Origin of the sequence: Streptomyces sp. KL109B, assembly GCF_030766935.1 — a bacterium.
In the GTDB taxonomy this organism is placed as follows: Bacteria; Actinomycetota; Actinomycetes; order Streptomycetales; family Streptomycetaceae; genus Streptomyces.
Map to the genome: position 1 here is coordinate 802074 of NZ_JASERL010000002.1, position 57044 is coordinate 859117.

The following is a 57044-nucleotide window of genomic DNA, read 5'->3' on the forward strand; positions in this document are numbered from 1 at the left end:
CGGTGAGCTGGCGACGGGCGGTGAACGCGTCCCCCTCCGCATCGGCTTCCGGACCGTGGAACTGTCGGCGGACGGCCTGATCACGGTCAACGGCACGCCGATCCTCTTCAAGGGCGTCAACCGGCACGAGTGGCACCCGGAGCGCGGCCGCGCGCTCGACCTCGAAACGATGCGCCGCGACGTCGAGTTGATGAAGTCCCACAACATCAACGCCGTCCGCACCTCCCACTACCCTCCGCACCCCGCCTTCCTCGCCCTCTGCGACGAGTACGGCCTGTGGGTCATCGACGAGTGCGACCTCGAAACCCACGGCTTCGTCGAGCAGGGCTGGCGGGACAACCCGGTCGACGACGACCGCTGGACCCCGGCGCTGCTCGACCGCGCCGCCCGCATGGTGGAACGCGACAAGAACCACCCCTCCATCGTCCTGTGGTCGCTCGGCAACGAGGCGGGCACGGGCCGCGGCCTGACGGCGATGGCGGAGTGGATCCGCGCCCGCGACCCCGAGCGCCTCATCCACTACGAGGGCGACATCAACTGCCGTGACACGGACGTGTATTCACGGATGTACGCGTCGCACGCCGAGGTCGACCGGATCGGCCGCCGCCTCGACGGCGGCACGGAACGCCGCCGCGCCCTCCCCTTCATCCAGTGCGAGTACGCCCACGCCATGGGCAACGGCCCCGGCGGACTCGCCGACTACCAACGCCTCTTCGAGAAGTACGACCGCCTCCAGGGCGCGTTCGTCTGGGAGTGGATCGACCACGGCGTCGCGGACGAGCGCTACGGGTACGCGTACGGCGGCGACTTCGGCGAGGAGCTGCACGACGGCAACTTCGTCTGCGACGGCCTCCTCTTCCCGGACCGCACCCCGTCCCCCGGCCTCCTCGAATTCAAGAAGGTCGTCGAGCCCGTGCGGATCACGGTCGACGCGGACTCGGGCTCGGCCCACGTCACCAACCGCCACGACTTCCGCGACCTCTCCCACCTGTCCTTCGACTGGACGTACGAGGTGGAGGGCGACGCCGTGGCGAACGGCTCCCTCACCGTGCCCCCGCTCTCCCCCGGCGAGTCGGCGGACGTGAAGCTCCCGGCACCTCCGGAGGGCGACGGATACTGGACGGTCCGCGCCGTGGACACCGACGGCGGCAACGAGGTGGCGTGGGGCCAGAGCGCCCCGCCCACCTCAACTCCCGTTCCCTCGCCCGCACTTGGCGCCCGCCCCGCCGCCTCCGAAGCGACCGTCACCCTCGGCCCTGCCACCTTCGACGCCCGCACCGGCACCCTCCTCACCATCGGCGACACACGCCTCACCGCCGCTCCCCGCCTCGACGTGTGGCGGGCCCCCACCGACAACGACGACGGCGCGAGCTGGCAGGACGACGAGCGACTCGGCCTGCGCTGGCGCGAGTTCGGCCTGCACCGCATGCAACACCGCGTGGACGCGGTCGACGTCGGCGCCGACGCCCTCACGGTCCACACCCGGGTCGCCCCCGCCAGCCGCGACATCGGCCTGCGCACCAGCTACCGCTGGACGGCCGACGAGGGCCGCCTGCACCTGACCGTCTCCGTCACCCCCGAGGGCGACTGGCACCTCCCCCTCCCCCGCCTCGGCGTCCGACTCGGCGTCCCCGTGGGCGACTTGGGCGTCCACTGGTTCGGCGCCGGACCCGGCGAGGCGTACCCGGACACCCGCGAGGCGGCGCGCCTCGGCCGCTGGGAGACGGACGTGGCCGCGCTCCACACCCCGTACGTCCGCCCGCAGGAGAACGGCGCGCGCGTAGACGTCCGCTGGGCCGAACTCGGCGGCCTGCGCATCGAGGGCACCCCCACGTACGCCCTCACGGCCCGCCGCTGGACGACCGAACACCTCGACTCGGCCACCCACCGCACGGACCTCACCCCCGGCGACACCCTGTGGATCCACCTGGACCACGCCCACCAGGGCATCGGCACCCAGTCCTGCGGCCCGGGTGTACTGCCGCAGTACCGGCTGACGCCTGGTCCGGCGGAGTTCTCGTTCACCTTCGAGCAGCTGTCAGGCAGGTGAGCCGTCGGCCAGGCAGGTGAGCCGTCGGCCAGGCGGGCGAGCCGCCTGTCACGCGGGCGAGCCGCCTGTCACGCGAGTGAGTCGCCTGTCACGCGGGTGAGCCGCCTGTCACGCAGGTGAGCTGTCGTCGCCGGGAGCCGCGAGTGCGCGGTTCCCGGCGACCTCGGCCCAGACCGTCTTGCCGGGCGCGGCCGACTCAACGCCCCAGCGCGCCGCGAGCGCGCCGACCAGGAGCAGGCCGTACCCACCGCCCCTGGGCAACCGGTCGCCGCGCTGGTCCGACACGGCCACCCGCAGGACGCCCCGCTCGTCCTCGGTGAGCCGCACCCGGAAGTCCCGCCCCGGCACCCGGCCGTGCCGCACGGCATTGGAGGCGAGTTCGGCGGCGACGAGTGCGACGGTGTCGTTCACCTCGCCCGCGTACGCGTACCCCCACATGTCGAGTTCCTGGGCGACTAGGCGGCGGGCGAGGCGGGCTCCGCGCGGGGTGGAGCTGAGGCGCTGCGTGAACATACGTACGGTGACCGGGAGCCCCGGCATGGCGTTCGCTGGCATGACTCCACGGTGGCGCCAACTCCCCTGCGTATCCACGTCGTCGACTCGTACGCGCACCCAGCGTACGAGTCCGCGCTCTGGACAGTAACGGTCACCCACCGTGACCATGGGTGGTTCGGCAGGGCCGCACTCACACCCACCGGGGGTACCGACATGGCGGGCAGCGCCCACACCAACGAACCCGACCCGAACGACAGCCTCCAGACCTACGGCGCGGTCCTTCAGGGATTCCGCGAACGTGCGGGCCTCACGCAAGAGGCGCTGGCACCGCTCGTACGCTATTCGCCGTCGTTCGTCGCCTCCGTGGAACAGGGCAGACGCCTGCCACCGGAGGACTTCGTGTGCCGCGCCGACAAGGCGCTCGACGCGCACGGCATCCTGGTCAAGGCCGCCCGGCGGCTGTGCCGCCAGCCCGGCCTCGCGGCCTGGTTCCGCAAGTGGGCGGGCCTGGAGGAGAACGCCGTCAGCCTCTACACGTACGAATGCCGGGTCGTGCCGGGCCTGTTGCAGACGGCCGCGTACGCCCGCACCCTCTTCGAGCACCGCATCCCCCTCCTCACCGACGAGCAGATCGAGGCCCAACTCCTCGCGCGGCAGGACCGGCAGCGGAAGATGCGGGAGCGCGTGACCACGGCGTTCAGCTTCATCGTCGACGAGCATGTGTTCCTGCGCGGGACGGGCGGGCCGGAGGCGACGGCCGAACTCCTGGACCATGTGGTGGAGTTGGCGGAAGGGGCGCGTAATGTAGAGGTACAGGTCATGCCATTGGGTCGGGGGGTGCATGCGGGAATGAACGGACCGATTCAGCTGCTTGAGACGCCGACGAACCAGTGGTTCGCCTACAGCGAGGGGCAGGAGAGCGGGCAGCTCATCTCCGATCCCAAAACGATCAGTGTGCTCCAGATGCGGTATGCGAAACTGCGGACGCAGGCCCTCACCCCCGGTGACTCCGTGGGTCTGCTGAAGCGACTGCGAGGAGCGCTATGAGCACCGACGCACTGGCCTGGTTCAAGAGCAGTTACAGCGGCGACTCCGGCGACGATTGCGTCGAAGTCGCCCTGGCCTGGCGCAAATCCAGCTACAGCAGCGGAGACTCCGGCGACTGCGTGGAGATCGCCGCCTGCCCCGCCACCATCCACGTACGGGACTCGAAGCGCGCCGAACACGCCCGACTCGCACTGTCGCCCGCCGCCTGGCGGGAGTTCGTGGAGTTCGCCGCGCGCTGAGGACGAGAGGGAGGCCATGTCGGAAGCGGGGGAACGGTACGAGGCGTCGGGTCCCGGCGCGATGGCCGCCAAGAGCATCGGTGTGGCGGTCACCGGGGACGGCAACAAGATCACCTACGTCGCCACCGGGCCCCCGCCCGGACACCTCCTGACCTCGGCCCCCACCGCGTCGGCGCCGCTGTCACCGGAGCGGGCGAGAAGCAGACCGAGCCAGCTCCTCTCGGCACACAGACAAGTGGTCCAATTCACTGGCCGTACGCAGGAGTTGGCGGAACTTGAAGCGTGGCGGGAGGGCGCGGACGGCGCCTCGGCGCGGCTCGTCAGCGGTCCCGGCGGGCAGGGCAAGACCCGGCTCGCCGAACACTTCGCCCGGCTGTCGGCGGACGCCGGCTGGCAGGTGCGGTTCGCCCGCCGCACCGGCCCCACGACCGTGGAGGACGGGCCCGGGCCGCAGCCCCGGGACGACGCGGACCGGCTGCTCGTCGTCGTGGACTACGCCGAGCGGTGGGCCGTCGACGAACTCCTCGCGCTGGTGGGCGGCGTGACGCGCGACGGCTGGCAGCGGGCGCGGCTGCTGTTCCTGGCCAGGCCCGTCGGCCTGTGGTGGCAGGGGCTCGCGCACCGCCTGGAGGACGACTTCGACGTCGACGCGCGGTCGATGCCGCTGCCCCCGCTCGCCGTGTCGACGGACGACCGCCGGGACGCCTTCGTACAGGCCCGCGACTCCTTCGCCGCCGCCCTGGACATACCGGAACCGGCCGCGGCCGAGCTGCCCCCTCCCGAACCCCTGGCGGATCACGACGCCTACGGCGGCGCGCTCACCATCCACATGTCGGCGCTCGCCGGACTCCTGGCACAGCTCGACGGGGAGACCGCACCACAGGACCCGGGCCTGCTCTCGCAGTACCTGCTGCGGCGCGAACAGGCCCACTGGCAGCAACTGTCCTCTCTTGGCGGCCAGTTGACGGTCGTCGACGCCCCGACGATGGCCCGTACGGTGTTCACCGCGGCGCTCACCGGACCGCTGAGCCACGACCGGGCCACGGACGCGCTCGGCCGAGTGCGTCTCGCGCAAGAGCCCGCGTCCGCCTCCCGGATCCTCGACGCCCACGCGCACTGCTACCCGCCGGAGGACCGGGCCACGGTGCTCGAACCGCTCTACCCGGACCGTCTGGCCGAGGACTTCGTCGCCCTGCAACTGCCGGGGCACGGGCAGGAACACCCCGCCGACGCCTGGGCGGACGCGGTGCCACTGCGCCTGCTGACCCCCGAACCGGACGGCGCCCCGCACGACCCGTACGGTCCGCACGCGGTCACGGTCCTGATCGAGACCGCGGCCCGCTGGGAGCACGTCGCCACGCGCCAGCTGTACCCGCTCCTGCGCGAGCACCCGCACCTCGCCCTGCGGGCCGGCAGCGCCGCCCTGCTCCATCTCGCCGGATTCCCCGGCCTCGACCCACGGGTGATCGAGGCCGTGGCGGAGCAGTTCGTCCCGGCCGACGTAGGTCTCGCGACCGCGTCCGCGGTCTGGTCGAAGCTGCTGACCGACCACAGAGTGGCCACCAGCGGCGCCGAGGAACGGGCCGACCTGCACACGGACCTCGGCACCCGCCAAGGCCACGCGGGCCTGCACACGCAGAGCGTGGAAACGCTCCAACACGCCGTGGACAGCTACCAGGAGCTACCCGCTCCGCACCGTCGTGAGACGCGCAACAGCCACGCCTGGGCCCTCCTCAACCTGGGCATCGCGCACCTGCACCAGGGCTCGTACGCACTGGCCGCGCCCACACTCCTGAAGGCGATCAGGATGTGGCAGGAGCTGATCTCACCGGACACCGCACTCCTCCCCGGCCTCCCCACCGGCCTGGCCACCGCCCTCGACCGGATGTCGATCGCCCTCGCCCACCTGGGCCGCCCACGGGAAGCGCTGGACGGCTCACGGAAGTCGGTCGAGGCGTGGCGCCGCATGGGCGACAGTCACGAGGCGCGCGCCGGGCTCGGCCGTGCGCTGCTGAACCTCGGCAATCGGTACGCGGCCGACAGGCCTGGCAGCGCCAAGGCCATGAAGGCCACTCAGGAGAGCGTCTCGATCTTCCACGAACTCACGGAGAAGTGGCCGCATCTGTACCTCCCCGATCTGGCCCGAGCCCTGGGCAACAACGCGGACGACCTCCGGAATGCCGGAAGATCCGAGCAGGCATCAAGAATCCTTGACGAGTCCGTGGAGATGTACCGCCGGCTGAACGAGACCAACCCGGCGGCCTACTCGCTCTACTACGTGCAGTCATTGCTGAACCTGGGTGCATTCCACATGGAGGCCGAGCGCTTCGCGCAGGGGCACGACGCGGCCCTTGAGGCCGTCTCCGCGCTGGCCGGAGAGTCGGTGGAGTACTCCCCCGCACACCGCACGATGCACACCGGCGCCCTCGCCCGCCTCGTGATCTGCCTGTGCCGTCTCGGCCGGGCCGACGCGGCGGCGGACCGGGCCGGTGAGACCGCCGCGGTGGTCCGCTCCGGCGCCCTCACCACCTCGCTTCCGCTGCTCACCACCGTCGCGGGAGCCCTGGGACTGGCCACCGTCGAGCTCGCCTCGGCGCAGCGTCACGAGGCGCGGCTCCTCGCGAACGCCGGCTGGTCGATCCTCAGGCCCTTCGCGGGGGAAGCCTCGCTGGCCCCACTCGTGCGTTCGATGGAGAGCCTGGTCACCTTCACCCGGGACCCCGGGTTCTACCCCGCGCTGGCCGCCATGGACGTCATGGACGCCATGGACATCGAATCCCTCCACCCGGGGGCACCGACGGCACCAGCCGCCCTGCCCAAGGAGAACCGCCGCCCCAAGCAGCGCCGCCGCGGCAGACGCCGCTGACTCCGCACGGACATCCGGCGCCGCACGCGCCACCGGCGCCGACGCCGACGCCGGATGCGCTCAACCCGCCTGCCCCTCAACCGTGTTGCCGTCTCCCGTCACAGCCGTACCGATCGACTGCGCGGCGATCGACCGGGGGCCCGAAGCCGTGACCGCGACCGGCGCCGCCGACAGCATCGCGGCGACTTCGCGGGCGAGGTCGGCGTCCTCGCGCAGGGCGCGCTTCAGCTGCTGGCGCAGCGCCGCGAGCGCGTCCTCGTCCCCGTCGCCCTCGGCGACGTCCCGTACGGCCGCCTCCAGAGCCGCCCGGCCTTCGGCGTCCCGTCGATGCCAGATCCGCTGGAGCACCCGGCGGCCAAGCCCCGCGGTGGCGTTGGCGGTGGCATCCACGGCGATGCCCTCGACGCGGGTGAGGAACGCGGTGCCGTAGGCCGTCGCCGCGGTCGCCACATACGGCCCGGCCTGCTGCACCAACTCGCCGATCTCTACGCCCATTTCGGCCCACCCATCCCAATCGACGGCCTTCGACGAACATCGACGAACGTCGACGCCCCCTCCAGCCTCACACAGGTGCCGCTCGCGGTCCGGGTATCGACCCAAGCAGTCGGCCCATTCCCCTACTCAGGGCGGCCGGGGCAACGGTCCCATCGCCGCCCCGGCCGACTCGACGACCGCTTTGGGGCGAGGGGCGAAACGGTCGTCGTGTGCGGGAGTCGCCGCCGGAAACCGAAAGGTTGCCGCCCGCCCGGAAAAAGCTCAGGGCCCCCGCGCGCACCACCCCGCCCCGCTTGACATCATGGAGTACGTGAACTTCCGGTCGATCTACAGTCACGGTTTCGCGCGGATCGCCGCGTGCACCGGCCACGCCGCCATCGCCGACCCGCGCGCCAACGCGGAGGCCGTCCTGCGACAGGGACGGAGCTGCGCCGAGGACGGAGTCGCCGTCGCGCTCTTCCCCGAGATGGGGCTGTGCGGCTACTCCATCGAGGACCTCGTCCTCCAGGACCCGGTGCTCGACGAGGTGGAGGAGGCGCTCGCCGACATCGTCACCGGGTCGAACGACCTGCTCACGGTCCTCGTCGTCGGCGCCCCGCTGCGGCACCGCAACCGCATCTACAACTGCGCCGTGACCGTGCACCGCGGCCGGATCCTCGGCGTGGCCCCGAAGTCGTACCTCCCCACCTACCGGGAGTTCTACGAGAAGCGGCAGATCGCGGCGGGCGACGACGAGCGCGGGGGAACCATCCGGATCGCCGGCGCCGACATCCCCTTCGGCACGGACCTCCTCTTCGCCGCCGAGGACGTGCCCGGGCTCGTCCTGCACACCGAGGTGTGCGAGGACATGTGGGTGCCGGTGCCGCCGAGCGCGGAGGCGGCCCTCGCGGGCGCGACCGTCCTCCTCAACCTCTCCGGCAGCCCCATCACCGTCGGTCGCGCCGAGGACCGCAAGCTGCTGTGCCGTTCGGCGTCCGCCCGCTGCCTGGCCGCCTATGTGTACGCGGCGGCCGGAGCGGGAGAGTCGACGACCGACCTCTCCTGGGACGGTCAGACCATGATCTACGAGAACGGGGCGCTGCTCGCCGAGACCGAGCGCTTCCCGTTGGGCGACCAGTACGCCGTCGCCGACGTCGACCTCGACCTGCTGCGCCAGGAGCGCCAGCGCATGGGCACGTTCGACGACAACCGGCGTACGCATGCCGCGCGGACCGGCGAGTTCCGGCGGGTCGGGTTCACCCTCAACCCGCCCACCGCCTCCGACCTGGGACTTCGGCGTCGTGTCGAGCGTTTTCCGTTCGTTCCGGCGGACGCCGAGCGGCTCGCCCAGGACTGCTACGAGGCGTACAACATCCAGGTGTCGGGGCTCGTACAGCGGCTCGGAGCGATCGGCGGCCCGAAGATCGTCATCGGTGTCTCCGGCGGCCTGGACTCGACGCACGCCTTGATCGTCGCCGCGCGGGCGATGGACCGGGCGGGGCGGCCGCGCAGCGACATCCTCGCGTTCACCATGCCGGGCTTCGCGACCGGTGAGCACACCAAGGGCAACGCCCACGCGCTGATGAAGGCGCTCGGTGTCACCGCCGCCGAGCTGGACATCACCGACACCGCGCGCCTGATGCTGAAGGAGATGGGGCACCCCTTCGGGGAGGGCGAGCCGGTCTACGACGTCACCTTCGAGAACGTCCAGGCGGGCCTGCGCACCGACTACCTGTTCCGCCTCGCCAACCAGCGCGGCGGCATCGTCCTCGGCACCGGTGACCTGTCCGAGCTGGCGCTCGGCTGGTGCACGTACGGCGTCGGCGACCAGATGAGCCACTACAACGTCAACGGCGGCGTGCCGAAGACGCTCATCCAGCACCTGATCCGGTGGGTGGTGAGCAGTGATCAGTTCGGGGACGAGGCCGGGAAGATCCTCACCGCGATCCTCGACACGGAGATCAGCCCGGAGCTGGTCCCGGGCGAGGAGTTGCAGTCGACGGAGTCGAAGATCGGCCCGTACGCGCTGCACGACTTCACGCTCTTCCACGTGCTGCGGCACGGCTTCCGCCCCTCGAAGATCGCGTTCCTGGCGTGGCACGCGTGGCGCGACGTGGAGTCGGGGGCCTGGCCGCCCGGCTTCCCGGAGGCGGAGCGGAAGGCCTACGACCTGGCGGAGATCAGGCACTGGCTGGAGTACTTCTGCCGGCGGTTCTTCCAGTTCGCCCAGTTCAAGCGGTCCGCGATGCCGAACGGGCCGAAGGTGTCGGCCGGCGGTTCGCTGTCGCCGCGCGGCGACTGGCGCGCCCCGTCGGACAGCAACGCGCGGGTGTGGCTGCGGGACCTGGAGCGGTGGGAGTGGCCCGAGGGGGTGTAGGCGCCGAGCGGTGGCGGACCGGCGGACGGGGCGCCATTGCCCCTGCTGGGGCCCCTGAAGCAGGCTGATGCCATGAGTGACGACACCAGCACCACCACCAGCACCAGCACCGCGACCGCTGCCACCACCATGAAAGCCATCCGGCAGGACACCCTCGGGGGGCCGGAAGTGCTCCAGGAGGTCGAGGTGGCGCGGCCGAAGCCGGGCATCGGGCAGATCGTGGTCGCCGTGCACGCGGCGGGCCTGAACCCGACCGACTACAAGCACCGCGCCTTCGGGCTCTTCCTCGGTCGGCCGCCGTTCGTGCTGGGCTGGGACGTGTCCGGGGTCGTCGAGGCGGTGGGGCTCGGCGTCTCGCTCTTCGAGCCGGGCGACGAGGTGTTCGGCATGCTGCCGTATCCGCACGGGGCCGGTTCGCACGCGGAGTACGTGGCCGGACCCGCCCGCGCCTTCGTGCCGAGGCCGGAGGGCCTCGGGCACGTCGAGGCGGGCGCGCTGCCGCTAGTCGGGCTCACCGCCTGGCAGGCGCTGATCGACACCGCCCGACTGGAGCCGGGGCAGCGGGTGTTGGTGCAGGCTGCGGCGGGTGGCGTGGGACATGTGGCGGTGCAGATCGCCAAGGCGCGCGGCGCGTACGTCATCGGGACGGCGTCGGCCGCCAAGCACGAGTTCGTCCGGGGTCTGGGCGCCGACGAGGTCGTCGACTACCGCGCCGTCGATGTCGCGGCGGAGGTACGTGATGTCGACGTCGTGCTCGACACGCTCGGCGGGCAGGAGCGGCTGCGCTCGCTTGAGGTGCTGAAGCCGGGTGGTGTGCTCGTCTCGCTGCTGCCCGTGGAGTTCGACGAAGTCACGGCGCGTGCGCGGGAGTTGGGGGTGCAGGCCGTCGCGATGCTCGTCGAGCACGATCAGGCGGGGATGCGGGCGGTCGCCGATCTCGTCCGGTCCGGGAAGCTCGCGGTGCATGTGTCGGGTACGTATCCGCTGGCCGAGGCCGCGAAGGCGCACGCGGAGGGCGACACGGGGCGGGTGACGGGGAAGCTGGTGCTCACGGTGCGGCCGTAGCCGGGGCATTCTCCGGGGGCGCGCCCAGCACCGTCAGCGTCGCGCGGATGGTCGCGAGGAGGGTGCGGCGGTCCTGGACGCGGCTCAGGACCCGCAGGCCGTAGTACGCGCTCTGCGCCTGGCGGGCCAGGGCGCGCGTGTCGATGTCCGTGCGGAACTCGCCCGCGTCCTGGCCCGCCGCCACGACCTCGCGGATCGCGCCCTCGACCCGTTCGAAGGTGCGGCGCACCACCTGCCTGACGTCGGGGTCGTGGGCCGCCGCCTCGATCGCGGCGTTGATGGCGAAGCAGCCGTGCCGGTCCGCCTCCGTGGCCGCGAGGTCGGTGTCGACGGCGTGCACCATCAGGGCGCGCAGCCGCTTGGCGGCAGGGCCCGGTCCGGCGAGGATCTCCATCTGTTCGGCGGTGGCGGTCGCGTGGTAGCGCTCCAGGGCGCGCAGGTACAACTGCCGTTTGCCGCCGAAGGAGTTGTAGAGGCTGGACGGGCCGAGGCCGGTGCTGTCGCACAGGTCGCGCGTGGACGTGCCCTCGTACCCGTGCCGCCAGAACGTGTCCATCGCCGCGCCGATGACCCGCTCCTCGTCGAACTGCCGTGGCCTCGCCATGGTCGTCACACTACGAGTTTTGGAGTGCTGGTACAAAACTCTCGGCGCGACGCTCGCGCCGCTCCATGCGGGCCGCCCACACCACGCCCACCAGGCCCGCCACCGCGAGCGCCGCGCCCACCCACGCCACGGACGCGTACCCGAGGCCCGCGTCGATCGCGAGCCCGCCGAGCAGCGGGGCGAGGGTGTTGCCGACGTTGAACGCCGAGGTGTTGGTGGCGCCGACGAGGGTGGGCGCGGCGGGCGCGAGCGTGAACACGCGGGACTGGAGGGCCGGGTTGGTGACGTATCCGGCGACGCCGAGCGCGAAGACGAGGACGACGACCACGGCCGCCGTGTGCGCGGCCACCGCGAGCAGCGCCGAGACCGCGGCGAGCCCGGCGAGCCCCCAGCCGAGCGTGGCCAGCGGGGCGGCGTGCGCGGTGCGGCCGCCGATGACGAGGCCGAGCAGTCCGCCCGCGCCGAAGAGGGCGAGCAGCGCGGGCACCCAGGCGTCGCGGATTCCGGTGACGTCGGTGAGCAGGGAAGCCAGGTAGCTGAAGGTCACGATGACCGCGCCGAAGGTGAGGGCGGTGATGGCGTAGGAGAGCCAGAGGGCGGGGCGGGCCATGGCGCGCAGCTCGGCCCGGACGGAGCGGTCGCCGTCTGTGTCCTGTGCGCCGCCGTCGACCGGGACCGTGAGCAGCGTGCAGATCAGGCTGACGACGGTCGCGGCGGCCACCGCCCAGAACGCGGCGCGCCAGTCGGCGTGCTGGCTGAGGACGGTTCCGGCGGGGACGCCCACGATCGTGGCGAGGGTGAGGCCGCCCGCGACGACGGCGACCGCGCGGCTCTTGGCGCTCGCGGGGACGAGGGCGACGGCGGTGGCCACGGCGACGGCCCAGAACCCGGCGTACGCGAGGGCGCCGATCACCCGGGTCGCGAAGAGCAGGCCGTAGCCGGGGGCGAGCGCGCCCACGATGTGCGCGGCGACGAAGACGGCTTGCAGGCCGACGAGCGTGGTGCGGCGCGGCAGTCGCAGCGTCGCCACGGCGAGCAGCGGCGCCCCGACGACCATGCCGAGCGCGAACGCCGAGATGAGCAGTCCCGCGTCGGGGATGGAGACGCCCAGGTCGGCGGCCATGCCCGGGAGCAGCCCGGAGAGCATGAACTCGGATGTGCCCTGCGTGAAGATGCCGAGGCCCAGGACGTAGACGGCGAGTGGCACGGGTTCCCTCCCTCAAGTTGTGGGCGCGCGCTCCCACGTTTTGGAGCGGACGCTCCATAACGAACGCCGGGCGAGACGCTAGCACGTTCTGGAGCGACCGCTCCAGAACGGCAGGGCGCACGCCCGCCGGGCGTCGTCGGCTACCGTCGGCCCCATGTTCAGCAGCGCAGCCGCCCCCGCCGACCGCACCCTCGTCCTCGACGGCGGCCTGTCCAATCAACTGGAGGCCGCCGGGCACGACCTGAGCGACGAGTTGTGGTCGGCGCGGCTGCTCGCCGAGGAGCCGGAGGCGATCGTCGCGGCGCACCGCGCGTACTACGAGGCCGGGGCCGACGTGGCGATCACGGCGAGCTATCAGGCCACCTTCGAGGGGTTCTGGCGGCGCGGCATCGGGCGCGCGCGGGCGGCCGAACTCATGGGCCTGAGCGTGGAGTTGGCACGGCGGGCGGGCCGGGAGGCGGCGGCCGGGCGGCCGCTGTGGGTGGCCGCGTCCGCGGGTCCTTACGGGGCGATGCTCGCCGACGGCTCGGAGTACCGGGGTCGGTACGGGCTGAGCGAGGAGGAGTTGTACGCCTTCCACCGGCCACGCCTTGAGGTGCTGGCGGCGGCCGGGCCCGACGCGTTCGCCCTGGAGACCGTGCCGGACGTGGACGAGGCGCGGGCGCTGGTGCGGGCGGCGCGGGGGCTCGGGGTGCCGGGCTGGCTCTCGTACAGCGTCGACGGGGACAGGACCCGTGCCGGGCAGCCGTTGGAGGAGGCGTTCGCGGTGGCCGCCGACGCCGAGGAGGTCGTCGCGGTGGGCGTCAACTGCTGCGCCCCGCGCGACGTCGAGCCCGCCGTGCGGCTCGCCGCCCGCGTGACCGGGAAGCCGGTCGTCGTCTACCCCAACAGCGGCGAGGCGTGGGACGCCGAGGCGCGCGCCTGGACCGGGCGGGCCACGTTCGCGCCGGAACAGGTGACCGCGTGGCGGGACGCCGGGGCGCGGCTGATCGGCGGCTGCTGCCGGGTCGGCCCTGGGGCGGTCGCGGGGATCGCGGGGGCGCTCGGCCGCTAAGCCGCTAGGAGGTGGGCTCCCGCTCCCCCTGGTCGAGGCGGAACGGCGGGTACGTGTCCGTCATCAGGCCCGCGTACGCCGACACCCGCGCCGCCCAGCGGTGCAGGCCGATGTTGAGGTCGTACATGCCGCGCGGGTACGTACCGGTGAACAGGACGGCGACGGCGGCGTAGAACGTGAGCAGGCCCGCGACGCCGCCCGCCGTGCTGGAGCCGCCCACGAGCAGCGACACGATCAGCCACTGCGGCAGCACCAGCAGCCACCACTTCACCAGGACCAGGCCGCGCGAGAGCCGCTCGGGGTAGGCGACGTCGAGGCGGGCCGGATAGTCGGGGGCCGGGCCGAGCGTGAACGGCGGGTAGCGGTCGGTGCCGAGGCTTCCGTACGAGTAGTAGCCGACGCGCCAGACCCAGCGCATCACCCCCACGTTGAAGTCGAAGAGGAGGCGCGGATAGCGCGCCGTGAACAGGATCGCGAACAGGGCGACGAGGGTGGTGAGGCCCGAGCCGACGAGGAGGAGGACGAGGACGAGGTAGTGCGGCAGCGCCAGCAGCCACTTGACCAGCCACAGCCATCGGGAGACGGCGGCGTCGTAATCCGCTTCCAGGGTGACCGGGCTCGCCGGTCGCGCGGTCGCTACGAGAGTCTCGTTAACGGTCATATGCCTCGTGTACGGCGGTTTCGGGCCGCCCGCAAGGAGACGGACGGTGTCCGTTTCGTGGACGCCATCGGCGTCGCCACCGCCGGCCTGCGGGCCGCGCCGGTCTTCTACCGTCTGCTCGGCCTCGAATTCCCGGAAGGGGCTTGATCGGTCATGAGCGGTAGTCCTGAGGGCTCAGGCCGTATTCGCGTTTGAAGGCCGTCGACAGGGCGAAGGCGCTGCCGTAGCCGACGCGGCGGGCGATGGACGCGACCGTGGAATCGGCCTCGCGGAGGAGGTCCGCGGCGAGGGCGAGGCGCCAGCGGGTCAGGTAGGTCATGGGGGGCTCGCCCACGAGGTCCGTGAAGCGGCGGGCGAGGGCGGCGCGTGAGACGCCGGAGCGGTCGGCGAGTTCAGTGACCGTCCAGGGGTGGGCCGGGGTGTCCTGGATCAGTCGCAGTGCCTGGCCGACGACCGGGTCGCCCATGGCCCGGTACCAGGCGGGCGCGTCGGCCTCGGGGCGGGAGAACCAGGCGCGTAGGGAGGAGATCAGGAGGAGGTCGAGGAGGCGGTCGAGGACGACGTCCTGGGCGGGGCCCTCGCGGCTGATCTCGTCGTCGAGCAGGGGGGTGAGCGGGCAGCGCCATACCTCGGTGGGCAGTACGAGCAGCGTCGGCAGCGCGTCCAGCAGACGTGCCGTCAGTTCGCCGCGCAGCTGGTACGTGCCGATGAGCATCTTGACCGGGGCGTCCGGTGACTCGCCCCACTCCCGTACGCCGAACTCCTGGTAGCGGCCGACGTGTTCGGGGCCCAGCGGGCGGCACACCTGGCCGGGGCCGATCTCGGCGCGCGGTGGGGTGGCCGGGTCGTCGGCGCAGACGTAGGAGGTGGTGCCGCGGGCGATGGAGATGTCGCCGGGGCGCAGGTGGCGGGGCTTGTCGGCGCCGGTGTCACCGCCCCCGCCGCTGTCGCCGGTGTCGCCGGTGTCGCCGGTGTCGCCGGTCTCGCCGGTCTCGCCGGTCTCGCCGGTCTCGGGCAGGATCCACGCCTCCCCCGACACCATGATCATTACGGAGAGCGGCGCCTCGTCGGCGATCCGCACGGACCACGGCGGCTCGAAACAGGCCCGGATCATGAAGGCCCCACGCGCCCTCGGCCCCTCCAGGAGCCCTGCGAGTACGTCCATGGGGGCAGCGTAGACGGACGCGTATGGCGGTGAGCGGCTCGGCGATGTCGCGGTGCCGCGGGCGGCGGTTGAGTGGAGGCATGACACAGACGGAGCGGAACACGCGGACGGTGCTGGTGACCGGGGCGACCGGTCGTACGGGGCGCAGGGTCGTGGACGCGGCGCGCGCCGCCGGGTTCGAGGTGCGGGCGGCGTCCCGGTCGGGAGCGGTGCGGTTCGACTGGGAGCGGTCGGGGACCTGGGACGAGGCGCTGCGCGGCGCCGACGGCGCGTACCTCGCCTTCCCCACGGACATCGGGGCGCCGGACGCCGCGGATCTGGTGGGCGCGGTGGCGCGGCGGGCGGTGGAGCTGGGGGTGCGGCGGCTCGTACTGCTGTCGGCGCGCGGTCAGGACCAGGCGTTGCCCGCGGAGGAGGCGCTGCGGGCGTCGGGGGCCGAGTGGACGATCCTGCGGTGCGCCTGGTTCCAGCAGAACTTCAGCGAGGGCCCGCTCGCGGATCAGGTGCGGGAGGGCGAGCTGGCGTTCGCGGCGCCGCAGGAGCTGCGCGAACCGTTCATCGACGCGGCGGACATCGCGGACGTGGCGGTGGCGGTGCTGGGCGGGGCCCCGGGGCGGTACGCGGGTGAGGTGCTGGATCTGACCGGGCCCGAGCTGCTGACGTGGGGCGAGGCGGTGGCGGCGGTCGCGGCGGCCACCGGCACCGTGAAGCGGTATGTGCCGGTGCCGGTGCGGGAGTACGGGGCCGTGCTGGGCGAGTTCGGGATGCCGGAGGAGGAAGCGGCGTTCCTGGTGGACCTGTTCGAGACGCTGCTCGACGGGCGCAACGCCTCGGTCAGCGGCGGCGTGGAGCGGGTGCTCGGGCGCGGGCCGCGCACGTTCGCGGAGTTCGCGGAGCGGGAGGCGGCGGCCGGCGCCTGGAAGTGACCGGGGGCGAGCGACGGGGGACGAGCGACGGGGGACGGGGGACGGGGGACGGGGGACGGGGGACGGGAGCGGGCGACCGGGGCCGAGGTGACATGCCCCGGTCGCCCGCACACCGCGGTCCTCCTCGTCAGGCCTCTTCGTCGCCCGAACCGTCGCCGTTCTTGCGCGCGTGCGTGCGCAGCCGGGACGTGACGTCCTCCGGGGGCAGGAACTTCGACCAGCGTTCGGGAAACTCGGAGGGCATGCCCGGGTCGTCGCCGTCGTCCAGTTCGTCCTCGTCGTCGGGGAAGTCGAGCGCGGCCGCCCGTGCCACCTGCTCGGCCGCGGCCGCCGTACGGATCCGCTCGTTCGCGGCGCGCGCCGCGGCCGTGGCGACCGAGGGCCACACCCGGTCGATCGCGGCGTTCACGGCGGCGCCGACGAGCACCGCGAATGCGGAGACGCCGATCCACAGCAGCACGGCGACCGGCGCGGCGAGCGAGCCGTAGATGGTCGGGCCCTCGATGGTGTTGGTGATGTAGAGCCGCAACAGGAAGCTGCCGGGGATCCACATCGCGAGCGCCACGAGGGCACCGGGCACGTCCTCGATCCACGGCGAGCGCACCGGAACGGACACGTGGTAAAGCGTCGTCAGGAACGCGATGGACAGGACGAGGACGATCGGCCAGTAGAGGATCTGGACGAGGGACTGGGACCACGGGACGAGGCCGATCACCGCGTCCGGGCCCGCGATCATCAGCGGCAGCGCTATCGCGCCGACGACCAGGGCCACCAGGAAGAGCAGAAACGCGAGCAGCCGCGTCTTCACGATGCCGCGTACGCCGTCGAGGCCGTACATCACGGTCACCGTGTCCACGAACGTCGACACCGCGCGCGAGCCCGACCACAGCGACAGCAGGAAGCCGATGGAGATGACATCGGGCCTGCCGCCCTTGATGACATCGTCCAGGATCGGTTCTGCGATCTCCTTCACGCCCTGATCGGTCAGAACCGTGCGGGATGCCTCAAGGATGTTGTCGCGGACGCCCGCGATCGTGTCGGCCCCGGTCCACGTATCGACGTACGCGAGCAGTCCCACCAGGGACAACAGCAGCGGCGGCACCGAGAGGAGGGTGAAGAAGGCGGCCTCGGCGGCGAGGCCCAGGATGCGGTACTCCATGCAGGAGTTGACGGTGTCCTTGAGGAGCAGCCAGGCCGTCTTCCGTTTCGAGACGTTGTGATACAGGACACGCGCCCGGTGGAGTCGTCCGGACGGCGGTTCGGGGGATTCACTTGCTGGCTGCACGCCTCAACGGTATCCGTCGAGGGTGGCCGCGTCCGACGTCAGGCCCGGCCTGTGGTGGGGTTTCCGATGGCGCGGGTAGGTTCGGCAGACATGGCAGGCAGCACGCATACCGTCACCAATCAGCCCCCTCCCCTCGTCGGTTACGACGTCTTCTCCGCCGACCACGCCCTGACGCGGGGTCTGGAACGGCACCTGGATCCCGCGCTCCTGAAGGAAACCCTCGCGGAACTCACACTTCTCGGTCGCACCGCGGGCTCGGTCCAGGCCCAGGAGTGGGGCCGGCTCGCCAACGAGAGTCCGCCGCGCCTGCGCACCCACGACCGCTACGGCCACCGGATCGACGAGGTCGAGTTCCACCCGGCGTGGCACCGGCTGCTCGGCAAGGGTGTGGCGGCGGGGCTGACGTCCGCGTGGACCCGCCCCGGAGGTCATCTGCGGCGCGCCGCCGCGTTCCTGGTGTGGTCGCAGGTGGAGGCGGGGCACCTCTGCCCGCTGTCGATGACGCACGCGGCGGTGCCCGCGCTGCGCGCCGAGCCGGAGCTCGCCGCCGAGTGGGAGCCCCGACTCACGTCCACGGTCTACGACTTCGGGCTGCGCCCCGCCGCCCGGAAGGCCGGGGTCCTGTTCGGCATGGGGATGACGGAGAAGCAGGGCGGCAGCGACGTACGGGCGAATACGACGCGCGCCGTACCGCTCGCGGAGGACGGAACGTACGCACTCACCGGGCACAAGTGGTTCTGCAGCGCCCCGATGTCCGACGGTTTCCTCGTGCTCGCGCAGGCGGGTGAGGCGGGACCCACGTGCTTCCTCGTGCCGCGTGTCCTCGACGACGGGACCCGCAACCCCTTCGCCCTCCAGCGCCTCAAGGACAAGCTCGGCAACCGGTCGAACGCCTCCGCCGAGGTCGAGTTCGACGGGACGTGGGGGCGCCGGGTCGGCGAGGAGGGGCGCGGGGTGCGCACCATCATCGAGATGGTGGCGGCGACCCGGCTCGACTGCGTGCTCGGCTCCGCCGCCCTGATGCGGCAGGCGGTGGCGCAGGCGACCCACCACTGCGCCCACCGCGAGGCGTTCGGCGCCAAGCTGATCGACAAGCCGCTGATGAGCAACGTACTGGCGGATCTGGCGCTGGAGTCGGAGGCCGCGACGACGCTCGCGCTGCGGCTCGCCGCCGCGTACGACGACGGGGGCGAGCAGGAGCGGGCGTTCCTGCGGATCGCGGTGCCCGCGGCCAAGTACTGGGTGACGAAGCGTTGTACGCCGCTGGTCGCGGAGGCCCTGGAGTGCCTCGGCGGCAATGGGTACGTGGAGGAGTCGGGGCTGCCGCGGCTGTTGCGCGAGTCGCCGCTGAACTCGGTCTGGGAGGGCGCGGGGAACGTACAGGCCCTGGATGTCCTGCGGGCGTTGCAGCGGGAGCCGGGGGCGCTGAACGCGTTCCTCGTCGAGATCGGGAAGGCGCGCGGGGCCGATCACCGGCTCGACGCCGCCGTGAAGGGGCTGCTGACCGAACTCGGCGATCTGGAGGGCATCGAGGCGCGGGCGCGGCGGCTCGTGGAGCGGATCGCGCTGGTGCTCCAGGGTTCGCTGCTGGTGCGGTTCGCGCCGGACGACGTCGCGGACGCGTTCTGCGCGGGGCGGTTCGGGGGCGAGCGGGGTTCGGGCTTCGGAACGCTGCCGCACACGCTGGATCTGGCGGCGCTGGCGGAGCGGGCACGGCCGATGCTCTGAGGCCGATGCTCTGAGGCCGAATCCCGGATTCTGAAGCGGATTTCAGATACTGCACAAATCCGTCCCGCCCCACACGCTGACGCGGGGATGGTGCTGCGCCGACACGGCACCATCCCCGCTCAACAGGCCCCTAGAGGAGCTTCAACACCGCAGCTGCGGTGTTGCTCCCAGTTTCAAACCCCGCACGGTTGTTCACCAGGGTTGCAGGGGGTTGCAACGTTCCCCGGGAACGCACACCCCGGCCAGGGATCTCAGGGCAGGATGGGCGCATCTCCCCACAAACCGAGGTTCCCCCATGAACAAGGACTCGACGATCGACCTCGCACGCCTTTCCGCCATGGACGTGGCGCACTCGTCCCAACTCCTCAAGGGGGTGCGCGAGGCGACGCTCTCGGGCCAGCGGCCACGCGTCCGGCCGCGGCCGGTGATCGGCGACTCCTGGCGGCGGATGCTGGAGGGCGGCGTCGACCCCGACCACGACGTCCGCGCCGGACTGCTCACGGCGGACGCGCTGGAGGAGCGGCGACAGGCCTCGCCGCTGTTCCCGCTGATCCCGATGTTGCGCGAGGCGCTGGTGACGGTCGCCGACGCGGCGCAGCACATCATGGTGATCAGCGACGCGGACGGCCGGATCCTGTGGCGCGAGGGACACCCCGGGGTGCTGCGGATGGCCGACCGGATCGGCTTCGAACTCGGCGCGCACTGGGCGGAGGACGTCGTCGGCACGAACGGGATCGGCACCCCGCTGGTGGCCCGCCGCCCCGTGCAGGTCTTCTCCGCCGAGCACTTCGTGCAGTCGCAGCACCCGTGGATCTGCACGGGCGCCCCGGTGACCGACCCGCGCGACGGGCGGCTGCTCGGCGTCGTGGACATCAGCGGCCCGCTGGACACGATGCATCCGGCGACGCTGTCGTGGGTGCACTCGGTGGCACAGCTCGCCGAGGCGCGGCTGCGCGAGCAGTTGCAGGCCGGTCTTGAGCGGCTGCGCACGGTCGCGGCGCCGGTGCTCGCCCGGCTGACCGGGCGGGCGCTCGCCGTCGACCCGCTCGGCTGGACGGCGGCGGTCACCGGGATGCCGCCGGTCGACCGGGTCGCGCTGCCCAAGTCCGTCACGGAGGGCTCCTGTTGGGTCCCCTCGCTCGGCGCCTGCCGGGTGACGGCGATGCCCGGCGGCTGGCTGCTGATGGTCGACGAGGAGCCGCGCCCGCTCGACGCGACCCGCATCGCCCTCGACGTGAGCCGCCCGCGCCGGTGGTCCTTGGAGGTGTCGGGGGCGGCCGCCTCCTGGACCCACGAACTGAGCCCGCGGCACGCCGAGTTGCTGTACGTGCTGGCGCTGCGCCCGGCCGGCCGCAGCGCCTCCGAGCTGGCCGATGACCTGTTCGGCGACCGGGCCCGTACGGTGACGGTGCGCGCGGAGATGTCCCGCGTCCGCCGCTATCTGGGCAGCCTCCTCGCGCACCGCCCGTACCGCTTCGCGGACGACGCGGAGGTGGCGGTGGTGCTCCCGGACGACCCGCGGGATCTGCTGCCGCACTCGACGGCGCCGGCGGTGGCGGTGGCCCGGCAGGCCGGGACCGAGACCGAGACCGAGCCCTGAGCCACGTCAGGCACGACAGCCACGTCGGACACCGTCACCGCACCCGTGCGATCACGCGTTTACGCGTTTACGCGCTCACAGCGCGAGGAGCTTCAGATAGGTGTCCACGTCCCAGGCGGCGCGCCCCACGAACAGGCCCCGCACACCGGGTAGTTCGAGCAGCCACGGCGCGTTCGCGAGGTCGACCGAGCCGCCGTACAGCACGGCCCGCACCGGGAGTTCGGCGAGCGCCGCGAGGGCGGGGGCGATCTCCTCGGGGCGGGGCGGCCTGCCGTGTTCGCCGATCGCCCAGACCGGTTCGTAGGCGAGCAGCACCGCCCCCGGGTCCGACTGCCCTTCGAGCGCCGCCTCGGCCTGCGCCCGTACGACGGCGGCGCCGCGCCCCGCGTCCCTGGCCTCCGCCGACTCGCCGACGCACACCAGCGGGGTGAGGCCGTGCCGCAGGGCGGCGGCCGTCTTGAGGCGGACGGTGTCGTCGGTCTCGCCGAAGTGGGCGCGGCGCTCCGAGTGGCCGATCTCGACGAGCCGGGCGCCCGCGTCGGCGGCCTGCGGCACGGAGAGCTCCCCTGTCCAGGCGCCCGCGTCCTCCCAGTGGGCGTTCTGTACGCCGGTCAGGACGGGCGAGCGGGGGCCGAGGGTGTCGGAGACGACGGAGACGGCGGTCGCCGACGGGATCAGGAAGGGCTGCACACCGTCGATGCCGTCGCCGACGGCGGCCCGCACGCGCGCCGCGTAACTCCCCGCCTCTGAGCGGGTCTTGGTCATCTTGAAGCTGGTCCCGATCCAGCGTGTCACGCGCTGTCCTCCTGCTCGTCCGTGGTGCCGACGGCGCCCTTCCGGGCGGCGCCGGTCGGCGGTGCCATCCGGGTCACTTCCCGAGGCGGGCGCGCAGCACACGTCGCAGGTAGTCGCGGTTGGCGGCCGAGACGCCCAGGCCGTCGCCGCCGTAGTGCTCGACGCAGATCGGTCCGTCGAATCCGCACTCCAGGGCCGTGGCGAGGGCGCCGCGGTAGTCGATCACGCCGCCCTCGCAGGGCGCGGGGTGGGTGAAGTAGGTGCCGGTGGCCGGGTCGTGATCGCGGTAGTAGTTCTTGATGTGCCAGTAGTTGGTGTGCGGGAGGGTCTTGCGCAGCATCGACCGCCAGTCCTCGACCGGGCGGTGCAGCCGGACGAGGTTGCCGATGTCGGGGTTGAGGCCGACGTTCGGGAGACCGATGTCGGTGCACAGGGACACCGCGCTGTCGGCGGTGCCGAGGTAGGTGTCCTCGTACATCTCCAGGGACAGGCGTATGCCGTGGTGGGCCGCGCGTTCGCCGAGTGCGCGCAGCCGGGTCACCGCGAGTTCCCAGGTGCGGAAGTCGCCGATCGGGTCGGTGGCGCCGGGCTCGTGCCAGAACCACAGGGCTTCCTGCTGCTGGGCCGTCAACTCCCGGTGCAGGCCCACCGATACGACGCCGATGCCGAGCTCGGCCGCAGCGTCGACGGTGCGCAGGAGGTACGCGAGGTGGGCGCGGGCCGCGTCCTCGTCGGGGTCGATGACGCTGCGGCGGATCGCGGAGATCGCGGTGACGCCGAGGCCCGACTCCTTGAGTACGCGGGTGAGTTCGGCCCTGCGGTCGGTGTCGAGGTCGCCGGGGCGCAGCCAGCTGTCGGTGAGGTCGACGTGGTCGAAGCCCTCGCCCGCGACTTCGGCGAGCACCGAACTCCATTCCCGTACGGGCGCGTTGTGGGCGTCGGGGAACTGGAGGAGGGCGGCCCCGATGGGCCAGTCACGGGCCGTGGGTGCGGAGGTGGTGCGGGTCATGGGCGACTCCCTCGTCGGCCGGACGATTCACGCTGCGGAGCGTGGGAACTCACGCTGACAATCCCTTGGAATCGTAGACCCTATAGGATCTATTCGGTCTGCGACAGACTGTCCGCACCTCCCCCTCGGACACCTCGGATAACCTGGACGGCGAGATGAGCCCGAAGAGCACGCACCCGCAGAGCCCCAACTCCCCGCTCGTGGCACGCCGCGCGCTGCGCGACGGGGTGTACGACGCGATCCTGGAGAAGCTGCTCGACGGCTCGACGCCGCCCGGCTCCTCGCTCGGCATCGACTCGCTCGCCCGCGAGCTCGGCGTCTCGCCGACTCCCGTGCGCGAGGCCCTCGTTCAGATGGAGCACACGGGCCTGGTCAACCGGGTCGCGCTCAAGGGGTACAAGGTGGCGCCGCCGCTCTCCCCCGAGCAGGTCACCGAACTCTTCGACGCCCGCATCATGCTGGAGCTCGGCGCCGTGGAGCGGGCCGTCGCGCACCGCGAGGACCTGGTGCCGGAGCTGCGGGCCGCGCACGCCCGACATGTGCTCGCGGCGCACCGCGTGCGCAAGCTGCGCGGCGGTGACGCGACCGCCACCGACAACTCCGACCTGCGCGAATACTTCGCCGCCGACTGGGAGTTCCACCTGCTGATCATCCAGGCGGCGCGGAACCGGTTCATGGCGGCGATGGCCGAGTCGCTGAGCGCGCATGTGCACCGGATGCGGCAGACCGTCGACCACGGCACCTTCGACATCGACCAGGCCATCGCCGAACACACCGCGATCCTCGCCGCGTTCGAGTCGGGCGACCCCGAGGCGCCGGCCCGCGCGATGCGCACGCATCTGGAGGGTGTCGAGCGGCGCTCGCTCGACGACGCGTAGCGGCGCGAGGCCCCAGGGGAATCAACCTCCCGCCGCGTGGCGGCAATTCACGCACACCTCTTGTCATGGCTCCTTCGGCGCACCTACGGTCACGGCCATATCCCATAGGATCTCGGATCCGCAGGAAGGTCGACGATGACGTCACCACTGCGTGCGGTACGCCGTCTCGCCGGAGCCACGGCACTGGCCGCATTGGCCACCGCACTCACCTCGTGCACCTTGCTCAACGCCACTCCCGAAGTGCCGAAGGACTGGCATCCGCGCGGTTCGGTCTCGGCGCTCGTCGCGTTCGCGCCGGGCGGCGGCAGCGACCGCTCGGCGCGCGTGATGGCCCAGGGGCTCAACGAGCTCGACGGCGGCTACCACGTCAACGTCGAGAACAAGGAAGGTGGTTCGGGCGCCGTCGGCTGGGCGGGCTTCCTCGCGGAGAAGGGCAACGGCAACGCGCTGCTCGTCGCGGAGGGCGCCCTCAACACGCTCCCGCTCGTCTACGACGTGCCGTTCACGTACAAGTCGTTCACGCCGCTGGTGATGTTCGCCTCGGACTCCCGCATCGTCGTGGCCCGCAAGGACTCCCCGTACAAGACGTGCCCGGACGTGGTGCGGGCCGCGCGCGAGAAGCGGGTCGTCACCGGGTCCAGCGGCAAGACGGGCGCGGACGCGCTGGTGATCGGCAAGTTCAAGAAGGAGGGCGGGAAGTTCGGGGTCGTGCCCTACGGCTCGACGGGCGAGGTGCTGACCGGGCTGCTCGGCAAGCAGATCGACATCGCGCCCTCCAGCGCCTCGTCGGCGAAGCCGTATCTGCAGAGCGGTGACATGAAGGCGCTGTGCACCATGACCGCGAAGCGCTACGACGACCCGGTCCTCGGCAAGGTGCCGACCGCCAAGGAGCAGGGCCTCGACGCCGAAGTCACCTTGTGGCGCGGGGTGTTCGCGCCCGCCGGGATCGACGACGTACAGCGCGGGTACTGGATCAGGTCGCTGGAGCGGGCCATGAAGTCGAAGGCGTACCAGGAGTACCTGAAGGCCGACATGCTCACGCCCGCACACCGCAGCGGCGCGGAGTTCGCCGCGTATCTCAAGCAGTACGACGCCCGGGTGAAGGAGGACCTCACGTGACCACCAACGCTCCTTCGCGGGCACGCCGCCCGGTCCTCGTCGCGTACGGCGCCCTGACCGCGCTCGGCGCCCTGTTCTTCGCGGGCTCCTTCGCCTACCCGTGGACCCAGCCGGAGGACGGCACCATCGGCGCCGGCGTGATGCCGCGCACGGCGGGCCTGCTGCTCACCGTCCTCGGCCTGCTGTTGGTGCGTCAGGAACTGCGTACGGGCTCTGTGTTGGAGGGCGACGGACACGTCGAGGAGGCGGCGGCCGATGGCGGCGCCGAGGAGGCGCGGCGGGTTCGCACGAAGCTGATCGTGGTCGTGGTGACGATGGTGGTCACCGCGCTGCTCGTGCCGTTCCTCGGGCTGCTGCCCGCGCTGACGCTGATGACGCTGTTCCTCACGGCGGTCGTGGAGCGTCAGCCGCTCGCGCGCAGCGTGCTCGTCGCGGCGCTCGTGTTCGCGCTCTCCTACCTGCTGTTCATCACGGTCCTCAGCATTCCGCTGCCGTTCGGTCTCTTCGACCCCGCCGTCTGGAGCCAGCTGTGATCGACCATCTCGTCACCGGATTCGGCGCCGCGCTCAGCCCCGAGAACGTGCTGTGGTGCTTCGTCGGCGTGCTCCTCGGCACCGTCATCGGCATTCTGCCGGGCCTCGGCTCGGCGACCGGCGTCGCCATCCTGATCCCGGTCACACTCACCTTCTCGCCGCTCACCGCGCTGATCATGCTGGCCGGGATCTACCACGGCGCCCAGTTCGGGGCGACGATCACCGCGATCCTCATCGCGACGCCCGGCGAGGCGTCGTCCGTGGTCTCCACCCTCGACGGCTATCGCATGGCACGGGCCGGGAGAGCCGGTCCCGCGCTCGCGATCTCGGCGCTCGGCGCGTTCGTCTCGGCGATGGTGTCGCTGGTCGCGCTGATGGCGGTGGCCCCGTTCTTCGCGAACCTCGCGCTGGACTTCGGGCCGCCCGAGATGCTCGCCGTGATGATCCTCGGCCTGTGCACGATCGTCGTCTTCTCAGGCCGCAATCTGCTGCTCGGCATGGCGCTCGGCCTGACCGGCGTGCTCATCGGCTGCGTCGGCGTGGACGGCGGCAGCGGCACGCCCCGCTACACGTTCGGGCAGATCGACCTCTTCGGCGGCATCCCGTTCGTCGAGGTCATGATCGGCCTGTTCGCGATCGGTGAGCTGCTCAACCAGCTGCACATCGGCATGGCCGAGCCGATCCGCGCCCGCTTCCGCGATCTGCTCCTCACCAAGGAGGACCTCAAGCGGGCCGCCGCGCCCACCGCGCGCGGCACCGTCCTCGGCTTCCTGCTCGGCTGTCTGCCGGGCGCGGGCACGACGCTCGCCTCGTTCATGGCGTACGGGTCGGAGAAGCGGTTCTCCCGCAACCGGCGGGAGCTCGGCAAGGGCGCCATCGAGGGCGTCGTCGCCCCGGACGCGGCCACGAACTCCGCCTCCAACGCGAACTTCGTGCCGACCCTCGTCCTCGGTGTCCCCGGCGGCGCGACGACGGCGGTGCTGCTCGGCGCATTCCTCGTGTACGGGATCCAGCCGGGCCCGCTGCTCTTCGAGAACCAGCCGGAGCTGGTGTGGGGCCTGCTGGTCTCCTTCTTCATCGGCAACCTTCTGCTGCTGATCCTCAACCTGCCGCTCGCGCCGGTCTTCGCCCAACTCCTGCGCGTGCGCTACGCGTTCCTGTACCCGCTGATCATCGTGACCTCGCTGATCGGCGCGTACTCGGTGAAGAACAGCATGTTCAGCATCTGGATCGTGCTGTTCTTCGGGCTCGTCGGCTACGCGATGAAGCGGCTCAACTTCCCCGTGGCGCCGCTCGTCCTCGGCCTGGTCATCGGCCCGCTGTTCGAGAAGTCGCTGGTGCAGACGTCGGCGCTGTCCACGGGCGACGACTCGCTGCTCCTCCTGCACAGCCCGGCCGCGGTCACGATCCTGCTGCTCGCGGTGGCGCTGGTGGCGGGACCGCCGGTGGCCCGCAGGCTGCGCCGCTCCCCCGCCACCCCCGAGGCCGAGCCGGCCCCCGAACCCAAGACCCCGGAGAAGACCCCATGAGTACGCGGCACACCGCTGAACTGCCCCGCATCGCCGTCACGTTCGGCGACCCTGCCGGGATCGGACCCGAGCTGGTCGCCCGCCTCCTCGCCGACCCGAAGACCCGCGAAGCCGCCGACCTCGTCCTCCTCGCCGACGAGGAGGAGCTGCGCTCGGCGGGCGAGGACGCGGGCGTGGACCTGGGCTGGGCACGGGAGTTGCTGCACCCCGGGCCCGCGCCCGAGCGCCCGGACGGCGGCTTCCAGCGCAAGGTTGCGACGGCCGAGGGCGGGCGCTGGGCGCTCGGCCGACTCAGGACCGGGCTCGATCTGGCGCGCGCGGGCGAGGTCGGCGCGATGCTGTTCGCCCCGCTCAACAAGTCCTCCCTGCACCTGGCGGGGATGGCGCAGGCCGATGAACTGCGCTGGTTCGAGGAGGAGTTGGGCGTCGACTCCTTCACGTCTGAGCTGAACGTGGTGCCCGGCCTGTGGACCGCGCGGGTCACCTCGCACGTCTCCCTCGCGGACGTCGCCGCCGGGATCACGTACGAGCGGGTGACGGCGGCGGGCCGGCTCCTGGACCGGGTGCTGCGGGGCGCGGGCGTCGAGGCGCCGCGCATCGGGGTGTGCGCGCTGAACCCGCACGCGGGCGAGAACGGTCACTTCGGCCGCCACGAACTCGACATCATCACGCCCGCGATCACCGGGCTGCGCGCGGCGGGCCTCGACGCGAGCGGCCCCTTCCCCTCCGACACGATCTTCCTGAAGGCGCGTGCCGGGGAGTTCGACGGGGTGCTGACGATGTACCACGACCAGGGGCAGATCGCGATGAAGCTGATGGGCTTCGACGGCGGTGTGACCATCGCGGGCGGGCTGCCGATTCCGATCTGCACGCCGGCGCACGGTACCGCGTTCGACCTGGTCGGTCGGGGGGCTGCGAGCACGGGGTCGGTGCGCAACGCGTTTGACCTGGCGGTGCGGTTGGCGCGGCGCTAGCTGTGGCGGTCGACGGTGCCCACGCCGCGGGGCTCCGCCCCGGACCCCGCTGCTCAATCGCCGCAGGGGCTTGAATTGCCCGAACCGGCGCAGGGGTCGAATTGCTCGGACCGGGGCAGGGGCTTGATTTGTTCGGGCACGGTTTCGGTACTGTCCACGCCCATGTTCTTCACACTCATCAAGCCGAGGACACGACGCGCATACCGGACGCCTCTCACCCCGCACCAGCTCTGGATGGTGTCCCTGAGCGCACCCGTGCGCCCGGAGAAGGGTGCTTCGCGCACCGCGCTCTACCCGTTCACCCGCATCGACGAGGAGAAGGCGCGGCGGCGGCTGGTGGGGCAGTGGGAGGTGGGGACGCGGGACGAGTTGATCGGGCGGCTCGGTGTGCTGGCGCGGTCCGGGTTCCGGGAGCAGGCCCGCGCCCGGGTCGGCGTGGAGCCGCTGGCGTGGGACATCGCCCTGTACGCGGACGCCGTACGGTGCGGGTTCGGCTGCGGTCTGCTCTCCGAGGCGGACGCGTGGACCCTGTTGAAGAACGTGGTGCCGAAGGTGGCGGGCACGTACGACACATGGCGGGAGTACGGCGACCACTACCTGCTCGGCCTCTCGGTCTGGCGCGAGGGTGTGCGGGGCACGCCGTTCGAGGAGTTGCTCGCTCCGCAGGACGTCGCGGACGCGCATGTGAAGGGGATGCTCGATCCGGGCAACCGCAAGAGCCCCTGGAACCGGGCGCCTTGGGACACCATCCGGCGGCCGGACCGACTCCGGGCCGCGGCCCCTGGTGCCTAAGCTGTCCCTGGAAAGCACAGGGGGCGGCATGCGGCATCACAACACCCACAACTCCGTGACCGGCACACAGGTCGACGGGGCGCTCGTACAGGTCGGCGGATCGGTCGGGCAGCTGACGGTGCACACGGGCACCGGCGCACCGGAGTCCGCGGAACCGGCCGACGCGTGGGCGGCCGCGGTCCGCGACGCGGGCGTGTGGCGGCACGTGCCGCACCACCGCGACCTCGACCCCTGGCGGGACGGCGCCGTGGCCGTCGCCGAGCGGCTCGCCACGCTGCGGGACGCGGGCGAGGCACGCCTTGCCGACGACCCGTGGCAGGACCCGGGATTCGCGGGCCGGTTCGCCGAGCGGATGGAGTGGCTGCTCGGTGAGCCGGGGCCCGCGGGCGGCGCCGGTCTCGACCTGTACCCGGCGGAGGCGGCCCTGGCCGCGCTGCTGCCGTTCCTCTACCGCGTGCACACGCTCGAGGCGCTGGTCGCGGCGCGCGACGTCGAGCCGTGGGAGCTGGAGAGCCGTCCCGCCGCCGAGCCCCGGCGCGCCTCGTTCGAGGCGTACGCGGCCCGCTACCGGCTGCTCGTGCAGCGCGCCCGGCTGCGTCCGCGGGCGGCGCCGCCGCTCGGCTGGTGGCTCGCCCACCGCTGGCTCGTGCACCACGGCGAGGACGTGTCCCCCACCCACGTACGGAACACCCTGGCCGCGATCGGCGCACCGGCCGATGCGCTCGGCGACGCGCTCGACCCGGCCCGCGTCGCCCGGCTGCTGCACGGCATCCGGCGCGGCCCCGACGTGTGCAACCCGGACTTCCTCGCCGCGCTGCCGACCGACGAGGGGCTGCGCGGGCCCGGCCAACAGCGCGTGCGTGAGCAGCGGTTGGCGCTCATCGCGGCCGTGGGCTTCGCGCTCGCCGCCGAGCCGACCGCGCTGCCGGACGTCGTCGCCGAGCACCTGGGCATCCCGCACCCGGTCCGCCTCGACCAGCTGCGGGACACGCTGGCGCGCAGCGCGCTCGGCGGCTCGCGCGATCTGCCCGTGCTGCGCGCCGAATGCCATCACGAGGCCGTGATCGAGGCGCTGCACGCGTACGCGGGCCGGGTCGACGAACTGCTGCGCGCGGTGCGGCGGACCGCCGAGGAGCGGGTCGCCCTGCCGTTCCCCGCGCTGCCCAGCCACCTGTCGTCGGACGGCGTGGTGCCCGCCGAGGACGCGTTCACGAGCTGGGCGAGCTTCCGGCTCGACGAACGGCGGGTGCGCGATCTGCTGATGGGCGAGCAGCTCTACAAGGACCGTGATCTCGCGCTGCGGGAGCTGTACCAGAACGCCCTGGACGCCTGCCGCTACCGCCGGGCGCGCACCGAGTACCTGGACCGGGTCACGCCGGGCGCGACGTACGACTACGCGGGCCGCATCACGTTCGAGCAGGGCGTGGACGACGACGGGCGGGCCTTCGTCGAGTGCCGGGACAACGGCGTCGGCATGGGCGAGGCGGAGTTGCGCGGGGTGTTCTCGAACGCGGGCGCGCGGTTCGCCGAGCAGCCGGACTTCCTGGACGAGCAGGCCGCCTGGGAGTCGGTCGAACCGCCGGTGCGGCTCTACCCCAACAGCCGTTTCGGCATCGGGGTGTTGAGCTACTTCATGCTGGCCGACGAGATCCGGGTGACGACGTGCCGGATGGGACCCACGGGCGCGGTGGGCCCGCTCCTTGAGGCGTCGATCTTCGGTCCTGGCCATCTGTTCCGGATCGCGCGGCCGGCCGACTGCGGGGCGGAGCCGGGCACGACGGTCCGGCTCTATCTGCACGCGCCGTCCGAGGGCGCCCCGGCGCCGTCCTGCCCTCGGGTGCTGCGCAGGCTGCTCGGTGTGGCCGAGTTCGCGACGAGTGCGCGGGACGGCGAGTACGAGGAGGAGTGGGCGCCGGGCGAGTTCAAGGCGGCGGCCGAGCCCATGGACGGCCCGCAGGGCGGCGGGCTCGGCACCACCGGTCGTGGCGATCTGCTGCCGTGGCCCGGCGCCCCGGAGGGGGTCCAGCTGTTCTGGTGCGAACGAGGCGGGGACCTGCTGGTCGACGGGCTGGTCGTACAGCCGTCGGTGCGCGGCGGCGCCGTCTCCCAGCGGCCGAACGGCCTCACCGGATTGATCGTGAACCTGACGGGTCCCAGCGCCCCGCGCCGGCTGTCCGCAGACCGCCTTCAGGTCCTCGACGACCTGCGCCCGTTCCTGGCGGACCTGGTGCGGGAGGCGGCCGTGCACCTGGTGTCGGCCGGCCCCGAGTTCCTCGGCTTCGCGTGGCTGTGCAGGGCCGCCGACGGAAGCGTCGTGACCGCCGACCTGATCGCCGAGGAGTGCGTACGGCAGCACCGGACGATCGGGGTCCGCGACCGGCGGGTCGACACCGCACGGGCCGGCTGCCTCCCCATGGACGCCGCCCTGGTCCGTCCGGCGCTGACCTATTACGAGGCGTCGGGCCCCAATTCGATGGCCGACGACCACCCTTCCGTTCCCGATCACATCTTCCTGTGGCGGCTGCTGGCGCACGACACGCACCCGTCCCTGCCGGAGCTGAAGCGACTCTGCCCGGAACTGGCCGCCCCCGTGGACCTGTTGCCCGCCCTCCCCTCGGACCAGCTTCTCGTGGACAAGCCCTCGTACAGCTACCGTCTCGGCACGGCCTCGACCTGCGACACGCTCCTGGACCTCGCCGTGGCGCTGGCGGCGTCGCCGCGCCAAATAGCCGAGCGGGCGGCCCTGTTGGGACTCCACGGCCTTCCCCCGGATGCCTTTCCCCACGAAGTCCCGCGGAGTTCGGCGGAGGGGACGACCGCCTCGAAGCGGGCGGCCGCCGTGATCGAGCGGCGCCGCCCGCTCACCGCGACCGGACTCGTCCGGGAGGCGGACGTTTCCGGGACCACCGTCGCGGAAGTGGCCCGGCTGCGTGCGGCCGAGGGCGCCGTCATCCCGCCCGAGGCCCTGGAGTGCGCCCGTGCGGCGGAGGCGGACGAGGAGTTGTTCGCCCACCTGGCGGAGCACGGCGGGGACTGGCTCCGGACCGACCGGCGCGTGCATCCGGGAGTCCTGGCGGAGCTCTCCTTCGACCTGGACACGACCGTGTCCGACGTGTGTGCGCGGCTCGTCCGGTGCGACCTGGAGGCGGACGGCACGGGGCTGCCCGAGGAGCCGTGGGAGGAGCTGCCCGCCCTGCTCAAGCAGTGGCCACTGGCCATGAACACGTGGCTCCCGCTGGACGAACCCGTGCCCGCCCTGGACATCCTGACCGCCGCCGAGAGCCTGGAGATCACCCCGGCCGAGGCCATGGACTGGTTCGCCGGGATGGGCTTCCCGCTGCCCGCCCCCTTCCCCGACATCCACCCCGACGACGTCTCCCGGGCCATCGATCTCCTGGCGGTCGACGAGGACGAATTCGGCGACGTGGGCCCCGCGCTGCGCCCCGGCACCCCCGTCCCCTACGTCCATCTGTTCACGGTGGCCGCACGCCTGGAGGAGCCGCTGGGCGAGGTCGCGCGGCAGCTGCGCGCCTTCGGGCTCAAGGTTCCACGGACCGGCCCCACCCGTTCCGCCGGGACGCACGAGCTGGACGACGAGCTGTTCCGGTGGGAAGGGCCGCTGTACTGGGGCGAGACGAGTCCGGGCAAAGCCCTCCCCTATGCCCACGTCCTGGGCGCCGCCCGCGCCCTGCTGCGGTCGCCCGCCGAGATCGCGGCACGGCTGCGCGCCTGGGGCGTCCCCCTGTCGTGCACCAAGCTGCCGCGGGGGCTCTCCGAACCCAACGCTTTGATGCTTCTGACGGACGACGCCGACGAACTGCTCACCACCGACGACGACATCGACTTCGAGATGCTCGTCCGCAAGTCCCGCGCCATGCACGAGCCGGTCGCCCGGGTGCACGGCTGGCTCACCGCCCTCGGCCTCGACGCCCCCGACCCCGTCGAAGCCATCAGGACCGCCCTGCCCCGGGTGCCCCGCCGCCCCGACCGCCCCGACCGGCCCACCGACCGAAGCCGCACGTCAGGCGCGCCGAGGCAGCCCGAGTAAGCTGGCGCACCCTCGTACAGGATCGAGCGGACGGCGCCGGGCGGGCGCCGTCCCACGCGAAGGGAATGCCGTGGTGGGCGTGGGTGGACGGGCCGGGAAAGCCGACGAAGGGGCCGCCGCGTCCGCGCCATCGGACCTGCGGCAGCTCGCGGTGGAGCTGCGCCGCCTCAACGGCGAACTCACGCGGGTGGTGCACGGCTTCGCCACCGGACAGGACCTGCACCCCACTGACGTGCAGGCGCTCGCCGTCGTCCTGGACTCCGCGGAGCCCGTCACCCCGAGCGTGCTGCGCCGCCGCCTCGGCCTGACGTCCGGCGCGGTGAGCGCCTGCGTGGACCGGCTCGAACGCGCCGGTCATCTGCGGCGGGTGCGGGAGAGCCGGGACCGGCGGGTGGTGCACCTGCAGTACGTGCCGGGCGCGCAGGCGCGGGCGCGGAAGTACTTCGGCCCGCTCGCCGAGGCGGCCGACCGGGTGCGCGGCGACTTCAGCGCGGCGGAACTGGACGTGGTGGTGCGGTTCCTGGGCTCGCTCAACGAGCAGCTCTCCGAGGTCGAGAGCCCCCGCACGTAGCGCGCCGCCGGACACGGCACGGGCGGAGACCGCATCCGCGGGGGCGGGCGCGACGGAAGACACGACGTGTGCCACCATCCCGGACAACAGATAACTCAATCATCGAGATACTTTTTGATTGAGGCTTTCCGCTCAAGACCGCCCGGCTGCCTTCCTTGGGAGAACCATGCCCCGCACCCACCGGCGCGCCCGCTGGCTCGTGCCGATCGTCCTGCTCTTCGGCTGGCTCGCCATCGGCGGCACGCTCGGCCCGTACGCGGGAAAACTCGGCGAGGTCGCCACGAACGACCAGGCGGCCTTCCTGCCGCGGAACGCGGAGTCCACCCGCGTGATCGAGGCGCAGCGCGCCTTCAGCGAGGACGAGACGCTCCCGGCGATCGTCGTATGGACCGCCGACGGCGGGGGCAGGGTGGACGGTGACCAACGGGCCGCCGCCACCGGCGCGTTGGCCTCGCTCAAGGGCGAGCCCGGCATCGTCGGCCAGGTGTCGCCCGCCCTGCCGTCGAAGGACGGCGAGGCCCTGGAGGGTGTCGTACAACTGCGCCCCGACCTGGGGGACCGACTCGCGCCGACGCTCGACGAGATCGAGTCCGCGGCGTCGAAGGTGCCGGGTGCGACGGCCGAGGTCGCGGGGCCCGCGGCGAGTCAGGCCGATCTGTCCGACGCCTTCGCCGGGATCGACGGGCTGCTCCTGTCGGTCGCGCTCGCGGCGGTCCTGGTGATCCTGATCCTGGTCTACCGCAGCGTGCTGCTCCCCTTCGTGATCATCATCAGCGCGGTGTTCGCGCTGGGCGCCGCCTGCGCCGTCGTCTACGCGCTCGCCGACCACGACGTCGTACGCGTCGACGGACAGGTGCAGGGCATCCTGTCGATCCTGGTCATCGGCGCCGCGACCGACTACGCGCTGTTGCTCACCGCCCGCTACCGCGAGGAACTCGCCTCGGGCGCCGACCGGTTCGCCGCGATGCGGGCCGCGCTGCGCCGCTCGTCCGGGGCGATCGTGGCGAGCGCCGCGACCGTCGCCCTCGGCCTGCTCGCCCTGCTGCTCAGCGACCTCACCAACAACCGGGCGCTCGGCCCGGTCGGCGCCATCGGCATCGTCTGCGCCGTCCTCAGCACCCTCACGTTCCTGCCCGCCGCCCTGGTGCTGCTCGGCCGCGCCGCGTACTGGCCCGCGAAGGTGCGCGCCGACGACGGTTCGGGCGCGGGGCACGGGGTGTGGCGGCGCGTCGCGCGGGCGGTCGAGCGGGCGCCGCGCAGGATCTGGGCGATCGCCCTCGCCGGCCTGCTGGCCTGCGCCGCCTTCGCCCCCACCCTCGACTCCAAGGGCGTGCCGCTCGACGAGATCTTCGTCAACGACGCGCCCTCGGTCGCCGCGCAGGCCACGCTCGCCGAGCACTTCCCCGGCGGCTCCGGCAACCCGGCCGTGGTGATCGCGGACGCCGGGCACCGGGACGCGGTCGTCTCGCGGGCCGAGAAGGTCGACGGTGTCGCGAGCGCGACGGTCCTCACCGAGCAGGGGCGGCCCGGCGGCGGCCCGGCCCGCGTCGTGGACGGCAAGGTGCGCGTCGATGTGACGCTGAAGGATCCGGCCGACAGCGACGCGGCCAAGGAGACGGTCGTCCGGCTCCGGACGGCGCTGCACTCCGTCGACGGCGCCGACGCCCTCGTCGGCGGCTACACCGCGCAGCAGTACGACACCCAGCACACCGCCGAACGCGACCGCACGCTGATCGTTCCCGTGGTCCTCGCCATCATCCTGGTGATCCTCGTCGGGCTGCTGCGGTCCCTGATGATGCCGCTGCTCCTGGTGGCGACGGTCGCGCTCAACTTCGTGGCGACGCTGGGCATTTCCTCGCTCGTCTTTGAGCACGTGTTCGGCTTCACCGGCACCGACGCGTCCGTGCCGCTGTACGGGTTCGTGTTCCTGGTCGCGCTCGGCGTGGACTACAACATCTTCCTGATGTCGAGGGCCCGCGAGGAGTCCCTGCGGCACGGGGTGCGGGAGGGCATCCTGCGGGCGCTCGTCGCGACGGGCGGCGTGATCACGTCGGCCGGTGTGGTGCTGGCCGCGACGTTCGCCGCGCTCGGCGTGATCCCGCTCGCCTTCCTGGTGCAGATCGCGTTCATCGTGGCCTTCGGCGTCCTGCTCGACACCCTCGTCGTGCGCTCGCTCCTGGTCCCCGCGCTGGTCCGGGACATCGGCCCGAGGTCCTGGTGGCCCGGGCGCCTCGGCCGCGGCGGCGACGCGGACTGAGGCAACCCGGACCCACAGTGCTCGGGCTACGGTGCGCGGGGCCTCAGACGCCCGGGATCCCCCGGTCGGCGAAGGCCTTGCGCACCGCCGCCTCGGCCCCGGCCCCGTACATCTCCTTCGCCTTCGCGATCGTCGCCTTCGCCGCCGCCTCGAAACTCGTGTCCGGCGCGAAGTCGAACTGGGCGTTCACGATGATCCGGTCGGCCGTACGGGCGCCGAGCGCGCGCCGGATGTCGTACAGGCCCCGCGACCAGATCTCACCGTCCGCGTGCACTTCGCCGACCCGGTCCGCGTACGTCTTGTCGGTGTCAACACGCCGCAAGCAGTGGGGAGTTGATGACGTGTACGAGACGGAGTCCCAGTCGGCGACGCACGCCAGGTCGGTCCTGCGCGGCCAGCCGTACCGGGCGTCGGCGGCGGCGCCGACCTCGACGGCGAGGTAGTCGCCGAACGCCTCGCCGATCGATCCGGCCTCCAACGACGTACCGAATCCCGGGACTTGGGCGTTGTGGACCGCGTGCCCGTACTCGTGGACGACGACCTCCGCGTCCTCCGCGTCGTCGACGCCGCCCTTGCCGAAGCGGATCTCGGCCTTCTTGTCGGTGAAGAAGGAATTGTCGGCGCCCCACTGGTTGATGCGGACGGGCTGGGCGCGGTCGTTGGCGCCGGGGAGTTCGCTGCCGAAGCCGAGTGATTGCAGGTACTCCTGCGCCTCGTTGACCCAGAAGTAGGCCATCACCTGCTCGAACTGGTCGTCCTGGCGGGTGTACGTACCGGCGTCCGCGAGCTTCGCGGCGGCGCCGGTCTCGGATCTGACGTAGGCCCACTTCCCGGACAGGCCGCCGCTGCCGTCGAGATTGCGCAGCGCGGCCGTCGCGTACTGCGCGTCCGGGACCGCCGTCGCGGAGTCCTTGGCGTCGGTGAGGGACTGGTCGCCCGACGACTGGACCGGGTTGACCATGAAGATCCGGGCGGCCTGGTCCTTCGCGGGCGCGGCGAGGGCGGGGGACGCGAGGGTGGCGAGGGCCACGGTGAGGGTGGCCGCGGCGAGCGTGGCGCGGGGCAGGCGACGACGTGACATCGGTACATCCTCCGGCTGGGCTGGGACGAGCTGGGACGGATGTGGGGGGTGGTGCGGCTGGGCGCTGCCGGATCTTCCCGCATCCTGGGCAGCCTTGGCCATAGCCCGTCGGGCGTGATCCGATGAGCCGCATGAGCAGCAGCGACACCATCAGCGTCACCACCTGGTCCCTCGAACAGACCTCGCCCGCCGACCTGCGCCCCGCGACGCCGCCGGAGGGCGACGACGTGCGCGTCGTGCGCGCCGAGGTCCCCTCCCCTGAGTTCAGCCGGTTCCTGTACGCGTCCGTGGGCGGCGACATCCGCTGGATCGACCGGCTCGGCTGGAGCTACGCGCGGTGGCAGGAGCAGCTGTCGCGTCCGGGGGCCGAGACCTGGGTCGCGTACGACAAGGGCACGCCTGCCGGGTACGTGGAGCTGGACGCGCAGGACGACGGGGTGGTGGAGGTCGTCTACTTCGGCCTCATTCCGGCGTTCCGGGGGCGGCGGATCGGCGGGCATCTGCTGTCGTACGCGGTCGCGCGGGCCTGGGACCTGGCGGAGCGGTGGCCGGACCGGGAGCCGACGCGGCGGGTGTGGCTGCACACGTGCAGCAAGGACGGCGAGCACGCCATGGCGAACTACGAGCGGCGCGGGTTCAAGGTCTTCGACACGAAGGTCGAGGTCGAACCGGACGTACCGACGCCGGGTCCTTGGCCGGGGGCCGGGGTGGTGGCGGGCTAGCCCGCCGTAGCCGAGACCGCGACGTTGCCGGTGACGGCGGTGTCGGCCGGGCCCCTGAGGAGGTCGACGAGGCCGCGCAGTGGGGTGTTGAAGCGCCGCCTGAGTTCCCGCGCGCGGGAGTTCAGGCGGAGTCCGCGCCACGTGGCCAGCGTGATGAGCAGGACCGCCGCGCCCGCGGTCCACACCGCGCCGACCGTGCCGACCGCCTCGTGCAGGCCGACCCAGGCGTACGTGACCGCCGCGGGCAGCAGGCCCAGATTGGCCAGGGCCATCCAGAAGTCGATGTCCATGTAGGCGAACTCGGACACCAGCGTGAACGGCGTCAGGACCCCGTACTCGGCCAGCTCGTCGGCGTCGGTCAGGGCCCCGCGCACCAGCAGCACCAGCCAGCCGACGGCGAGTTGCGCGAGCGCGAGCCAGGCCAGCCAGCCGGGGCCCCAGGGCTGCCCGCCGAACGCCGCGGCGCCGGCCCGCCAGGCCGCGTATCCGGAGACGGCGAAGCACACGGCGAGCACCAGGCGGTAGTGCCAGCTCCGGTCGAACTCGTATCGGTACTGGCGGTCGAGCGCCGGCGAAGGACCGCCGCTGCGCTGCCACTCCGCGACGCTGACCTGGGGTCCCATCAGGAGCGTCCACACCGCCGTGAAGCGCCGTTCGACCGGAAGCGAGCGGAGCAGGTCGGCGCGGAACGCGGAGATGCCCACCGAACGCAGTACCTTGAGGCCCAGGTCGGCCAGGTACTCCGAGGAGTAGCTGCGTGCGCCGCCGGCGCCGGCGCGGGGGCCCCGGTCGGCCCAGTACAGCACGTTGCTCACTTCCCACGTCTTGACGCCCGCGGGGTCGTCGAGGTCGAACCGGATGCCCGGGTAGGACGCCAGCCGTGCGGCGACGTCCGACAACTCCCCCGCGGCAACGGGATCGAGGTCGGTGACGGCCGTCCTCGGCGGCTCCTCCCCCTCCGGGGTCACCATCGCAAGGGCCGTCGCGAGCCGCGGATCGAGTACGACGCCTTCGGGCAGCGTCTGCCGCGTCGCGCGCGTGAGGACCTGCGCGATCCTCGCGGCCACCCCGATCAGCGGGTCGTCCTCGCGGGTGGCGAAGGGCTGCCACACCCAGGCGGAGTCCGAGATCACCCGCCGCGGCACGGCCGGGGCGTGCTGGGCCAGCTCCTGTTCGATCTCGCCGTCGGCGAGCAGGTGGCCGAGGTAGGCCGCGGCAGCCGACTCGTCCGCCGGGGGCGGGCCCTGGAACAGCGCCTCGCACAACGCCAGCGCCGCGGCCGGTGTGCGGATCAGCCACAGGCCGCGGGCCGCTCCGGGCAGCCCGTCCCGCATGGCGCCGGTGAGGGCGGGGACCGCCAGGTCGCCCATCGACGTGAGCGCGGAGAGCGCCACCGGGGTCGCGCCGAGGCGGGTCGCGAGGACCTCCGCGGCCTGCGGCACGTTGGTCGCGGCGAGCGCGCGGAGCGCCGCCTCCACCCTTTCGGCGCCGATGCCGCTCACGTCCCCGCGGGCGATGAACTCCAGGATCCCGAAGACGCGGGGCCCCGGCTCCCGCCGGTCCGCGGCGACGACGCCGAACGCGGACGCCACGGCCCTGCGGTCGGCGTCGGTGTCCTCCGTGCCGAGCCCGGCCTGGAAGGCGTCGATGATGCGGTCGGCGAGCCGCGGGTCCACGACGTACGCGTCGGCGAGGCACTGGAACGCCAACACCGGTTCGTGGTCGAGGACTTCGCGCACCACGTCGGTGCAGTCGCGGGCCGCGACGCCGCACCAGAGGCGCACCGTCTCCCGCCAGGTGGCCGGGTCGCTCCGGTAGCGGCGCAGCAGCCCCTCGGGAGTGGCGGCGAGTTCGTTGGCCGCCAGGTACTCCTGCAGCGTGAGGTGCGCGAACTGGTAGCGGACGCCGCCGTCGATGGGCAGCAGCAGGCCGGTGCGCTCGACGATCTCCTCCAGCACGGCCTGCGCCTGCTCGCCCGGGCGCCGCTGATCGACCAGCGCCTCCTCCAGCACTTCCAGTACCCGGCTCTCGGCCAGGGCGAGGCGGTCGTGGACGCCGATCGGTACGTCCTGCGCCGCCAGGGCGAGGCGCTGCAGGACGCCCCATTTCACCGGGGACGAGAACCGCGGGATGCGCTGCCGGTCGTCGAGGAGGCTGCCGATGACCTCTTTGTAGAAGTCGGCGCGGGTGTGCGGGAGGGTGTCGCCGGTGGCCGCGTACACCGTCGAGTACAGGTAGGCGATCATGGTGAGCAGCAGCGGGTTGCGGGCCAGCGGCATCAGCTGCGGGGTGTCGCGCAGCGCGCCGAGGAGCCGGTCGACGGTGTCGCCCTCCAGGGTCTCGGGCCAGGGCCAGCCGCGCAGGAAGCGGCGGATGAGGTGTTCGTCGAAGTCCTCGACGCGCAGCACCTGGTCGAGGCCTTCCTTGAGTTCCCCTTTGTAGACGGCGGCGCGGCAGGTGACGACGGTGCGGCAGCCGTCGTGGTCCTTGGCGAACTCCCGGATGGCGTCGGCGACCTGGCGGCGCCGCTTGGCGCCCGCGACCTCGTCGAGGCCGTCGAAGTAGAGCACCATGTCGCCGTCCGCGAGGCGCCGGTCGAGCCAGCGGTCGGCCTTGGGGAAGGCGTTGGCCGCGAAGTGGTCGACGATGTGGCGGCGCAGGTCGATCTCGCCGTCGAGGTTGACCTGGTGCAGCTTGATGAGGACGGGGATGCGGTCCAGTTCGCCGAGCGGGGCGCGGGCGGGGACGCGGCGGCCGTACCAGGTGCGGCGGCTGCGCGCGTCCGGGTTGTGGCGCTCGCGGGCCCAGGTCAGGACGGCGTGCTTGAGCAGCATTGTCTTGCCGGCGCCCGGTACGCCGAGGACGAGGGTGCGGCGGGCGTCGCCGAGGGAGGCGCCGGCCGGACGCTCGCCGTGCTGGTCGTCGCTGACGGAGAGCGGAACGTACACCGACTCCATGTCCATCTTCTGGGACGTCTCGGCGCGGAAGGAGACGTCGACCTCGCGGTGCTCCTCGTAGACCTTCGCGATGTAGCGGCGCAGCGCCTTGCGGGCGAGGAGGCCGCGGCCGACGATCCAGCCGAAGAGGAGTCCGCCGAGGTGGTCGAGGAGCTTGCGCAGTGAGTCCTTGAGCTTGCCGACGACGACCGTGATCGCGATGGTGCCCACGATCAGCGCCCAGGTCTGCATGTCCTGCCACATGTCGCCCCCCGTTGGCCCGGGCGCCAGAATAGAGCCGCTCGTCGCCGCCCCGCCACGGTCCTGCGCCTGTCATGTGACCCACGACACGCTGTTTCACATTTCGAGACCATTCCGTCCGCATCCCGGACAATGCTGGACCGGGCCCAAAGTCCCGTGACACGCTTCCGTCATGTCTACAGCTGGAACCGCCTTGGTGAGTCGACGCCACGTCGACTTCGGCCGCATGTCCAGCGCCATCTGTCCGGCGCGCTGATCCCTCCAGCACCGCCGATCTCTCGCCACACCTGATTCCCTGCGCACCGCCGCGCCCCCGCGCGAAGTGTGCAGGTCAGAGCCTCCCGCCCGTCACCCGACCGCCGCCCCTCAACGAGGCGCTGCGCGCCGCCCCACCTTTTTGCCTGCCTGAAGGACGATTCTCCATGGCTGCCTCCCCAGAGACACCTACCCCCGTCACGCCCCGCCGCAAGGTGAGCCGTCACCGTGGCGAGGGCCAGTGGGCCGTGGGCCACTTCACTCCGCTCAACGGCAACGAGCAGTTCAAGAAGGACGACGACGGTCTCAATGTACGGACACGTATTGAGACGATCTACTCCAAGCGCGGTTTCGACTCGATCGACCCCCAGGACCTGCGCGGACGCATGCGCTGGTGGGGCCTTTACACCCAGCGCAAGCCCGGCATCGACGGCGGCAAGACGGCCGTCCTGGAGCCGGAGGAGCTGGACGACCGGTACTTCATGCTGCGCGTGCGCGTCGACGGCGGCCGGCTGACCGTCGCGCAGCTGCGCGCGATCGGCGAGGTCTCCGAGCAGTACGCGCGGGGCACCGCCGACATCACCGACCGGCAGAACATCCAGCTGCACTGGATCCGGATCGAGGATGTGCCCGCGATCTGGGACAAGTTGGAGGCCGTGGGCCTGTCCACGACCGAGGCCTGCGGCGACTGCCCGCGCGTGATCATCGGTTCCCCGGTCGCCGGGATCGCCGCCGACGAGATCATCGACGGCACTCCGGCCGTGGACGAGATCCACGAGCGGTACATCGGCAGCAAGGAGTTCTCCAACCTGCCGCGCAAGTTCAAGACCGCGATCTCGGGCTCGCCTGTCCAGGATGTGGTCCACGAGATCAACGACGTGGCGTTCGTGGGTGTCGAGCACCCCGAGCACGGGCCCGGCTTCGACCTGTGGGTCGGCGGCGGCCTGTCCACCAACCCCAAGCTCGCGCAGCGGCTCGGCACGTGGGTGCCGCTCGACGAGGTGGCGGACGTCTGGGCCGGTGTCGTCGGCATCTTCCGTGACTACGGCTACCGGCGCCTGCGCAACCGGGCCCGCCTGAAGTTCCTGATGGCGGACTGGGGCGCGGAGAAGTTCCGGCAGATCCTGGAGGACGAGTACCTGGAGCGGAAGCTCCTCGACGGCCCGGCGCCCGCCGAGCCCTCGCAGAAGTGGCGCGACCACATCGGCGTGCACCAGCAGCAGGACGGCCGGTTCTACGTCGGGTTCGCGCCGCGCGTCGGCCGCGTCGACGGCACCACGCTCACGAAGATCGCCGAACTGGCGGGCGCGCACGGCTCGGACCGGCTGCGCACCACCGTCGAGCAGAAGATGATCATCCTCGATGTCGCCGAGGACCAGGTCGACTCGCTCGTCGCGGGCCTGGAGGCGCTGGACTTCCAGGTGAAGCCCTCGCCGTTCCGGCGCGGCACGATGGCCTGCACCGGCATCGAGTTCTGCAAGCTGGCCATCGTCGAGACGAAGGCGCGCGGCTCGCAGCTCATCGACGAACTGGAGCGCCGCCTCCCGGAGTTCGACGAGCCGATCACCATCAACCTCAACGGCTGCCCGAACGCCTGCGCCCGTATCCAGGTCGCGGACATCGGTCTCAAGGGCCAGCTGGTCCTCGACGACAACGGCGAGCAGGTCGAGGGCTACCAGGTGCACCTCGGCGGCGCGCTCGGCCTGGAGGCCGGCTTCGGCCGCAAGGTGCGCGGCCTGAAGGTCACGTCGGCCGAACTGCCGGACTACATCGAGCGGGTGCTGAAGAACTACGAGGCGGGCCGCGAGACCGGCGAACGCTTCGCCACCTGGGCCGCGCGCGCCAGTGCGGAGGCCTTGTCGTGAGTGAGCGCGCCGCCCCGTTCTACTGCCCGTACTGCGGCGACGAGGACCTTCGGCCCAGCGAAGAAGGTCACGGCGCCTGGGAATGCGCGGCCTGCAATCGAGCCTTCACGTTGAAGTTCCGCGGCCTGCTGACCAGCGGTCTCCAGACCAAGGGACTTCAGCGCAACGACGGTGGAGGGGAACAGATATGACGACGGCTCAAGCCCCTACGGACACGGACGAGTTGAAGGCGCTCGCCGAACAGGCAGGGCGCGACCTGGAGGACGCCTCGCCGCTGGAGATCCTCCAGTGGGCCGTGGACACCTTCGGCAAGAAGTTCTGCGTGACCTCGTCCATGGAGGACGCGGTCGTCGCCCACCTCGCCTCCCGCGCGATGCCCGGCGTGGACGTCGTGTTCCTCGACACCGGCTACCACTTCGAGGAGACCATCGGCACCCGGGACGCCGTCGAGGCCGTGATGGACGTCAACGTCATCACGCTCACGCCCCGGCAGACCGTCGCCGAGCAGGACGCCGAGTTCGGCCCCAAACTGCACGACCGCGACCCGGACCTGTGCTGCGCGATGCGCAAGGTGAAGCCGCTGGAGGAAGGGCTCACCAAGTACGCCGCCTGGGCCACGGGCCTGCGCCGCGACGAGTCCCCGACCCGCGCCGACACCCCGGTCGTCGGCTGGGACGAGAAGCGCCGGAAGGTCAAGGTCTCGCCGATCGCCCGCTGGACGCAGGACGACGTCGACGCGTACGTCGCCGAGCACGGCGTCCTCACCAACCCGCTCCTGATGGACGGTTACGGCTCCGTGGGCTGCGCCCCGTGCACCCGCCGCCTCCTGGAGGGCGAGGACGCGCGCGCCGGACGGTGGGCGGGCAGCGCAAAGACCGAGTGCGGACTGCACGGCTGAGGCGGCCCGAACTCATGGAACAGACACAGACTTTGGAGAACCAAGTGACCGGAGCCACGATCTGGCTCACGGGTCTGCCGTCCGCCGGCAAGACCACCATCGCGTACGAGCTGGCGAACACGCTGCGCGCCGAGGGCCGCAAGGTCGAGGTGCTGGACGGCGACGAGATCCGCGAGTACCTCTCGGCGGGCCTCGGCTTCAGCCGCGAGGACCGGCACACGAACGTGCAGCGCATCGGGTACCTCGCCGAACTCCTCGCCCGCAACGGCGTGTTGGCGCTCGTCCCGGTCATCGCCCCGTACGCCGACAGCCGCGAGGCCGTCCGCAAGCGGCACCAGGCCGGCGGCACCGGATACCTGGAGGTGCACGTCGCGACGCCCGTGGACGTGTGCTCCGACCGCGATGTGAAGGGCCTGTACGCCAAGCAGGCGGCCGGCGAGCTGACCGGCCTGACCGGCGTCGACGACCCGTACGAGGCCCCCGAATCGCCCGACCTGCGCATCGAGTCGCAGAACCAGACCGTGCAGGAGTCCGCGGCAGCGCTCCGTGCGCTGCTCACCGAGAGGGGTCTCGCCGCATGACGACCGTAGCCACAGTGACCGAGGACACCGATTCCCCGTACGCGCTCAGCCACCTGGACGCGCTTGAGTCCGAGGCGGTGCACATCTTCCGCGAGGTGGCGGGCGAGTTCGAGCGGCCGGTGATCCTCTTCTCCGGCGGCAAGGACTCCATCGTCATGCTGCATCTGGCGCTGAAGGCCTTCGCCCCTGCCGCGATCCCCTTCTCCCTCCTGCACGTCGACACCGGGCACAACTTCCCCGAGGTCATCGACTACCGCGACCGCACGGTGGCCGAGCACGGCCTGCGCCTGCACGTGGCGTCCGTGCAGGAGTACATCGACGCGGGCAAGCTGCGCGAGCGCCCGGACGGGACGCGCAACCCGCTCCAGACGGTGCCGCTGACCGAGAAGATCCAGAGCGAGAAGTTCGACGCCGTCTTCGGCGGCGGGCGCCGCGACGAGGAGAAGGCGCGCGCCAAGGAGCGCGTGTTCAGCCTCCGTGACGAGTTCTCGCAGTGGGACCCGCGCCGCCAGCGCCCCGAGCTGTGGCAGCTGTACAACGGCAAGCACGCCCCCGGCGAGCACGTCCGCGTCTTCCCGCTGTCCAACTGGACCGAGCTGGACGTGTGGCAGTACATCGCCCGCGAGAACATCGAGCTGCCGGAGATCTACTACGCGCACGAGCGCCCGGTCTTCAAGCGCAGCGGCATGTGGCTGACGGCCGGCGACTGGGGCGGCCCGAAGGACGACGAGACGGTGGAGACGCGGCAGGTCCGCTACCGCACCGTCGGCGACATGTCCTGCACCGGCGCCGTCGACTCCGACGCCACCACCATCGACAAGGTGATCGCCGAGATCGCCGTCTCCCGGCTCACCGAGCGGGGCGCCACCCGCGCCGACGACAAGATGTCCGAGGCCGCGATGGAAGACCGCAAGCGCGAAGGGTACTTCTAGACATGACCACCCCCACCTCCGCCGCCGAAGAGCTGGCCGGGCTTTCGGCGACGACGCTGCTGCGGTTCGCCACGGCCGGTTCGGTCGACGACGGCAAGTCCACGCTGGTCGGCCGCCTGCTGCACGACTCCAAGTCGGTCCTGACGGACCAGTTGGAGGCCGTCGAGCTGGCCTCGCGTTCGCGCGGCGCCGCCGAACCCGACCTGGCGCTGCTCACGGACGGCCTGCGCGCCGAACGCGAGCAGGGCATCACCATCGACGTCGCCTACCGCTACTTCGCCACGCCCCGTCGCCGCTTCATCCTCGCGGACACGCCGGGCCACGTGCAGTACACGCGGAACATGGTGACCGGCGCCTCGACGGCCGACCTCGCCGTGGTCCTCGTCGACGCCCGCAACGGCGTCATCGAGCAGACCCGCAGGCACGCCGCGGTGGCCGCGCTGCTGCGGGTGCCCCATGTGGTGCTGGCCGTCAACAAGATGGACCTCGTCGACTACGAGGAGCAGGTCTTCGCGAAGATCGCCGAGGAATTCACCGCGTACGCCGGGAAGTTGGGCGTCCCGGAGATCACCGCCATCCCGATCTCGGCGCTCGCGGGCGACAACGTCGTGGAGCCGTCCGCGAACATGGACTGGTACGGCGGCCCGACGGTCCTGGAGCACCTGGAGACCATCCCGGTCAGCCACGACCTCACGAGCTGCCACGCCCGCCTCCCCGTCCAGTACGTGATCCGCCCGCAGACCGCCGAGAACCCCGACTACCGGGGCTACGCGGGTCAGATCGCGGCAGGAACGTTCCGCGTCGGCGAGTCGGTGACCGTACTGCCCTCCGGCAAGACGTCGAAGGTCGCCGGAATCGACCTGCTGGGCAAGGCCGTTGACGTGGCGTGGACGCCGCAGTCGGTGACGCTCCTCCTGGAGGACGACATCGACATCTCGCGCGGCGACCTGATCGTGCCGAGCCACGACGCGCCCGCGACCTCGCAGGACATCACGGCGACGGTGTGCCACGTGGCGGACACCCCGCTCACCGTCGGCCAGCGCGTGCTGCTCAAGCACACCACCCGTACGGTCAAGGCGATCGTCAAGGAGATCCCGTCGCGGCTCACGCTCGACGACCTCTCCCAGCACCCCTCCCCTGGCCAGCTGGTCGCCAACGACATCGGCCGGGTCAAGGTGCGGATCGCCGAGGCGCTCGCCGTCGACTCCTACGCGGACTCGCGGCGCACGGGCTCCTTCCTCCTCATCGACCCGTCGGACGGCACGACGCTCGCGGCGGGCATGGCGGGCGAGTCCTTCGCCTCGGCGGAGGACCCCAAGTCCCTTGTGGACGAGGAGGGTTGGGACTTCTGAGTCCCGGCCCTGATGACCATGGCGACGACGCACGCGGCACTGCTCGGCTATCCGCTCGCCGTGACGATCGGCACGCTGCTCGGGTTCGCCATGGCCCGGGTGGCGTTCCTCCGGTCGGCGATCGGCCCGGTCCTGACCGGGCTCCGGTCGCTGCCGGCGGTCGTGTGGGTGCCGGTGGCGGTGCTGTGGCTCGGCCTGGACGACGCGGTGATGTACGCCGTGTTCGTGCTGGGGGCGGCCCCGGCCGTAGCGGGCGGCGTGGGCGCCGACTACGTGTCCGGGCTCAAGCAGGGCTGGGCGTTCTCCTGGCGCGCACTACTGGCGGCGGAACTCATCGCCTCATGGGACTCCTCCCCTGACACCCTGCCGACGGTCCTCCTCGCCGCCCTCCTGGTCCTGACCGTCGGCATCGCCGTCGACCTGCTGCTCTTCACCCCACTCGCGAAGCGAACCGGCCTCGCGAAGCGAAACCGTCCCGTGAAGCGAAACCGCGAAGAACTGGAACTGAGCGACTGACCCATGCGCCCCTCCCCCGTACTCCTCGTCATAGCCCACGGCAGCCGCGACCCGCGCCATGCCGCGACCGTGCACGCCCTGGTGGGCGAGGTGCGCGCGCAGCGGCCCGACGTGCGGGTGGAGACGGCGTTCCTGGACTTCAACGTGCCGTCCGTTCAAGGGGTGTTGGAGTCACTGGCGGCGGAGGGGGTGCGCGACGTCGTGGCGCTTCCCCTCCTCCTCACCCGCGCCTTCCACGCGAAGGCGGACATCCCGGCGGTGCTGCGCGAGGCGCCGCGCGGCCTGCGGATCCGCCAGGCGGAGGTCCTCGGCCCCGACCCACTCCTCGTCTCGGCCCTCGAACGGCGCCTGTACGAGGCGGGGTTGAGCCCCGCAGACAAGCCCACGACCGGGGTCGTCCTGGCCTCGGCGGGCTCATCCGACCCGGAGGCGATCGCAGTGATCGCTGAAATCGCGCGGGAGTGGCGGCACACCGGTTGGTGCGCCGTGCGGCCTGCGTTCGCCTCCGCATCCCTCCCGCGCACCGAGGACGCGGTGCGCGAACTGCGGGCGCTGGGCTGCGAGCGGGTGGCGGTCGCGCCGTACGTCCTCGCGCCGGGGCGCCTGCCGGACCGGATCGCGGCGGGCGCGGACGCCGCGCGGGCCGACGTGCTCGCGGACGTACTGGGACCGGCGCCCGAGGTGGCGCAGGTCCTGATCGAGCGTTACGAGGCGGCCGCCGTGCGGGAGTTGCTGGCCATCGGCGCCTGAAGCCCGCACAGCCACCCGCCGCTCACCCGCACAACCGCTCCCCCAACTCACTGCGCCCGTACCGCACGCTCCGCCCGCTGCGCGTCCGCAGCAGCAGCCCGGCGTCGTAGAGGACCGACAGGTGCTGGCTGACGGCGCCGGGGGTGACGGCGAGGCGGTGGGCCAGCTCCGTCGTCGACGCGGGTTCGTCGAGGAGGCGCAGGATGCGGGCGCGGGCGGCGCCGAGCAGCCGGGTCAGGGCCTCGCCGGTCGCCGGGGGCGGGGTCTCGGAGATGGTGGCCCGGCCCCGGGCCGGATAGCTGAGCAGCGGCGGCAGTCGAGGGTCGATCATGGTGTGGGCGCCGTGGCAGAAGAGCGTGGGGACGAGGACGAGCCCGCGGCCCTCGATGCGGATGTCGGCCTTCGGCCAGGCGTACAGGCTGTCGCGCGGCACCAGGGTCAGCACGTCGCCGTGCCACGACAGGCGCTGGTCGAGGCCGGTGAACAGGCCGTCCACGCCCGCGTCCGCGAGCACCTTGCCGCGGTACGTGAGGTCGGCCTCCAGAACGGACTGGACGCGCGGCCACCAGTCCGGGGCGAGGCACTCGCGCCAGTACGCCTCCAACGCGTCGGCGATGCGCTGCCGGAAGCCGCCGGGGTCGTCAAGTCCCTTGCGCAGCACGGACGGCAGCCGATCGAAGGTCGTGTCGTACGCACCCGTGAACTCGGCCGCGAGGCGCTCCGGCGGGACGGCGCGGATCTCGGCGAACTGCGCGTCGAGGCTCGGGCGCGGGCGGTCAGGGCGCGGGGTGAGGTAGTCGGGGACCCACAGGTGGGGTGCGACGAGCGCGCCGAGGAGTTCGGTGTCGAGGCGCTCGTAGGCGGGGGCGAGGCGGCGCAGCCAGGGCCGCTGGTGCGGGTAGCGGGCGGGCTGCCGCCAGCAGCGCAGCGAGTAGACGGCTTCCTGGAGCGGCGAGTACGCGAAGGACGTACGCGCCAGGTCACCGACGCCGAACCGGAACTCGATCACTCCACCCTCCCCATGGTTTAGCCGGAGGCTAAAGGAATACCCCGGCCCCCGGAACCCCGCTTCGCTATGGCCATGACCACTTCACCACCCCGCCCGACACCTCCCTCGACCCGCTTCGGCGGGATGCTGCCCACGGTGCCGGTGCTGCGCGGCCTCTCGCTCCTCACGCTGCTGAACGCGTTCGGGCGCGGCCTGTTCTTCCCGGTGAGCGTCCTGTACTTCACGCGGTTCGTGGGCCTGAGCGCCACGTCGGTGGGTGTCGGCCTGACGGTGGCCGGGGTGTTCGGGCTCGCGGCGGGGGTGCCGACGGGGCGGGCCTCGGACCGGTGGGGGCGGCGGCCCGTGCTGACCGGCCTGTGGATCGGGTGCGGTGCGGCGCTGGCGGCCTACACGCTGATCGGCTCGTACGCCTCGTTCCTCGTCACGGCGATCTGCTACGCCACGTTGAGCCAGGGCGGCACGGGGGTGCGCAACGCGCTGTACGCGGATGTGCTGCCGGCTCACCAGCGGGTGGAGGGGCGGGCGCATCTGCGGATGGTGACGAACGTGGGCATGGGCGTGGGCGGCGGTTTCGGCGCGCTGGCGCTGCAACTCGACACCCGGGCCGGGTACACGACGCTGATCCTCGTCGACGCGGCGGCGTTCGTCGGCTCGGCGCTGATGGTGCACCGGCTGCCGGGCGGCGCGGGGCGACGACCGGCGGCCGACATCCCGCCGGAGAGCCGCTGGCGCGCCGTCCGCGACCTTCCCTTCCTGGCGGTGACGTTCCTGAACGCCGTACTGGCCCTGCAGTACAGCCTGTTGGAGGTGGGCCTGCCGCTGTGGATCGCCCAGCACACTCAGGCGCCGCGCTGGACGGCGGCCCTCGTCGCGATCCTCAACTGTGTGCTCGTGGCGCTGCTCCAGGTGCGGGCGACGCGCGGCGTGGAGAACCTGCCGGGCGCGGTACGTGCCATGCGCCGCTCGGGCCTCCTCCTGGCCCTGTCCTGCGCGTTCTTCGCGTACTCGGCCGGGCTCTCGCCGCTGTGGGCCCTGGGGGTCCTGGTGGTGGGCGCGGTGGTGCAGGTGCTGGCCGAGGTGTTGCAGGCGGCGGGCGGCTGGACCGTCGGCTACGGCCTGGCCGACTCCCGCGCACAGGGCGTCTACCAGGGCGTCTTCAACTCCGGTCAGGCCGCGGCCACGATGGCGGCCCCCGCCCTGGTCACGGTCACCGCGATCCAGCACGGCACGGCGGGCTGGGCCGTGCTCGGGGCGCTGTTCGTGGTGGCGGGCCTCGGCGTGGGGCCCGCCGTGCGGTGGGCCCGGCGGGACGCGACCTGGCGCGGCGAATGAGCCGCACGACCAAGCCCCTGCGGCTCCTCCAAGCCCCTGCGACGATTGAGCAGGCTTTGGCCTTTCAAGCCCCTGCGGCGATTGAGCAGCGGGGTCCGGGGCAGAGCCCCGCGGCCGTCACCCCGGGTGACCGCCATCCACCCTCGCCACCAGCTCACCCACACTCATCGCCCCGGCCGGACGGCCCTCCCGTACCGCCTCGTTGGCGAGCTCCTGCAACACGTCATTGACCGGCGTCGCCACCCCGTACAACCGCCCGAGAAGCGCGATCTCACCGTTGAGGTAGTCCGCCTCGATGCTCCCGGCGCCGCGCTGAAGCGACTGCCACGAGGAGCCGCCACCGCGCGGCGCCCCGTCGAACGGCTCGAAGCGGATCTTGTCGGCGCGCGCGGCCTTCTCCTCGTCCTGACTCGCGTACGCGATCCCGGCGGCGGCCAGCACCGCCTCCCCCTCGGCCCGCGCCCGCCCGACGAGGGCGAGCGCCTCGTCGCCCGCGAGCACCCCGGAGACCGCCTCGATCGCGTTGGCCAGATTGGCGAGGAGCTTCGCGTACTTCCAGCGCATGACGTCGTCGACCACCGGCGCCGCCAGCAGCCCCTTCTCCAGGTCGGCGGCGACCGCCCGCGCGGTCTCGTCGCTCCCGGACGGGTACCGGCCGATGTGCAGCATCCCGGAGAGCGGCGCCCCCTGGGCCCGCACCACGCCCGGCTCCACGAACGTGGCGGGCAGCCATACGCACATCCCGTAGACCCGCTGGAACGTGCGCAGCGCGAGCCGCTCGCTCTCCACCCCGTTCTGCGCGCAGACCAGCGGCAGCCGCCCGGCCGCCGTGCCGCCGCCCTCGACGGGCCGGGGTCCCCACGCGGCGAGCGCGGCGGCGCTGTCCTGGGTCTTCACGGCGAGGATCAGCACGTCGTCGGCGCGCAGCGGACCAAGCGCCTCCGGCCCGTCCACGACCGGGAGTTGGTGGGTGTGCGGCCCGTCCGGTGTCTCGACGCGCAGCCCCTTGTCGCGCAGCGCCTCGTACTGCCTGCCGCGCGCGACGAGCACGACGTCACCGTGCCCGGCCTGGGCGAGCCGCCCTCCGATGACGCCGCCGACCGCTCCTGCTCCGATGATGATGTAGCGCATGCACCGACCTTTTCACGGTCGCGTTCACCGTGGGGCGGTGAGCTCCACGAGTTTGGTCACCGTGTTCCAGTTGCGGCTCGTCGCGACGAGGCCCTTGACGATCCCCGGCCGGGACAACTGCACACCCAGCTTCGAAACCCCCAGGCCCTTCGGGGCGTAGAGATAGAGGGCGCGGTCGCCGAGCCGGAAGTCCTCGGGGGCGTACGCGGCCGGGTCCACGGCGGCGAACCGGTCCGCCGTCACCGGCTCCGAGAAGTACGTGACGTGCAGCTGCTTGGCCTCAAGGTCGGCGGCCGGGAAGGGGCAGGCGTCCCTGACGGACTTCAGGTAGGCGTGGTCGCGTACGAGAACGTCGACGGCGAAGCCGAACGTGTCGGCAACGGCCCGCTCGACGGCGGCGGCGTGCCGCGCTTCGTCGCCGTCGGCGGCCGCGAAGGTGACGTTGCCGCTCTGCAGGTACGTCGTCACGTCCTCGTACCCCAAGTCGGCGAAGAGGGGCCGGAGTTGGGCCATCGGGACCTTCTTCGCCCCGCCCACGTTGATGCCGCGCAGCAGGGCCGCGTACCGGGTGATCGTCATGCGCACACGATAGGGCGGCCGCCGTGCCCCGTGGGGGTGGGCACGACGACCGCCGGTCCTCTCGGTGTGCCGGGGGTGCCGGAGTTACTCGACGACCTTCAGGAGCTTGTTCGCGGTCCCGTCCGACGCGTTCTTGATGGCGTCGGGGGTGGCACCGTCGGTGAGCGCCTTCGAGACGTCGGCCGGGGTGGCGTCCTTGTGTCCGGCCAGGTAGACGGCGGCGGCGCCGACGACGTGCGGCGTCGCCATGGACGTACCGGAGATGGTGTTGGTGGCGTCGTCGCCGGTGTTCCAGTCGGACGTGATGTCCGATCCAGGCGCGTAGATGTCCACGACGGAGCCGTAGTTGGAGAAGTCCGACTGCTCGTCGTCCTTGGTGGAGGAGGCGACGGTGATGGCCTCCGGGACGCGGGCCGGGCTGGACTGGGAGGCGTCCGTCGACTCGTTGCCCGCCGCCACCGCGTAGGTGACACCGGAGTCGATGGACTTCTTGACGGCCGCGTCGAGCGCTTCGTCCACGCCGCCGCCGAGCGACATGTTGGCGACGGAGGGGCCCTCGTGGTTCTCGGTGACCCAGTCGATGCCCGCGACGACCTGCTCGGTGGTGCCGGAGCCCTGGTCGTCGAGGACGCGGACGGCGACGATCTTCGCCTTCTTGGCGACGCCGTGCGCCTCACCGGCGATGGTGCCGGCGACGTGCGTGCCGTGCCCGTTGCCGTCGTCGGCGTTGTCGTCGCCGTCGACCGCGTCGAAGCCGGAGGAGGCCCGGCCGCCGAAGTCCTTGTGGGTGGTGCGGACTCCGGTGTCGATGACGTACGCGGTGGCGCCCTCGCCTGCGCTGTCCGGGTACGTGTACTTGCTGTCGCCCGCGGTCTCGGCCTGGTCGATGCGGTCAAGGCCCCACGACGGCGGGTTGTCCTGGGTGGCGTCGATGTGGAACTTCTTGTTCTGGACGACCTTCGCGACGGAGCCGTCGGCGGCGAGCCGCTTGGCCTCGGTGTCGGAGAGGCCGTTCGCCGAGAAGCCGTTGACGGCGGAGCTGTAGTTCCGCTTGAGGGTGCCGCCGTACTCCTTGGCGAGGTCCTTCTTGGCGGTGGCACCCGCCTTCTGGTCGAGCAGCACGATGTAGCTGCCGGACACGGCGCCCTTGGCGTCCTGCCCGTAGACCTTGCCCTCGGCCGGGGCCGCGTTGGCGAACGAGCCGGTCAGAAGGGTGACGCCGACCGCGGTGGCAGCGGTGGCTATCGCCGCGGTGAGCTTGATGGCGCCGAAGCGCGCACGCTGGTGTGTAGCCATGAAGAGGGATCTCCTCGTGGTGTGTGGGGGGATTGCCAGCGCCCCAGGACGAACCTTCGTGAAGGTTGTCAAACTCCGGAAGATGTCCGGGGGTTGAGACGAAACCCTGACCGATTGACGCGATCAGATCAAGACCTTCATCCACCTGTGACACGCTCAACAAGGTTTCGTAATAACAAAAGGGGCGGTTCCGGATGTTCATCCCCACGCGGCTCAACCCCCGATAGATGTAAGGGACTTGGGTCATCCTCCGCGCGGAGCGCCGCCTCCCGCACATCACCGACCAGCACGACGAACCGGCCTTATCCCGCCCATACCTTCGACTCCGGAGGTGACCTGATGGCCAGGGACGGGGAACAGCGGGAGCGCCGGGTGCGCGGGTTCGCGGCGCGAGCCGGGGGATGGAGCGCGCGGCACCGGTGGGCGGCGGTGGGGATCTGGGTGCTGTTCGTCGTGGTGGCGATGGGCCTGGGCTCCGTCGCGGGACGCGTCGACGTGTCGGAGGACGACCAGCTCAAGGGCGAGACGAGCCAGGCCGCGCGGATCGTCGACGACGCGGGCGTCGACGAACCGGCCGGCGAGACCGTGCTCGTACAGAGCAAGAACGGTGAACTACGGGCCACCGCACCGGAGTTCAAGCGGGCCGTGGCCGATGTGGTGGCGGCCGTGCAGGGCACGGGAGCGGTGACCGACGTGCGTTCGCCGTACGCCGCCGAGACCCGGACGATCTCGAAGGACGGCCGCACCGCGCTCGTCCAGTTCGACATGCGGGGCGACCCCGAGACGGCGGCGGACCGGGTCGAGCCGGTGCAGAAGGCCGTCGCGGGCGTCGCCGACAAGCACGACGCGCTTCGGGTCGAGGAGATCGGCGCCGCGAGCATGAACAAGACCTTCGACGACGCGTTCGGCGACGACTTCCAGAAGGCCGAGTACTCGGCGGTGCCGGTGGCGCTCGGCATTCTGCTGATCGCGTTCGGCGCGCTCGTCGCGGCGCTGCTCCCGGTGGCGCTCGCCATCACGGCGATCATGGCGACGATGGGCCTGATGGGCGTCGTCAGCCACCTCCAGCCGATGAGCGAGACCGCCAACTCGGTGATGCTGCTCGTCGGTCTGGCGGTCGGCGTCGACTACTGCCTGTTCTATCTGCGGCGCGAGCGCGAGGAGCGGATGAAGGGCCGCGACCCGGGGACCGCGCTGCGCGTGGCGGCTGCCACCAGTGGCCGGGCGATCATCGTCTCCGGGGTCACGGTGTGCGTGGCGATGGCGGGCATGATGTTCACCGGGCTCGCCGAGTTCCAGGCGATGGGGCTCGCGTCGCTGATGGTGGTGGCGGTCGCGATGGTGGGGTCCGTGACCGTGCTCCCGGCGCTGCTCTCGCTGCTCGGGGAGCGGGTGGAGAAGGGGCGGATCCCGTTCCTGCACCCGACGAAGCGGCGGGGCGGCGGCAACGGGGACGCCGTTTCGGGCAGCCGGTTCTGGAGCCGGGTGCTGTCTCTCGTACTCGCCCGGCCCGCCGTCTCCGTCGTCGTCGCGGTCGGCGCGCTGCTCGCGATCGCCGCGCCCGCGCTCGGCATGAAGACCCAGAACCTCACCCTGGACCAGGAGTTCGGCGACTCGCTGCCGATCGTGGCGACGTACGACCGGGTCAACGCGGCGTTCCCGGGCGGCTCGGACCCGGCCGAGGTGGTCGTGAAGGCCGACGACATCGACTCCGGTGAGGTGCGCGCCGCCATCGCCGACTTCCGTGCGCAGTCGGTGAGTTCGGGGGCCTCGCGCGGGCCGGTCGAGATCACCGTTCACCACGACGAGAACGTGGCGATCATCGACGTACCACTGGTGGGCGGATCCGATCAGGACAAGGCGGAGAAGAGCCTGGCGCTGCTGCGCGACGAGGTGCGACCGGACACGTTCGGCAAGGTCGACGGGGTCGAGGCGCCGATCACCGGGCAGGTCGCCGGCTCGAAGGACTTCAACGACCAGATCGTCGGGTCGGTGGTTCCCGTCTTCGCGTTCGTCGTCGTGTTCGCGTTCCTGCTGATGCTGCTGTCGTTCCGCTCGCTGACGGTCGCGATCACGTCGATCGTGCTCAACCTGCTGTCCGTAGGCGCCGCTTACGGCATTCTCGTCGCCGTGTTCCAGCACGGCTGGGGTGCCTCGCTGGTCGGCGCGGAGGGGGTCGGCGCCATCGTCACGTGGCTGCCGCTGTTCCTCTTCGTGATCCTGTTCGGCCTGTCGATGGACTACCACGTGTTCGTGGTGTCCCGGATCAAGGAGGCGCGCGCCCAGGGACGTACGAACGAGGCCGCGATCCGGCACGGCGTCGTCACGACCGCGGGCGTGGTCACCAGCGCCGCCGTCATCATGGTCGCCGTGTTCAGCATCTTCGGGACGCTGTCCATGCAGTCCATGAAGCAGATGGGCGTGGGCCTCGCGGCGGCCATCCTGATCGACGCGACCGTCATCCGCGGCGTGCTGCTGCCGGCCGTGATGGCGCTGCTCGGGGAGCGCAACTGGTATCTGCCGAGGTGGCTGCGGCGGATGCCCGACCTGACGCACGACGAGGCGGGCGTGGAGCCCGCCCCAAGGGCGCGCAAGGGGGGTGAGGAGCTGCGCGTCTGACGACGCCGCGCTCCCCGTCGTACGACCTGTCCGTCGTCGCGTCACGCGACGGCGGACAGGTCCTTTTCGGGGACGGCGGTGTCCGAGGCGTCCGCGGTGTCCGAGGCGTCCGAGGCGTCTGCTTCGAATGCCTCCAGCGTGCGGCCGAAGTCGCGCGTCGACAGCAACAGCTTGTAGACGATGGCGAGTTCGAAGACGAGCAGCAGCGCGCCCGCCACGACGGTCGCCCCGATCACCTGGTCGAGCAGCGGCCCGACCACGAAGACGGCCATCTGGAACTCGATGCCGCTCACCAGGTGCGTACGGATCCGGTGGCGCAGGAGGAAGGACCGGAAGCGCAGGTAGACGGGGAAGCGGCTGCGGAATTCCTGGTGCAGGTCGACGACGCTGGGGCGGGGCGCCTCCGGCTGTGCGGCCGCTTCCTCGGCGGCCTCGGTGGCCTCGGTGGCCTCGGTGGTCTCGGTGGCCTCGTCCTCGGGGGTGGCGGAGGCGCCCGCCGCGCGCAGGTCCTGCTCGATGTCCGCGGACGGATTCGCCCGCAGCAGGTCCTCCATGAACGCGACGCGCTCCGCGTTCTGCGCCCGCCGGGCCGCGCGCACCCGGGACTTGATCTGCTTGCGCATCGTGTGCCGGGTCTTGAAGATCTCCAGTGAATTGATGTAGCGCAGCCCGTCGAGGAAGACGACGGCCACGGCGAGCCAGATGTAGACCAGATCGCCGGTGCGGTGGAATTGCCCGCCCATCAGCGCCACGGCGCAGGCCATGACGCGCACGCGGTCGAAGATGTAGTCGAGCCAGGCGCCGAACACGGAGCCCTGCCCGGTGAGTCGGGCGACCTTGCCGTCCATGCAGTCGAGCACGAAGCTCAGGTGGTAGACGAGGGCGCCCGCGATCAGCCAGGGCCAGCCCCCCATCGCGAAACAGCCGGCCGCGCCGAGGCCGAGGATCAGGGCGCCCCAGGTGATCTGGTTCGGGGTGATGCGCGTCCAGCGCGCCGTGAGCCGCACGAGCGGCGTGGCGAGCGGGTCGACGAGCAGCACGGTCCACCACGCGTCGCGTTTCTTCTGCGTGATACGCCGAACTTCGGGCAGCGACGGTATGTCCTGGTGCATGAGGCGCGCCAACTTTCCTTCTTCAAAAGTGGGTTCACCTCAAGGTAAGAATCAATTCTTACCAAGTTCAAGGACCAACGAACGCAACCTTTTCCGATAGCCAACAGTCGTACGTGGCGCATGAATCAATCTTGTTACCTATTACGCACAGCCTTTTTACGGAACGGTGGAACCGTTCCGTAAGAATTCGCGTCAGGCGGGCAGTTCGGCCTCGATGAGGTCGGCCGCGCGCGGCGTTCCGCCCTCCTCGGCCATGTCCCGCTGAAGGACGGCGAGGCGGCGCGCCACCTCCGGGTCGTCGACAAGGCCGAGGACGGCCTCGCGGAGCGTCTCGGCGTCCGCCTCCGCCATCGGTACGTGCCGGGCGACGCCGAGCGCCTGCAGCATGTCGGCGTTGCCGAACTGGTCGACGGCCTGCGGCACGGCGACCATCGGCGTGGCGGTGGCCATGCCCTCCTGGCTGCCACCG

At 71.9% G+C, this 57044-nt stretch carries 47 protein-coding genes and 1 pseudogene (2 of these 48 cut by a window edge); 31 read left to right on the forward strand and 17 right to left on the reverse strand.

Annotated features, from left to right (window positions below; genetic code table 11):
• On the forward strand, window positions 1–2050 hold the 3' portion of the coding sequence (locus tag RBJ65_RS09365) for a glycoside hydrolase family 2 TIM barrel-domain containing protein (protein ID WP_306321597.1). The gene continues 791 nt to the left of window position 1, outside the view; only the last 2050 of its 2841 coding nucleotides appear in the window; its start codon lies off the left edge, out of view; the stop codon is at window positions 2048–2050.
• 108 nt (window positions 2051–2158) lie between these two features.
• On the opposite strand, the gene RBJ65_RS09370 is transcribed toward RBJ65_RS09365, so the two are convergent.
• A complete protein-coding gene (locus RBJ65_RS09370; RefSeq protein ID WP_306321598.1) occupies window positions 2159–2605 on the reverse strand; it encodes an ATP-binding protein in 447 nt (148 codons plus the stop codon).
• A gap of 153 nt (window positions 2606–2758) precedes the next feature.
• Here RBJ65_RS09370 and RBJ65_RS09375 point away from each other — a divergent pair, with 153 nt between their 5' ends.
• The 3 genes from RBJ65_RS09375 to RBJ65_RS09385 are packed head-to-tail and all read left to right on the forward strand — an operon-like array spanning window position 2759 to window position 6697.
• Window positions 2759–3592 (forward strand): helix-turn-helix transcriptional regulator, encoded by an 834-nt coding sequence (locus RBJ65_RS09375; protein ID WP_306321599.1) that lies wholly within the window; start codon window positions 2759–2761, stop codon window positions 3590–3592.
• The gene (locus RBJ65_RS09380) at window positions 3589–3831 is read left to right on the forward strand and encodes a DUF397 domain-containing protein (RefSeq protein ID WP_306321600.1); all 243 of its coding nucleotides are present in this window, start codon (window positions 3589–3591) and stop codon (window positions 3829–3831) included. Before RBJ65_RS09375 ends, RBJ65_RS09380 begins: the two co-directional genes overlap by 4 nt.
• 16 nt (window positions 3832–3847) lie before the next feature.
• Window positions 3848–6697, forward strand: a complete 2850-nt coding sequence (locus RBJ65_RS09385) for a tetratricopeptide repeat protein (protein WP_306321601.1) — start codon at window positions 3848–3850, stop codon at window positions 6695–6697.
• A 60-nt stretch (window positions 6698–6757) separates the two neighbouring features.
• Here RBJ65_RS09385 and RBJ65_RS09390 read toward each other — a convergent pair whose 3' ends face one another.
• On the reverse strand, window positions 6758–7192 hold the full coding sequence (locus RBJ65_RS09390) for a hypothetical protein (RefSeq protein WP_306321602.1): 435 nt from the start codon (window positions 7190–7192) through the stop codon (window positions 6758–6760).
• A gap of 301 nt (window positions 7193–7493) precedes the next feature.
• On the opposite strand from RBJ65_RS09390, the gene RBJ65_RS09395 reads away from it, so the two are divergent.
• Both RBJ65_RS09395 and RBJ65_RS09400 read left to right on the forward strand, forming a co-directional pair.
• On the forward strand, window positions 7494–9548 hold the full coding sequence (locus tag RBJ65_RS09395) for an NAD(+) synthase (protein ID WP_306321603.1): 2055 nt from the start codon (window positions 7494–7496) through the stop codon (window positions 9546–9548).
• 72 nt (window positions 9549–9620) lie between these two features.
• Window positions 9621–10613 carry an NADP-dependent oxidoreductase gene (locus RBJ65_RS09400; protein ID WP_306321604.1) on the forward strand — a complete coding sequence of 331 codons (993 nt, stop codon included), beginning with the start codon at window positions 9621–9623 and terminating at the stop codon, window positions 10611–10613.
• Here RBJ65_RS09400 and RBJ65_RS09405 read toward each other — a convergent pair.
• Both RBJ65_RS09405 and RBJ65_RS09410 read right to left on the reverse strand, forming a co-directional pair.
• Window positions 10597–11217, reverse strand: coding sequence for a TetR/AcrR family transcriptional regulator (locus RBJ65_RS09405; RefSeq protein ID WP_306321605.1), 621 nt, complete (start codon window positions 11215–11217; stop codon window positions 10597–10599). The two genes, RBJ65_RS09400 and RBJ65_RS09405, sit on opposite strands and share 17 nt — an antisense overlap.
• Window positions 11218–11227: 10 nt before the next feature.
• A complete protein-coding gene (locus RBJ65_RS09410) occupies window positions 11228–12424 on the reverse strand; it encodes a Cmx/CmrA family chloramphenicol efflux MFS transporter (protein ID WP_306321606.1) in 1197 nt (398 codons plus the stop codon).
• A 154-nt stretch (window positions 12425–12578) separates the two neighbouring features.
• Here RBJ65_RS09410 and mmuM point away from each other — a divergent pair, with 154 nt between their 5' ends.
• The gene (gene mmuM / locus RBJ65_RS09415) at window positions 12579–13478 is read left to right on the forward strand and encodes a homocysteine S-methyltransferase (RefSeq protein ID WP_306321607.1); all 900 of its coding nucleotides are present in this window, start codon (window positions 12579–12581) and stop codon (window positions 13476–13478) included.
• A gap of 4 nt (window positions 13479–13482) precedes the next feature.
• Here the strand turns inward: mmuM and RBJ65_RS09420 are convergent, their stop codons facing one another.
• Entirely contained in the window at window positions 13483–14139 is a 657-nt protein-coding gene (locus RBJ65_RS09420; RefSeq protein ID WP_306321608.1) for a DUF4389 domain-containing protein, read from the reverse strand.
• Between RBJ65_RS09420 and RBJ65_RS09425 the strand changes: the two genes are divergently transcribed.
• The gene (locus RBJ65_RS09425; protein WP_306321609.1) at window positions 14140–14286 is read left to right on the forward strand and encodes a hypothetical protein; all 147 of its coding nucleotides are present in this window, start codon (window positions 14140–14142) and stop codon (window positions 14284–14286) included. It begins immediately after the preceding gene.
• A gap of 4 nt (window positions 14287–14290) precedes the next feature.
• On the opposite strand, the gene RBJ65_RS09430 is transcribed toward RBJ65_RS09425, so the two are convergent.
• Window positions 14291–15304 carry an AraC family transcriptional regulator gene (locus RBJ65_RS09430; protein ID WP_306321610.1) on the reverse strand — a complete coding sequence of 338 codons (1014 nt, stop codon included), beginning with the start codon at window positions 15302–15304 and terminating at the stop codon, window positions 14291–14293.
• Window positions 15305–15384: 80 nt separating this feature from the next.
• Between RBJ65_RS09430 and RBJ65_RS09435 the strand changes: the two genes are divergently transcribed.
• Window positions 15385–16230: an NAD(P)H-binding protein gene (locus RBJ65_RS09435; RefSeq protein ID WP_306321611.1), complete on the forward strand. Its 846-nt coding sequence runs from the start codon at window positions 15385–15387 to the stop codon at window positions 16228–16230.
• A 127-nt stretch (window positions 16231–16357) separates the two neighbouring features.
• On the opposite strand, the gene RBJ65_RS09440 is transcribed toward RBJ65_RS09435, so the two are convergent.
• Window positions 16358–17515: a YihY/virulence factor BrkB family protein gene (locus RBJ65_RS09440; RefSeq protein WP_306321612.1), complete on the reverse strand. Its 1158-nt coding sequence runs from the start codon at window positions 17513–17515 to the stop codon at window positions 16358–16360.
• A gap of 90 nt (window positions 17516–17605) precedes the next feature.
• On the opposite strand from RBJ65_RS09440, the gene RBJ65_RS09445 reads away from it, so the two are divergent.
• Window positions 17606–19243 carry an acyl-CoA dehydrogenase family protein gene (locus RBJ65_RS09445; protein WP_306321613.1) on the forward strand — a complete coding sequence of 546 codons (1638 nt, stop codon included), beginning with the start codon at window positions 17606–17608 and terminating at the stop codon, window positions 19241–19243.
• Between the two features lie 295 nt (window positions 19244–19538).
• Entirely contained in the window at window positions 19539–20843 is a 1305-nt protein-coding gene (locus RBJ65_RS09450; RefSeq protein ID WP_306321614.1) for a GAF domain-containing protein, read from the forward strand.
• A gap of 75 nt (window positions 20844–20918) precedes the next feature.
• Here the strand turns inward: RBJ65_RS09450 and RBJ65_RS09455 are convergent, their stop codons facing one another.
• Complete coding sequence (locus RBJ65_RS09455) at window positions 20919–21638, reverse strand: triose-phosphate isomerase (protein ID WP_306321615.1); 720 nt, start codon at window positions 21636–21638, stop codon at window positions 20919–20921.
• 73 nt (window positions 21639–21711) lie between these two features.
• Entirely contained in the window at window positions 21712–22647 is a 936-nt protein-coding gene (locus tag RBJ65_RS09460) for a sugar phosphate isomerase/epimerase (protein ID WP_306321616.1), read from the reverse strand.
• Window positions 22648–22802: 155 nt separating this feature from the next.
• On the opposite strand from RBJ65_RS09460, the gene RBJ65_RS09465 reads away from it, so the two are divergent.
• The 9 genes from RBJ65_RS09465 to RBJ65_RS09505 all read left to right on the forward strand — a co-directional run bounded on the left by RBJ65_RS09465 (window position 22803) and on the right by RBJ65_RS09505 (window position 35348).
• Window positions 22803–23525, forward strand: a complete 723-nt coding sequence (locus RBJ65_RS09465; RefSeq protein WP_306321617.1) for a GntR family transcriptional regulator — start codon at window positions 22803–22805, stop codon at window positions 23523–23525.
• Between the two features lie 135 nt (window positions 23526–23660).
• The gene (locus RBJ65_RS09470) at window positions 23661–24644 is read left to right on the forward strand and encodes a tripartite tricarboxylate transporter substrate binding protein (RefSeq protein WP_306321618.1); all 984 of its coding nucleotides are present in this window, start codon (window positions 23661–23663) and stop codon (window positions 24642–24644) included.
• Window positions 24641–25177 carry a tripartite tricarboxylate transporter TctB family protein gene (locus RBJ65_RS09475; protein WP_306321619.1) on the forward strand — a complete coding sequence of 179 codons (537 nt, stop codon included), beginning with the start codon at window positions 24641–24643 and terminating at the stop codon, window positions 25175–25177. The genes RBJ65_RS09470 and RBJ65_RS09475 overlap by 4 nt, the downstream gene beginning before the upstream one ends.
• Window positions 25174–26706 (forward strand): tripartite tricarboxylate transporter permease, encoded by a 1533-nt coding sequence (locus tag RBJ65_RS09480; RefSeq protein WP_306321620.1) that lies wholly within the window; start codon window positions 25174–25176, stop codon window positions 26704–26706. Before RBJ65_RS09475 ends, RBJ65_RS09480 begins: the two co-directional genes overlap by 4 nt.
• Window positions 26703–27680 (forward strand): 4-hydroxythreonine-4-phosphate dehydrogenase PdxA, encoded by a 978-nt coding sequence (locus tag RBJ65_RS09485; protein ID WP_306321621.1) that lies wholly within the window; start codon window positions 26703–26705, stop codon window positions 27678–27680. The genes RBJ65_RS09480 and RBJ65_RS09485 overlap by 4 nt, the downstream gene beginning before the upstream one ends.
• Before the next feature lie 162 nt (window positions 27681–27842).
• Complete coding sequence (locus RBJ65_RS09490) at window positions 27843–28472, forward strand: DUF1266 domain-containing protein (protein WP_306321622.1); 630 nt, start codon at window positions 27843–27845, stop codon at window positions 28470–28472.
• A 28-nt stretch (window positions 28473–28500) separates the two neighbouring features.
• Complete coding sequence (locus RBJ65_RS09495; RefSeq protein ID WP_306321623.1) at window positions 28501–32520, forward strand: ATP-binding protein; 4020 nt, start codon at window positions 28501–28503, stop codon at window positions 32518–32520.
• Between the two features lie 73 nt (window positions 32521–32593).
• Window positions 32594–33091: a MarR family winged helix-turn-helix transcriptional regulator gene (locus RBJ65_RS09500; protein WP_306332121.1), complete on the forward strand. Its 498-nt coding sequence runs from the start codon at window positions 32594–32596 to the stop codon at window positions 33089–33091.
• Window positions 33092–33257: 166 nt separating this feature from the next.
• Entirely contained in the window at window positions 33258–35348 is a 2091-nt protein-coding gene (locus RBJ65_RS09505) for an MMPL family transporter (RefSeq protein WP_306321625.1), read from the forward strand.
• A gap of 43 nt (window positions 35349–35391) precedes the next feature.
• Here RBJ65_RS09505 and RBJ65_RS09510 read toward each other — a convergent pair whose 3' ends face one another.
• Window positions 35392–36429, reverse strand: a complete 1038-nt coding sequence (locus RBJ65_RS09510; RefSeq protein WP_306321626.1) for a M36 family metallopeptidase — start codon at window positions 36427–36429, stop codon at window positions 35392–35394.
• Window positions 36430–36560: 131 nt separating this feature from the next.
• On the opposite strand from RBJ65_RS09510, the gene RBJ65_RS09515 reads away from it, so the two are divergent.
• Complete coding sequence (locus RBJ65_RS09515) at window positions 36561–37151, forward strand: GNAT family N-acetyltransferase (protein ID WP_306321627.1); 591 nt, start codon at window positions 36561–36563, stop codon at window positions 37149–37151.
• Here the strand turns inward: RBJ65_RS09515 and RBJ65_RS09520 are convergent.
• A complete protein-coding gene (locus tag RBJ65_RS09520; RefSeq protein WP_306321628.1) occupies window positions 37148–40351 on the reverse strand; it encodes an NACHT domain-containing NTPase in 3204 nt (1067 codons plus the stop codon). The genes RBJ65_RS09515 and RBJ65_RS09520 overlap by 4 nt on opposite strands.
• A 419-nt stretch (window positions 40352–40770) precedes the next feature.
• On the opposite strand from RBJ65_RS09520, the gene RBJ65_RS09525 reads away from it, so the two are divergent.
• From RBJ65_RS09525 to RBJ65_RS09560, 8 genes and pseudogenes are all read left to right on the forward strand, one after another.
• Window positions 40771–42468 (forward strand): nitrite/sulfite reductase, encoded by a 1698-nt coding sequence (locus RBJ65_RS09525; RefSeq protein ID WP_306321629.1) that lies wholly within the window; start codon window positions 40771–40773, stop codon window positions 42466–42468.
• Entirely contained in the window at window positions 42465–42659 is a 195-nt protein-coding gene (locus tag RBJ65_RS09530) for a hypothetical protein (protein ID WP_306321630.1), read from the forward strand. The genes RBJ65_RS09525 and RBJ65_RS09530 overlap by 4 nt, the downstream gene beginning before the upstream one ends.
• Window positions 42656–43366: a phosphoadenylyl-sulfate reductase gene (locus RBJ65_RS09535; protein WP_306321631.1), complete on the forward strand. Its 711-nt coding sequence runs from the start codon at window positions 42656–42658 to the stop codon at window positions 43364–43366. The genes RBJ65_RS09530 and RBJ65_RS09535 overlap by 4 nt, the downstream gene beginning before the upstream one ends.
• 14 nt (window positions 43367–43380) lie before the next feature.
• Window positions 43381–43947: an adenylyl-sulfate kinase gene (gene cysC, locus RBJ65_RS09540; protein ID WP_306321632.1), complete on the forward strand. Its 567-nt coding sequence runs from the start codon at window positions 43381–43383 to the stop codon at window positions 43945–43947.
• Entirely contained in the window at window positions 43944–44879 is a 936-nt protein-coding gene (gene cysD / locus RBJ65_RS09545; protein WP_306321633.1) for a sulfate adenylyltransferase subunit CysD, read from the forward strand. The genes cysC and cysD overlap by 4 nt, the downstream gene beginning before the upstream one ends.
• Before the next feature lie 2 nt (window positions 44880–44881).
• The gene (locus RBJ65_RS09550; RefSeq protein WP_306321634.1) at window positions 44882–46231 is read left to right on the forward strand and encodes a sulfate adenylyltransferase subunit 1; all 1350 of its coding nucleotides are present in this window, start codon (window positions 44882–44884) and stop codon (window positions 46229–46231) included.
• Window positions 46232–46270: 39 nt separating this feature from the next.
• Window positions 46271–46747 (forward strand): annotated as a pseudogene (locus RBJ65_RS09555) (hypothetical protein); the annotation flags it as partial.
• Window positions 46748–46750: 3 nt separating this feature from the next.
• The gene (locus RBJ65_RS09560; protein WP_306321635.1) at window positions 46751–47497 is read left to right on the forward strand and encodes a sirohydrochlorin chelatase; all 747 of its coding nucleotides are present in this window, start codon (window positions 46751–46753) and stop codon (window positions 47495–47497) included.
• A 22-nt stretch (window positions 47498–47519) separates the two neighbouring features.
• Here RBJ65_RS09560 and RBJ65_RS09565 read toward each other — a convergent pair whose 3' ends face one another.
• Window positions 47520–48506 carry a helix-turn-helix domain-containing protein gene (locus RBJ65_RS09565; RefSeq protein ID WP_306321636.1) on the reverse strand — a complete coding sequence of 329 codons (987 nt, stop codon included), beginning with the start codon at window positions 48504–48506 and terminating at the stop codon, window positions 47520–47522.
• A gap of 72 nt (window positions 48507–48578) precedes the next feature.
• Here RBJ65_RS09565 and RBJ65_RS09570 point away from each other — a divergent pair, with 72 nt between their 5' ends.
• A complete protein-coding gene (locus tag RBJ65_RS09570) occupies window positions 48579–49838 on the forward strand; it encodes an MFS transporter (protein ID WP_306321637.1) in 1260 nt (419 codons plus the stop codon).
• A 117-nt stretch (window positions 49839–49955) separates the two neighbouring features.
• On the opposite strand, the gene RBJ65_RS09575 is transcribed toward RBJ65_RS09570, so the two are convergent.
• The 3 genes from RBJ65_RS09575 to RBJ65_RS09585 all read right to left on the reverse strand — a co-directional run bounded on the left by RBJ65_RS09575 (window position 49956) and on the right by RBJ65_RS09585 (window position 52844).
• Complete coding sequence (locus RBJ65_RS09575) at window positions 49956–50969, reverse strand: ketopantoate reductase family protein (RefSeq protein WP_306321638.1); 1014 nt, start codon at window positions 50967–50969, stop codon at window positions 49956–49958.
• A gap of 24 nt (window positions 50970–50993) precedes the next feature.
• Window positions 50994–51548 carry a DUF1697 domain-containing protein gene (locus RBJ65_RS09580; RefSeq protein ID WP_306321639.1) on the reverse strand — a complete coding sequence of 185 codons (555 nt, stop codon included), beginning with the start codon at window positions 51546–51548 and terminating at the stop codon, window positions 50994–50996.
• A gap of 84 nt (window positions 51549–51632) precedes the next feature.
• Window positions 51633–52844, reverse strand: a complete 1212-nt coding sequence (locus RBJ65_RS09585) for a S8 family peptidase (protein WP_306321640.1) — start codon at window positions 52842–52844, stop codon at window positions 51633–51635.
• A 339-nt stretch (window positions 52845–53183) separates the two neighbouring features.
• On the opposite strand from RBJ65_RS09585, the gene RBJ65_RS09590 reads away from it, so the two are divergent.
• The gene (locus tag RBJ65_RS09590) at window positions 53184–55463 is read left to right on the forward strand and encodes an MMPL family transporter (protein ID WP_306321641.1); all 2280 of its coding nucleotides are present in this window, start codon (window positions 53184–53186) and stop codon (window positions 55461–55463) included.
• A 41-nt stretch (window positions 55464–55504) separates the two neighbouring features.
• Here RBJ65_RS09590 and RBJ65_RS09595 read toward each other — a convergent pair whose 3' ends face one another.
• Complete coding sequence (locus tag RBJ65_RS09595) at window positions 55505–56575, reverse strand: CDP-alcohol phosphatidyltransferase family protein (protein WP_306321642.1); 1071 nt, start codon at window positions 56573–56575, stop codon at window positions 55505–55507.
• Between the two features lie 192 nt (window positions 56576–56767).
• On the reverse strand, window positions 56768–57044 hold the 3' portion of the coding sequence (mgt, locus tag RBJ65_RS09600; RefSeq protein WP_306321643.1) for a macrolide-inactivating glycosyltransferase. It continues 944 nt past the right edge of the window; the window shows 277 of its 1221 coding nt (coding positions 945–1221); its start codon lies beyond the right edge, outside the window; it ends in the stop codon at window positions 56768–56770.

What these genes read in the sequence shown, in the direction of transcription:
- RBJ65_RS09550 (WP_306321634.1), top strand. Translation starts at nt 44,882, where the DNA reads ATGACCACCCCCACCTCCGCCGCCGAAGAGCTGGCCGGGCTTTCGGCG.
- RBJ65_RS09520 (WP_306321628.1), bottom strand. Translation starts at nt 40,351, where the DNA reads ATGTGGCAGGACATGCAGACCTGGGCGCTGATCGTGGGCACCATCGCG.
- mmuM (WP_306321607.1), top strand. Translation starts at nt 12,579, where the DNA reads ATGTTCAGCAGCGCAGCCGCCCCCGCCGACCGCACCCTCGTCCTCGAC.
- RBJ65_RS09525 (WP_306321629.1), top strand. Translation starts at nt 40,771, where the DNA reads ATGGCTGCCTCCCCAGAGACACCTACCCCCGTCACGCCCCGCCGCAAG.
- RBJ65_RS09405 (WP_306321605.1), bottom strand. Translation starts at nt 11,217, where the DNA reads ATGGCGAGGCCACGGCAGTTCGACGAGGAGCGGGTCATCGGCGCGGCG.
- RBJ65_RS09380 (WP_306321600.1), top strand. Translation starts at nt 3,589, where the DNA reads ATGAGCACCGACGCACTGGCCTGGTTCAAGAGCAGTTACAGCGGCGAC.
- cysD (WP_306321633.1), top strand. Translation starts at nt 43,944, where the DNA reads ATGACGACCGTAGCCACAGTGACCGAGGACACCGATTCCCCGTACGCG.
- RBJ65_RS09570 (WP_306321637.1), top strand. Translation starts at nt 48,579, where the DNA reads ATGACCACTTCACCACCCCGCCCGACACCTCCCTCGACCCGCTTCGGC.
- RBJ65_RS09590 (WP_306321641.1), top strand. Translation starts at nt 53,184, where the DNA reads ATGGCCAGGGACGGGGAACAGCGGGAGCGCCGGGTGCGCGGGTTCGCG.
- RBJ65_RS09560 (WP_306321635.1), top strand. Translation starts at nt 46,751, where the DNA reads ATGCGCCCCTCCCCCGTACTCCTCGTCATAGCCCACGGCAGCCGCGAC.
- RBJ65_RS09375 (WP_306321599.1), top strand. Translation starts at nt 2,759, where the DNA reads ATGGCGGGCAGCGCCCACACCAACGAACCCGACCCGAACGACAGCCTC.
- RBJ65_RS09445 (WP_306321613.1), top strand. Translation starts at nt 17,606, where the DNA reads ATGGCAGGCAGCACGCATACCGTCACCAATCAGCCCCCTCCCCTCGTC.
- RBJ65_RS09510 (WP_306321626.1), bottom strand. Translation starts at nt 36,429, where the DNA reads ATGTCACGTCGTCGCCTGCCCCGCGCCACGCTCGCCGCGGCCACCCTC.
- RBJ65_RS09390 (WP_306321602.1), bottom strand. Translation starts at nt 7,192, where the DNA reads ATGGGCGTAGAGATCGGCGAGTTGGTGCAGCAGGCCGGGCCGTATGTG.
- RBJ65_RS09435 (WP_306321611.1), top strand. Translation starts at nt 15,385, where the DNA reads ATGACACAGACGGAGCGGAACACGCGGACGGTGCTGGTGACCGGGGCG.
- RBJ65_RS09425 (WP_306321609.1), top strand. Translation starts at nt 14,140, where the DNA reads ATGCCTCGTGTACGGCGGTTTCGGGCCGCCCGCAAGGAGACGGACGGT.
- RBJ65_RS09465 (WP_306321617.1), top strand. Translation starts at nt 22,803, where the DNA reads ATGAGCCCGAAGAGCACGCACCCGCAGAGCCCCAACTCCCCGCTCGTG.
- RBJ65_RS09450 (WP_306321614.1), top strand. Translation starts at nt 19,539, where the DNA reads ATGAACAAGGACTCGACGATCGACCTCGCACGCCTTTCCGCCATGGAC.
- RBJ65_RS09430 (WP_306321610.1), bottom strand. Translation starts at nt 15,304, where the DNA reads ATGGACGTACTCGCAGGGCTCCTGGAGGGGCCGAGGGCGCGTGGGGCC.
- RBJ65_RS09495 (WP_306321623.1), top strand. Translation starts at nt 28,501, where the DNA reads ATGCGGCATCACAACACCCACAACTCCGTGACCGGCACACAGGTCGAC.
- RBJ65_RS09395 (WP_306321603.1), top strand. Translation starts at nt 7,494, where the DNA reads ATGGAGTACGTGAACTTCCGGTCGATCTACAGTCACGGTTTCGCGCGG.
- RBJ65_RS09460 (WP_306321616.1), bottom strand. Translation starts at nt 22,647, where the DNA reads ATGACCCGCACCACCTCCGCACCCACGGCCCGTGACTGGCCCATCGGG.
- RBJ65_RS09385 (WP_306321601.1), top strand. Translation starts at nt 3,848, where the DNA reads ATGTCGGAAGCGGGGGAACGGTACGAGGCGTCGGGTCCCGGCGCGATG.
- RBJ65_RS09595 (WP_306321642.1), bottom strand. Translation starts at nt 56,575, where the DNA reads ATGCACCAGGACATACCGTCGCTGCCCGAAGTTCGGCGTATCACGCAG.
- RBJ65_RS09580 (WP_306321639.1), bottom strand. Translation starts at nt 51,548, where the DNA reads ATGACGATCACCCGGTACGCGGCCCTGCTGCGCGGCATCAACGTGGGC.
- RBJ65_RS09515 (WP_306321627.1), top strand. Translation starts at nt 36,561, where the DNA reads ATGAGCAGCAGCGACACCATCAGCGTCACCACCTGGTCCCTCGAACAG.
- RBJ65_RS09485 (WP_306321621.1), top strand. Translation starts at nt 26,703, where the DNA reads ATGAGTACGCGGCACACCGCTGAACTGCCCCGCATCGCCGTCACGTTC.
- RBJ65_RS09585 (WP_306321640.1), bottom strand. Translation starts at nt 52,844, where the DNA reads ATGGCTACACACCAGCGTGCGCGCTTCGGCGCCATCAAGCTCACCGCG.
- RBJ65_RS09505 (WP_306321625.1), top strand. Translation starts at nt 33,258, where the DNA reads ATGCCCCGCACCCACCGGCGCGCCCGCTGGCTCGTGCCGATCGTCCTG.
- RBJ65_RS09370 (WP_306321598.1), bottom strand. Translation starts at nt 2,605, where the DNA reads ATGCCAGCGAACGCCATGCCGGGGCTCCCGGTCACCGTACGTATGTTC.
- RBJ65_RS09575 (WP_306321638.1), bottom strand. Translation starts at nt 50,969, where the DNA reads ATGCGCTACATCATCATCGGAGCAGGAGCGGTCGGCGGCGTCATCGGA.
- RBJ65_RS09400 (WP_306321604.1), top strand. Translation starts at nt 9,621, where the DNA reads ATGAGTGACGACACCAGCACCACCACCAGCACCAGCACCGCGACCGCT.
- RBJ65_RS09420 (WP_306321608.1), bottom strand. Translation starts at nt 14,139, where the DNA reads ATGACCGTTAACGAGACTCTCGTAGCGACCGCGCGACCGGCGAGCCCG.
- RBJ65_RS09535 (WP_306321631.1), top strand. Translation starts at nt 42,656, where the DNA reads ATGACGACGGCTCAAGCCCCTACGGACACGGACGAGTTGAAGGCGCTC.
- cysC (WP_306321632.1), top strand. Translation starts at nt 43,381, where the DNA reads ATGGAACAGACACAGACTTTGGAGAACCAAGTGACCGGAGCCACGATC.
- RBJ65_RS09470 (WP_306321618.1), top strand. Translation starts at nt 23,661, where the DNA reads ATGACGTCACCACTGCGTGCGGTACGCCGTCTCGCCGGAGCCACGGCA.
- RBJ65_RS09490 (WP_306321622.1), top strand. Translation starts at nt 27,843, where the DNA reads ATGTTCTTCACACTCATCAAGCCGAGGACACGACGCGCATACCGGACG.